We start from the raw sequence: 57,671 nt of genomic DNA, 5'->3' as shown, positions 1-57,671 counted from the left end.
AGGAGTGGCAACAATAACATGTGCTCCTCTTCTTAATTTCCGGATTTGATCATCAATGCTGGCACCGCCATAAACGTTTACAACATTAAGATTCAAAATATTTTTAGAAAATAATCTTAAATCGTCTGCAATTTGGATTCCCAATTCCCGTGTAGGGGATAGAATCAAAGCTTGTGGTAATTTTACGTCTTGTTCGATTAGTTCGAGCAAAGGTAAACCATAAGCCGCCGTTTTCCCAGTTCCAGTTTGAGCCAAACCAACGAAATCCGATCTTCCTTCCAATAGTACTGGAATTGCTTTTTCTTGGATAGGTGTTGGATTTACGAAGCCTAACTCTTTGATAGCTCCTAGGATAGCCTCAGAAAGGCCAAGATTTTCAAATGAATTCATTCTATAAAATTTATGAGCCGCAAAGGTACGAATTTAATAATGAACTAAGCCATCTTTTTTAGTATTATCCTACAGGAGAAAATAATAACAGATAAACAGGAAAGTACGAATAAAGTTTACATTGAAAATCACAAACTTACAAAAAACAAATCCATCAATATTTTCAACACTACTTTCAATTTTTAACAAGCATAAAAACCACTTCTGATTTTATTATAGAAGGCAACTCTATTTTTCGAAGCTCTAAACTTCTTAGCCAACCTTCCATTTCATTTTCTTTTAAGCTATAAAGAACCTCACGAAACTCATCAATTTGATCGTCGTTAAAATCATTCTCTTCAAAGCTCTTATATGCATCTAATTCTTCGTCCTCGTAATATATAATTTCCTCAGACATCCTATTAATCAAATCGGTTTCACAAATCTCGTGAGCACCGCAACACTCTTCTATTGGCTCTGCAGAAATTTTACTTTCCACATCTCCTCCATTTTTTGATTTCCAACGCTGTCCTAAATAGGTGGTTAGCAATGCAATTCCCGCAATCCCCACAAGTGCTATCAATAAAATTTCCATGAGCACAAAGCTAAATATTCACAGTTAATTAATCAAGATATCCAGATGTTCTTTTTTTTCCCAACAAATCGCACAACCATCGCTTTCCCCTTATGCAATTTGCCTTCTGAAAGATGGATTTCAACCTCCTCCAACAGTAAGATGTCAAATTCTTCAAAATCTCTTCTGATTTCTGATAGATCGTAGAGCATATCCTCGTTTGGTGGTCCACCGGATTTACGACCAATCTGATTTTTCGAAAAAACCTCCATTAGAACTACTCCACCCGGCTTCACCGAATCGGCAACAAATCGATGTGCGATAAATCTTTGTTGTGAGGGCAAATGCAAATAAAGCAGAGCTGCAACATCATACTTTTCCTCAATTGAAGGATGGTCTAATATATTTTCAGTATACATATTCACATCAACCTCTTGCTCTGCAAAAAACCTTTTAGCATTCTCCACAGCTTTCTTACTGTAATCAAAAGCATCAACCTTCCATCCTGCACGAGAAGCATAGGCTGCATTTCGCCCCTCTCCTTCACCGGGCAATAACATTCTTCCCGACTTAAGAAGATGCAATTGTGTTACAAAAAACAAGTTTGCCTTTTCGCCGTAAATATATTTCGATTCAGCATAACGCTGATCCCACATCTCCTTCATATATATATATTCGATTTTTAAAAAGCTTATTTAGCAACTGCTTTCTCGTATTCTTTCTTATACAATTTAACTTGATTGGTCAATTTTTCAATTTCAGCTTCATTCTCATCTTTAACCTTTCTTAACCAGCTCAGCTTTCCATCTTTTTCTTTAATTTCAGCTTTCAGGCTTTCAATCTCCTTGTCTTTCATTGAGATCAGATCTCTATTCTTTTGTGTTTCTGTTTCAATCTTCTTCTTTTCCCAATCAGCTTCAACACTGGCTGTCTTTAAATCCTGGCTCAGCTTGCCTGATTCCAATTTTAACCCTTCAATTTGTTTTAGCAAACCAGAGATTTTCAAATTATTTTCCTCATTCAGATTCAAAGCGGAATTGTATTTATCCAATGTTTCCATCAACTTAACTTTAAGTTCAGTGGTATCGGAAGCAAGTCCCATTAATTCGGTACTCAAATCATCAATTTCTGTATTTTTCATAGCATTACTCTCCGACATGCTATTCTTCATCTCATTGTACTCTGCTAATGTTTGATCCAATTTGGAATTTAGCTCAGTAATCTGCGTGCTTTTTTTTGAATTCTCGCTATCGAGAGCAACAACTTTGGCATCACTTCGGCGTTTTGCATATTCTAATTCTTCATATTTTTTCTTGGAGACAACACACGACAGAAGAAAAAAAGGAAGCATTGACAGGATAAGAAATTGTTTTTTCATAGGATCACTATTTGTTAATAGATTTATTATACCAAAACCGAATTGGCCAGGTCATAATATTAGCTTAAATGTAAACGAAGATATTTCTAATTCGACAAAAAATAAACTCATATCATAAAAATTAACATTTTTTATCATGAAAACAAGCTCTTTTTCTTTCCTAAATCTATCATAAACATATCTTTGTAATAATTAACTGAAAATATTGGCATTAATTTCTTTTTGTGGCAAGAGAATTGATAGCTTACTTATAACTTAAATTTTTATTTATCTAAAAATCAGCAAACCCATACTTATGCAAAAATACATTATACTTCTCCTTGCTCTCATTACCTTGTCCTTTTCAACAACGGCACAGAAAGATAACAACGAAGAAAAAACAAAGTTAATCCGGATTGTAGGCAAGCTTACAAATGAAATCAATAATGAACCGATTCCTTTTGCAAATATTGGAGTTCTTGGATCATATATTGGTGCAGCATCTAATATGGATGGAGTTTTCGAACTTAAAATACCAGGAGATTTATTTGAAAAAACCATACAGGCTTCAGCAGTTGGTTATTCCACATTCTCAAACAGTGTGAAAAACTGCATACAAGAAGATACATTGATGATAAAATTAACGCCAAAAAATTACAGCATTGCTGAAGTTGAGGTAACTGCTCAATCATTAGTTCTGAAAAAGAGAATTAGAACTGCAATTGAAAGAATTCCGGAAAACTACCTGCAGACTCCTTTCAATTACGATGTTTATTATCGCTCCGAAAAATTCGAAAACAGTAAACTAAACCGGCTTAGAGAAGCCGCAATTCGTATTTATGACGACAAAGGATATCAACGGGCAGATGCTTATCAGGTATTTAAAGAACGTGGTTACAAGTTTTTGCAGGTACGAAAGAATTTTGAGACTTCATCGCTTGCCGACGGGTCGACTTATTTAGAAGAATTATTGGAAATGGACATTGTACGTAGCCGAGGAAATATACTAAACAACAATCATTTAAATTTTTACGATTTAAACCTGGAACAAATTACAGAGTACGAAAATGACTCAATCTGGGTGATCGCTTACAAAAGTAAAAAACCAATGTTAAGCAATACGGGCGATTACTATGCCAAAGAATATTCGGGTAAAATTTACATCAAAATAAAAGATTTTGCTGTGATTAAAAATGAAACTCATGTTGTTGCCAGTAATTATTCGTCACAGGGAAGAAGTTTTTACGTTAACGAAGAACGGCAAAAGTGGAAGCCATTAAAAATTGAATACGATTTTAGTGTTACCTACAAGCAACATTCAGGGAAATATTACTTGAGCTATGTGAACTACAAGCGTCATCATGAAGTAGAAGATAAAAAAACGAAAGAAATCACTTCAACGGATATCAACACAGAAATGCTGATAACCCAAATTAACACCAACAAGCCGGAAGTAATTGAGAAACGAGCATATTATGAAAATATGCCTTACGATAAAAATTTCTGGGAAAGTTACAACATCATTTTTGATGGGAAATAAATAAAAAAAAGAGGCTAAGGCCTCTTTTTTTTTATCTTCGAATTATGGCAAAAATCAATTGATCCAAATAATTGCCGTTCTTGTAAACGGCATTCTTTAAAACAGCTTCCTGCACAAAACCTGCCTTTTCTAAAACTTTTACTGATCCAATATTCCCTTCAAAAACATTTGCATATAATCTCACAATATTCATATGTAAAAAAGCATAATCTACAGTTTCCTTTACCACATGAGTCATAATCCCTCTGTTCCAATACTTTTGTCCGATCCAATAACCCAATTCGGCCGATTTACAAAAAACATCTTCCTGTCGTTCTACACCAACACAGCCAACCACTTCTTTATTCACCTCAATTGCCATAAAATACCCCTTAGCAACATGATTTACAAAATGAATCCAACGATGAGCATCCCTAAGAGTATATGGGTATGGAAAGCTGTTTTTTAAAAAACGGGATACATCCAAATCATTTCCAGATTTAACAAGATCCTCTTCATCTCCAGATTTCCATTTCCTTAATAAAATACACCCTTTATCAATTTCTGCTGCCATAGCAAACCTCCATTTTCGATTTCTACTTACAAGTACGTCAAAAAAAACTTTGTTGTCAATCAAATATGTGCAAAAAAAAACTGTCCATAAAATGGACAGTTTCTTAAATGATATAGAAGTTTTTATTCTTCCTCTTTAATTTTTTCTACGGTTTCTTCAAGATCCAACAAATCATTTTCCTGTAGAATATTGTACCACTGAAAAACTTTTTTCATATCAGAAACATACACGCGATCTTCATCGTAATTAGGCAACACTTCAGTCATGTAAGCTTTCAATTCATTCCCTGAAGCTTTGTGACTTATTGCCTGACCTCCATTTTCCTTTTCCTTAATACTTTTAAAAACAACTGCTAACTGAACATCTCCTTCATCAGTAAAAATAGCAATATCTTCTAAAGCACTAATTTTAGAAGACGCATAAGCTGCCATACGCTTTTTATCAATCAAAGACTCAACAATTAGAGCATTCTTTGAGTTAGATACCATTTTAAAAAGACCTGAATGTCCTGCTATGGCCAATATTCCTTTCAACATATTTTCGTTTTTATATTTGGAAGCACAAATTTATAATTCAATTGTAGTTAAAAAAACAATTTTGCAAAAAAATATCTTAGAATTAATCCAGATTACGCAAACCCTCTTTCTTTTTTAATTTTCTCGAAGGCTTCACTCAACTTCTGGAACTTCTCCTTTGCGGCCTCCTGTACATCTTCACCCAAGTAGCTCACTTTATCAGGATGGTATTTAGCTGCCATTTTTCGATAAGCCTTTTTAACCTCAGCGTCAGAAGCATCCCGTGTTAAGTCAAGAATCTTATAACTTGATTCTGTAGATTGAATAAACATAGACTTAATCGAGTTGTAATCACCCGACTGAATACCCAAATAGTAAGATATTTTATCAATAATATTTAATTCAGACTCAGAAACAATTCCATCAGCCTGAGCAATTCCAAATAGAAAATGCATCAGCTGTAATCTGGAGGAATAATCAAGATTGTGCTGAATCTGCTGACATACCTCCTCAACAGGTATATTTTGCTTTAGAATATCACGAAGTACAGTAATTGCATCGCCAGCTCTGCCAACACCAAAACTTTTTACCAGATATCCTTTTACGTAATCTAATTCTACTTTTAATACTTTTCCATCTGCCTTCATTACAGCAGCAACCAAAATAAGCAAGCTCATTACAAAATCACCTTGTCTTGTAGCTCCTCTTACATGAACGTTCTCAATTTCAACTGTATCAATTGCCGATCCCAACATAAATCCCAATACTCCACCAATTGGACCTAAAAAGGCCCAACCTAATCCGCCGGCAATCCATCTTCCGTATTTTCCCATTTTTCGGCACTAAATTATTTTACAATTCTAGTTTTCTTAAAGCAAAGAAAACAAAAGATCACTTAATTAGAAATCGTACTTCTGAAAAAGCGGCTCTATTAACAAAGTTTAACAAAAGTTTTAAATTTATTTCTTGGCTAAAGACCTAATTTGTTTGTCTATTCGTTCAATCTGAGGAAGAATTAACTCTGTATTGTTATAAATTACAAAATCAGCTTTTTCAATTCTTACTGATTCCGGAAGTTGACTTCTCATTCTCTCCACAATCAGTTCCCTGCTCATTGAATCCCGCTCCATGACTCTTTGAATCCTGATCTCGTCTTTTGCTGCAACTGTAATTATCTTATCGAAATTCTTGTACAAACCACTATCAAAAATTATAGCCGATTCTTGTATTACATAGGGTATTTGAGAATGTTGTTCGCACCATCTAATAAAATCTTTTCGAACTGCAGGGTGAACAATCGAATTAATATCTTGTAATGCTTCTGAATCATTGAATACAATCTCAGCGAGTAATTTTCGATTTAAATTAAAATTGGAATCATAAATCTGATTCCCAAAACGAGAAATCAATAAGTTCCGAAGCTCCGAATCAAAAACCATCAATCTTTTTGCCTCAATATCAGCAATATAAACAGGAATTCCCATCATCTCAAATGCCCTTCCGACAATTGATTTTCCTGATCCGATTCCTCCTGTTAAGCCAACTTTCAACATTCTTGAAATATTTTTATAATTCCTTTTTACAAAAGGCGAACTGTTTTATTCGAATGTTTTCTTCTCTTTCAGATAAGTAACTTCCTGAGGATAAAAACGAACATTTGTTACGAAACCGGGACTGCGTAATAACTGTATCTTTAACTTATTACTACCCTCATCTGAAGTTTGATTATAATCCACTCTCACGTCGAACAAATCAACCGAAACCTTATCATGCTTTTTAAATCCCACAAAATAAGATACTTTAACATCGCCTGGAAATAACCTTAGTATTAAAGAATCAGGAAGATTGCTCACTTTAATAGGAACAGTAACTTTTTCTTCAGTAAATTGTTCAACAGGAACCGTTATTTCAACTTTCTGTTGATCAAACTCAAGACCTTCTATCTGTTTTAAACTTACTTTCTTTTTAACCGTTTTATGCAAATTAGTTAAAACGAGCTCCTCCGTTTCCACAAAATCAATACTATCGAGAATTGAACTAGGCCCTTTCACAACCACACTGTCAAATTCCAAAGAGATTGCTTCATCTAACATGAATTGCTGCTCAAAGCTACTCGACACATTACTCTTAATAGGAACCTTCTTTTCTACAATCGGAGAAAACTCAAAACGTATTGTATCCGGTGAGATACTTACTAACTTAATACTTGAAGACAAATCTCTTTCGAATCGGCTCATAATTTGAGCCGTAGCCAGAGAATAGGTTTGAAGAGTTCTGTTTTCTATACGATTATTAGTATAAAACCCAACATCGAAAGGATTGGAAAGAAATGCCGTACTTATTTTATAACGTATTAAATCAAAACCATACGCATTAACTTTTAAGGCTAATTTTTCCGGTAATTTATTGGTAAGAACTTTGTTCTGCGGTAAATTAATATACCGAACAGGATAGTGCACTGTGGTTGTATATTCTTTTCCTAAAGCATTTAGGAACCAAAATATTGTAGCGATCCCAACAAAAAAAACATACACAAGCAGTTTTTTATTCGAAGCAATTTTTTCTGTATTAAAAAGCTCCTTTATCTTTTGAAGATCTGGAATACCCAATGCTAGAAAAATTTAGAAGAAGAAGACTGTGCTCAATGAGCACAGTCTAAACTATTATTTTTGAGCAACATCGCTCATATCTTTAACTACTGCTGCTTTATCAATTTTCAATCGGTTTTGTCCTTCAACTTCCATGATAATTACAGTCTCCTGAATTTCAAGAACTTTTCCATAAATACCTCCTGTAGTAACAACCTTATCTCCTTTTTTCAAATCATCACGAAATTTTTTCAGTTCCTTCTGCTTTTTCATTTGCGGACGAATCATGAAAAAATAAAATACCACTACAATTAGAATTAGAGGTACAAATTGCATGATAGGGTTCTGCCCCTCTTGAGGTTGTGTCATCAATAAGATGTTCAATAAATTATCCATTTCAATCCTAAATTTTAAGGCCAAAGGCCATATTAAATTATACAATTACTAATTATTCTATTTCACTTGTGCTGTAATCACCAGCTCTTTTGTTCCAGATAAAGTGTTACAAAAAACGGTGATCACCTTGTATTGTTTTCCGTATCTTCCTTCAGAGTTAAACTCCACTGTTATATGTGATTCCTTACCAACTTTCACTGGCTTCCTCTCCCATTTCACAGCAGTGCAGCCACAACTTGTTTCAATATTCTTAATTACTAAATCTTTCGACCCAATGTTCTTAAAAAAGAAATCACAAACAACGATTTCACCTTCAGAAATCACGCCAAATTTATGTATTTCTTTAGTAAACTCAAACTTCGGAAAACCATTCGGCGGAATAATCTCCTCAGAATGTTTTCCTTGAATCAATTTACCATCAGGCTTACCTGTTTTATTTGAAGTGCATTGTACTAAAAATGAGAACAAAATTACTACAAACAGTATACTACAAAGATATTTGCCGGTTTGAAGATGTGTATTTTTATTCATTAATTGTTCAAACATTTTGGTTCCCGAATGTAGTGAATTTTAATGGAAGTACATTTGCTTCTCTTAATAAAATAAAAAATGCGCATTACCGAAAGATAAGCGCATTTTAAAGTGTATTTTTTGGAATTATTTTCCTTCTATTAAGCCTCTGCCCACTTTTTTAACAGTTCCATTTGATTTCAACTCCTGAACCATTTTATCAAGAATTCCGTTAATGAAATTACTACTATTGGCTGTACTGTAGAATTTGGCAATTTCAAGATATTCGTTAAAACTCACTTTAACAGGAACACTTGTAAACTCCTTTATTTCTGTAAGGGCCAGCTCCATGATCAAAATATCCATGTATGCAATACGCTCCAAATCCCAATTTTTGGTATTCGCCTTAATCAATTCCATATGATCAGTATGATTGATAATGGCCTTACGCAACAATGTTTTCACAAAATCCTCATCATCACGATCCTTATACAAAGACATTAAAGAAGTGTAAGTGTCATCGGTTTGAGAAAATCCTTTTATTGTTCTCACAACCATGCTAATAATGAACTCTATTTCGTCATTCCAATAGATGCTTTTCTCTTCCATTAAGCTGTAAAAATCCTCATCTGCAGCAATAATATGAGTAAAAAACTTCTCTACAAATTTCTTATCAGAAGCATAAGTGCTCTCTGGTAAGGCCATATACTCATGATACAAATCTGAATTAATCAATTTGTCATGCAAAATCCTAACGTAATCCTCTTGATCGCTCCAATTTACGGTGTGCGAATTAGAATAACTATTCAACTGAATGTTATCTGCCAACTGCCTGATTACAGAATTATTAATAAATCTTGTGTTGGGATTTAAATCCTCATGAGATGGAATAATTTTGCCTCTTGAATTTTCAATTTTCTTTTCAGAAACAAAAGCAACATCCACAATAAGCAGAAGTAAATAATGATACAAATCGTAAGCTTTTCCGACGCTAAAAAATAATTCCTTTTCGGCCTTAGCTATTGTGCGATCCTGGTTTTTATAATAGGCATACAAAATCTGCAATACCTTAACACGAAGCAATCTTCTACTAATCATACGTTTAAAGAACTTGTCAATTACATTAATTCGGTTGCAAAAGTAGGCTTTTTTTACTTGCTAACAAGAAAAAACTAACAAATAAGATAAAATAATTAAGCCTCCCAACAAAATAGCTTTACATATTAAAAACAAGTAAAAAAACCACCTATGCCCTGAAAAGGTTTGCATACTCATTTTAAATAACCACATTTTCCTCAATAAAATACATATTCATAATAAATAGTACGTATATTTTTTTATTTTTGAATGTATAAAATCAAAATAAATAACAAATTATTTTCAAATGGAAGGTTACGATAAAAAGGAAGGGTTTGAAAAACATAATCGAGATGAAATTTATTCAAATGCGGTAAGAGCAGGGAAAAGGACTTATTTTTTTGATGTTAAAGCAACAAAGAAAAACGACTATTACTTAACAATCACCGAAAGTAAAAAACGTTATGACAAAGAAGGAAATTTCACCTTCGAAAAGCATAAAATATTTTTGTATAAAGAAGATTTCGATAAATTTTCAGATGGCCTTTTAGAGGCAATTGATTTTATCAAATCTTCAAATTTGGAGAAAGAAACTGACGAAGAAACTTATGCAGATTCAGAATACCATGAACCAGCAACAGTTATTGAAGGATTTGAGTCAGAATCCTTTACAAATATAGAATTTGAAGATTTAACGGAATAATAATTCCATATATAATTTATAAAAGCTGTCCTTTCTGACAGCTTTTTTTTTGTCCATATTCAATCTATATCAATAAAAAAGCAAGTCAAAAAATCTATGTTTCCTTAAAACACTTACTTTTGCCCAAATTTATATTTAATTTTGCCAATCTGATTAATTATTACACATCCCAGATTAAACACAATGAATTGAAAAGGTTAAAATACCTACTATTAGGGATTGCAAGTCACCTATTTTTCCAATACGTTTGACAAGCTTTAATTAAGCACAATAATTAAATAACAATCAAGTTGCAATTATCAGATGCCAAACGGCATCATCTATTAATAAATAAGAATGAAGCTTTCCGAATTATCTGATAGTCAAGAGGGAATTATAATAAAAGTTCAGGGACACGGAGCCTTTCGAAAGAGAATTACCGAAATGGGCTTTGTAAAGGGCAAGAAGGTCACTGTTATCAAAAATGCTCCTCTTAAAGATCCTGTTGAGTATCAAATAATGGGGTACGAAGTTTCCCTAAGAAGAAGTGAGGCATCTTTAATTGAAGTAATTACAAAAGAAGAGGCTAAAAATATTAAGGTAAATGGATTTGAAGGAACTATTAGTGATGACATTCTAAAAACTTCAGCAAAAGAAAAAGGGAAAAAAATTCATATTGCTTTGGTTGGAAATCCAAACTCGGGTAAAACCACACTATTCAATTATGCCTCCGGATCAAAAGAGCACGTAGGTAATTACAGCGGAGTAACCGTAGACGCCAAACAAGCCAAAGTAAAGCAAAATGGTTACCATTTTAACATCACTGATCTGCCTGGCACATACTCGCTAACAGCCTACTCTCCCGAAGAATTATTTGTTCGCAAATACATTATGAATGAAAAACCGGATGTGGTAATTAACGTTGTTGACGCATCTAACCTGGAGAGAAACCTGTACCTGACCACACAGTTAATTGACATGGATATAAAGGTGATTATTGCCTTGAACATGTATGATGAACTGGAAAAAAAAGGTGCTGTCCTTAATTTTAAAGCTCTTGCAAAAATGCTTGGCATTCCAATTATTCCAACCATCAGTCCGAAAGGAACTGGCATAAAAGAACTTTTTAATAAGGTAATAAATGTGTACGAAGACAAAGATCCAATTGTACGTCACATTCATGTAAATTACGGTAAATCGGTTGAAAGATCGATTGCTAAAATACAACATGAAATAAAAAAGGATCCTAAAATCTGCACAAAAACATCTCCTAGATTCCTGGCTATTAAACTTTTGGAAGCTGACAAAAGTGCTCGTCACCTAGTACAGGATAGTGACAGGCATTTCAATATAAAGAACATCGCAAAAGACGAAATTCAAAAAATTGAAAAAGAATTTGGCGAAGTGTGCGAAACCGTAATTACTGATTCGAAGTACGGATTTATTGATGGAGCACTTAAGGAAACTTACAAGGAGAGTCCCATTAAACGCAGACGTAAAACCACAATAATAGACACGTTCATCACTCATAAGCTGTTTAGTTTTCCGATTTTTTTCGTGTTCATGTTTTTAACGTTTTACGCCACCTTCAATTTAGGCGAATACCCAATGCAATGGATTGATATGGGTGTAAATGCTTTTGCTGGATTAATTGAACAATTTATGCCCGACGGTCCGCTAAAAGATTTATTTATAGATGGAATAATTGGTGGTGTTGGTGGTGTAATTGTATTCCTGCCAAACATTCTGATTTTATTCTTCTTTATATCCTTTATGGAAGACACAGGATATATGGCCAGAGCCGCCTTTATTATGGATAAACTAATGCATAAAATTGGCTTGCATGGAAAATCATTTATCCCATTAATAATGGGATTTGGGTGTAATGTACCTGCATTAATGGCAACCAGAACCCTTGAAAACAGAAATGACAGAATATTAACTATGCTGATCACCCCATTCATGTCATGCAGTGCAAGGCTTCCTATTTATATTTTAATAATCGGAACATTTTTCCCTGAACATGCAACATTAGTTCTATTCGGAATTTACACTTTTGGTATAGCTCTTGCGATTTTCTTTGCAAAAATTTTTAAGGCGAGCTTTTTCAAATCCAAAGATGCTCCCTTTGTTATGGAACTACCGCCTTATCGTTTGCCTACTCTTAAATCGACCATAATTCACATGTGGCATAAAGGTGCTCAATACCTGCAAAAAATGGGAGGTGTGATTCTTTTAGCTTCTATTCTAATTTGGGCTTTAGGGTATTTCCCCAGAGAGATCAATTTCTCGAAGGATTACGATAAAATGATAGTGGAAACCAATCAAGATTTTGATAGTCGGATAAACAACATACAGCAAAACAATGAAAATGATACAAAACAGTTGCTATCCGAAAAAGAAGTAGAGATTCAAAAAATTCAAAACCTTAAACTGGAGGAGAAACAACAAAAATCTTACATCGGTCAAATCGGTCAATTTGTTGCACCCGCTCTGCATCCTTTAGGTTTCGATTGGAAAATGACTGTAAGTATATTAACCGGTATTGCCGCCAAAGAAGTTGTGGTAAGCACAATGGGGGTTCTGTATCAGGAAGGAGAAGGCGCAAGTGAAACCAGCGAAGGATTGAGAACGAAGTTGAAGGAGCAAAAATTTGCCGGCAGTTATCGAACAGGCGAGAATGTTTTTTCCAGCTTATCGGCTCTATCATTCCTTATATTTATTCTGATTTATTTTCCATGTATAGCAGTAATCGTAACTATCGTTAAGGAAGCCAATTGGAAATGGGCAGCTTTTGTTGTGTTTTACACTACAGGATTAGCTTGGCTGGTTTCCTTTATCATTTACCAAACAGGCAATTTAATACTTTAAAATTATGAGCTTTCAATTAATATCAACTTATGCAATTGTGATTTTCGCATCTGGATATACTATATATCAGTTTGTGCGTTTATTCATAAAACAGAAATCGAGTTGTGGAGGTAGTTGTGGAGGTTGCAGTTTTAAAAATGAGCTAAAAAAACGTGGCATTTCTGGAAATCCAATTCTTAAAAATCAAAACTTTACATATATTAAAAATTAACAAATACAGAACACCTTTATTTTAAACAAAAATAATACACATAAGAAAACATAACAACAAATAAAAAGGGTAGTCAAACGACTACCCTTCTCTTTTTATCTAAAAAGCTCAATTATGCTCCTAAAGTAGCAACCATTACTGCTTTTATAGTGTGCAAACGGTTCTCAGCTTCGTCAAATACAATAGATGCAGGAGATTCAAAAACCTCTTCGGTCACTTCAACACCATCCATACCAAACTTTTGGAAAACTTCTTCGCCAACTTTTGTTTGTCTGTTGTGATACGCTGGCAGACAATGCATAAATTTACACTTATCGTTTCCTGTAGCTGTCATCAAATCAGCATTAATCTGATATGGTTTAAGAATACCAATTCTTTCTTCCCAAACCTTATCCGGTTCCCCCATCGATACCCAAACATCAGTATAAAGGAAATCACATCCTTTAACTCCGGCTTGCGCATCATCAGTAATTGTAATAACAGCACCTGTTTCTTTAGCAATTTCCATACATTGAGCCACCAATTCTTCTTCTGGCTGGAGATTAGCCGGACCAACGATTCTTACATCCATACCCATTTTAGCGGCACCAACCATTAAAGAGTTAGCCATATTATTACGGGCATCGCCCAAATATGCAAATGATATTTGACTAAGCGGCTTATCTGAATGCTCCGTCATAGTTAAAAAGTCAGCTAATATTTGAGTTGGATGAAATTCATCTGTCAAACCATTCCAAACAGGAACACCCGCAAATTTTCCTAATTCCTCTACAACTGCCTGTCCGTATCCACGGTACTCAATACCATCATACATACGTCCTAAAACGCGGGCAGTATCAGCCATTGACTCTTTAACACCAATCTGAGAACCAGAAGGACCTAAATAAGTAACGTGAGCACCTTGATCGTAAGCTGCTGTTTCAAAAGCACAACGAGTACGAGTTGAAGATTTTTCAAATATCAAAGCGATATTCTTTCCCTTCATAGTCTGCACTTCTGTACCTGCATATTTTGCTCTTTTAAGATCTCTTGCAAGATCCAACATATATTGCATTTCCTTTGGAGTAAAATCCAACAACTTCAAAAAGTTTCTGTTTCTTAAATTAAAAGCCATGGTATGTATTTTTTAAAAATTACAATCACAAAAGTAATTATAATCTGATATTAATAATAGTTAATTAAAAATTATGCTCTACGTCGTTTTTATCGTATTCCATAGTTATTTTGGTTCCGTAAGATTTATCGACCAATTTGGTTGCTTCAGTAATAACTGATTTACCACCGCCATTTTCAATAAAACTTAGACAAGCACGGATTTTCGGGGCCATAGATCCTTCTGCGAAAGTACCGTCTTCCATGTATTTCATTGTATCGGCATGATTCAAGAACTCAAGTTTTTTCTCATTTGGCCCTCTAAAGTCATGATAGACAAAGGAAACATCAGTAAGAATATAAAATTCATCCGCTTTAATCCGGGCTCCAATCAATGCCGAAGCAAGATCTTTATCAATTACAGCTTCAACCGGACAAAGGTTCCCATTCTCATCTTCAGAAACCGGAATACCACCACCACCAACAGTAATTACAATATTACCCTGACGAGCCAGATTTTCAATAACCTTCTCATTCAAAACACGAATAGGTTTTGGCGAAGGCACAACACGCCTCCATCCTCCTTCTGTTTTCACCTCTTCCTTAAAAATCCACCCTTTATCAGCGCGTAACTCGTCAGCTTGCGCTTTGGTATAAATCTTACCCACACGCTTTAAAGGATCAGCAAATGCAGGATCATTCTTATCAACAACAACCTGAGTCACCAAAGTCACCACATCTTTCTCAATGCCATTTTGCTTTAATACATTACGCAAATTCCTCTCAATCATATAACCAATTCCCCCTTGAGAATCAGCCACATCAATATCCAAAGGCATTTGAGGAATATTGTAAAGCTGCTCACCTGCATCGTTTCTCATTAAGATATTACCTACCTGAGGGCCATTACCATGAGCAATAATAACATCGTACCCTTCCTTAACAAGAAAAATAAGATTTTCAAGAGTATCAATTGTGTTCTGAGTCTGCTCCTCAACAGTCCCTTTTTGACTCCCCCTCAACAAGGCATTTCCGCCTAATGCTACAACTGCTAATTTATTTTTCATTATTTTTACATTTATGTTTTTCATTTTATAATGCAAATCTAAAAAAAATAACAACAAAACAATGAAATACCTTTTTATTTATAATATTTTTCAACCTCTGTTTTTCAACACATTACGACACTTTTAAATTTACTGTTCAGTACCTAATTCTGTAAATGCATGAAATTCAAAGCAAACAATCTTTAAAATACACTCGTTTGCAACGATCAATCTATTTGTGTAGTTATGATAACTTTTTCTCGTAAATCAGCATTCCAATTCAACTATTCTACCCAAATCGATTTTTACGCAATAAAGAGAAGTTAAAATGTCCTGGTCATTTTTTCAGCATAACCTCTATCAATTATTTACGTATTAGTTAAAAGTGGAATTTAATCGGCAAAAAATGTGATTTTCGTAAAGATATCGTGCAATTTCATGTAAGATGCCAAAATATAATATTGTATTCCCCAATGTTTTCATACTTTTAGTAAATCCTGTTTATTGTATTTACAGATTGCTTTTAACTGTATTTAAAAGCACAAATCGGTTTTCAATAAATATTCACTAACCAAAACATTATCCTATGAAGCAAGGATTATCTATAATTCTAATTTTATTATTGGTCTGGGGATGCAAAACAAAATCCGAAACCGAGAATAAAATTACTGAAGGGATAATTACCTATAGTGTCAGTTACTTTTCTTCGGAAAAAGATAATCCAATAATTGCCCTTTTACCAAACAAAGTAGAATTGCACTTTAAGGATAATAACATTTGCCTCATATCTGAAGGCTATCTTGGTTTTTTCAGCACAAAATTTCTTTCTAAATACAACAATCCAAATAGTAATATATTACTAAAGGTATTGAGTAATAAGCTTAACTATGAATTTCCTAAAGATAAAGTTGCATTTGTATACAGTCAGCTTCCTCCGGCAAAAATAGAATACAATGATTCCACAAAACTAATAGCTGGTTATGAATGTAAAAAAGCCACAGTTTTCATGGCCGATCAATCAAAAACTCAAGTCAGTCTTTACTACACTTCGGAAATTGAACTAAAAGACCCCAACCGTAACACTCCATTGTACCAAATCCCTGGGGTACTCATGGAATTTGAAACTACTATGAATCAAGTAAAAGCAAAATTCACAGCACAATCAATAAATCTAGTTGCTGTTAATGAGGAAGATTTCAATATTCCAGAGGAATATGTCCTTTCTGACCTTAATACATTAAAAAAATACATTGTTGATTTCAATTAATTAACATCTGATTTCAAACTTATCTTTTTAGAAGCTGATTTTCCTGTGGTTTTAAATGCCATTTTTATTACTTTTACATGAATTCGTACACAATACGAATTTTGTGAAAAATGAAAAAATAGTCAATGGCTAAAAAGAAAAAAACAAACAATACAAAAGCTAAATCGCGCTTCTCAGCCCCAAAATTTCTTAGTGACGAAAGAACCAAATTCCTTTTTGGTATTGCACTTTCTCTGTTCACTATTTATATTGGATTGGCATTCGTCTCCTTCTTTTTTACAGGAGGAGCTGATCAAAGTAAATTAGATATTAAATGGCTCGAATTAATCACAGACTCAAAAGTACGTGTTGAAAACTGGACGGGAAAAACCGGGGCTTACATTTCCAATTTGGTTATAAACAAAGGATTTGGAATCGCATCATTCTCATTCCTTTATCTACTCGTAGTCCTTTCTCTTCGAATTTGGGGAGTAAAAATACAATCATTACGAAAAACAATTATAAACACCTTACTATTCTGCATTTGGTTTTCGGTTTTCATGTCGTTTACATTTGTTCAATCAACATCGCATTCATTTTTATTCTTGGGAGGAATTCATGGTTACTTTATAAGTGAATGGCTTGTTTCCTTAATAGGTAATGTTGGCACTCTGTTTCTAATTGTTCTTAGCTTTTTAACCTTTATTACCTTTGCCTTTCAAAACTCTATTTCCTTTTTCAAAAAAATATTTAGTTCAAAATCTAAAACAGACCATAAAGAAAGCCAAGACTTCTCCAAATCTGATGAAGATGAAACAGAATCATTGACTTCTTCGATACACTCTCTAAATGATGAACAAGAGGATAAAGAAGGCGAAGACGACGATGAATTAATTATTAATTCTGAGATTTTTCCTGAGGAAGAAATTATTCTGCAACAGGAAGTAAACGATCCTAAAACAGCAGGTGAAGATTTGGAGCTAAAAATTGAGTCAGTATCAAAACAAGAAGAAACCGTAAGCATTCAGCGCAGACCGATGGAGGATTTCGATCCTACACTTGATCTTTCAAACTATAAATACCCTCCAATCGAATTATTAGAAGCTCATCATGCCAGTAATTCGAGTGTAAGTAAAGAAGAACTTGAATCAAATAAAGATAAAATTGTAGAGACACTGCGTCATTACAAAATTGAAATTACTCAGATAAAAGCTACAATTGGTCCTACGATTACACTGTATGAAATTGTTCCCGCTCCGGGAGTACGCATTTCCAAAATAAAGAATCTGGAAGACGATATTGCACTTAGTCTATCCGCCTTAGGAATTCGAATTATAGCTCCGATTCCGGGTAAGGGAACTATTGGTATTGAAGTTCCGAACCGTACACCTGAAATCGTGTCAATGAAGAACATTATTTCATCTAAAAAATTCCAGGAATCAACACATGCACTTCCTGTTGCACTTGGAAAAACAATATCGAATGAAACCTATACTCTTGATTTAACCAAAATGCCTCACCTATTGGTGGCCGGAGCAACAGGGCAAGGAAAATCGGTTGGTTTGAATGCAATTATTACATCGCTTTTATATAAGATGCATCCTTCCCAGCTTAAATTTGTCCTTATCGATCCTAAAAAGGTTGAATTAAGCATTTATTCAACAATCGAGAAGCATTTTCTGGCAAAACTTCCGGGAGAAGAAGAACCCATAATTACTGATATACATAAGGTTATTGCAACATTAAACTCCTTATGTATTGAAATGGATTCCAGATATGATTTGTTGAAAAAGGCACATGCCAGAAATATAAAGGAATACAATACCAAGTTTGTAAAACGTAATTTGAATCCGGAAAACGGTCATCGTTACCTACCCTATATTGTAGTAATTATTGATGAGTTTGCTGATTTAATTATGACAGCGGGAAAGGAAGTTGAGACCCCAATTGCCCGTATTGCCCAATTAGCCAGAGCTATTGGAATACATATGATTATTGCAACACAACGACCTTCAACAAATATTATTACAGGAGTTATCAAAGCTAATTTCCCGGCACGAATTGCCTTTAAAGTAGCATCTATGATTGATTCCCGAACAATTCTTGATAGTCCCGGAGCAAACCAGTTGATTGGTCGTGGGGATATGCTTATTTCACTAACAAGTGAACTTGTGAGGGTACAATGTGCTTTTGTTGACACTCCGGAAGTGGAAGCTGTTACAGAATTCATACAAAAGCAACAATCCTACCCTACAGCAATGTTTTTGCCGGAGTATGTGGGTGAGTCTTCCGAAAATTCAGCAATGGATATCGATTTGCAAAAAAGAGATGCTCTTTTTGAAGATGCAGCCCGATTGGTTGTTTCATCTCAGCAAGGATCAACTTCAGGAATTCAAAGAAGATTTTCTATCGGCTACAACAGAGCAGGCAGAATAGTAGATCAATTAGAGGCCGCTGGAATTGTTGGCCCTTTTGAAGGAAGTAAAGCCAGACAAGTATTAATTCAAGATGAATATTCGCTGGAAAAATTATTAAGTAATGTGTAGCAATAACGGCGTGGCACAGTTATTGATTAAGAATATTTGAATATTTATAAAATAAGCTAAAATGAAAAAAATCTTTTGTTTCCTTCTTTTTGGAGCTATATGTTTAAACCTGTCGGCTCAGGATATTAAAGCCAAAACTATTCTTGATAAAGTTTCTGCAAAAAATAAAGAATTTAAAAGCATCAGTGCAGAATTTACTTTTTCTATGGATAATGCGGAAGAAGATATCCATGAAGTATCAGAAGGAAATATAGTTCTGCTGGGTAATAAATATCGTCTTAAACTTATGGGTGTTGATACTTATTATGATGGAACTACCATGTTTTCACACATCATTGATGTTAATGAAGTAAACATTACAGAACCGGAAGAAAATGAAGAAGAAGGATTAAATCCAGCCCAAATTTTTTCCATTTATGAAAAAGGATATAGCTACAAATACATCAAAGAGGAAACAGTAAATTCTTCTACTTACCATGTAATAGACCTCATTCCTTTAAATTCAGAACAGGAATTCTCCTCGATACAATTGAGAATCGATAAGGCTAAGAATCAAATTAAATCGTTAAAAACAATTGGGAAAGATGGAAATAATGTAAGTATTACACTTAAAAATCTGACTCCTAACCTCAAATTTGCTGATTCTTATTTTGTTTTTGATCCAAAATCAAATCCAGATGTGGAAGTGAACGATATGCGATAAATTATCAAACAATACATTCCTCCTCTACTCTTTCAAGGGTAGAGGATTTTTTTTCTATTTCATTAACACGCAAAGGAAGAGTGAACCAAAATTTACTCCCTACTCCTTCTCGACTTTCCACACCTATTTCTCCTCCATTTTTTTCCACAAAATCTTTACACAAGATTAAGCCCAATCCGGTTCCTTTTTCATTCGAAGTTCCTGGCCTTGAATAGTTAGAGTCAAGATTAAATAATTTTATTTTATCCTCAGGCCTGATCCCAACACCATTATCTTCAACACTTATAATTGCTTTGCCCTCTTCTGCCTTTACCGAGAAAATAATTCTTCCTCTTTCCTCCGTAAATTTAATCGAGTTATTCCCTAAATTCCGCACAACAGTTCGAATCATATCCGAATCGGCATAAACCAGCGAAGCATTAATTTCATTCAACTCAAGTGAAATGCCTTTTGCATATGCTTTTTCCTCAAGGCCTTCCATTTCTTCTTCTATTAGCTGGCTTGCGTTAATAATGATAGGATTATACTCCATCACCCCCATCTGCGATCTCGACCATGTTAGTAATGTATCAAGCAACAAAGAGCCATGAAGAGCCGATTTATGAACAATTTCAATATACTCCTGCCTCATTGAATCCTCAAGCTCATCATATCGGTCAATTAATAAATCGGTAAACCCCAGCACTGCATTAAACGGATTCTTCAGATCGTGCGCGACAATAGATAAAAACTTATCCTTGGTAGCATTCAAACTTGTCAGACTTTTATTTCTGTCGGATATAATTTTATTTTTTTCCGTTAAAAGTTTATTGTGTTTCTTCCTGAATCGACTAATGTATATTGAATATATAAGCAGAGATAAAATCAAAACACCCAAACTAAAAAAATATAAACCTCTGGTCTTTTGTTTGTCTATTTCTAACCTTTGAATTGTATTCCGTTGTTTCAGAACCTCATTTTCAGTATCGATTTTGTCCAATTGAAATTTCGCCTGAATTTCCGCAATTTCTTTGCTATTATTCTCTCTGTAAATCTTCGCTCTTATTTTATCGTACTTTTTGAAATATTGGATACTCTTCTCAAAATTATTTTTCTTCTCGTACAATTCCGACATGTAATAATAACAGTCCAATTCAATTCTTGCAACACCTATTTCTTTCGCTTTTGTTAAAGCCTCCTCGAACAACCCCAGAGATGCATTATAATCTCCATTCTTTAAATAAGCTATTGCCAAGGATGACTTGACACTTGCAATAGAAATTTTATCCCCTTTTCGCTCCGACTCAATCAAAGCTCTATGATAGTAAACCATGCACTTATTTATATCACAACAATCCAGATACAACTGACCAATATTTTCTAATAAAATTGGCTTCCAATCAACATTATTTTCAAATTCAATGATATCCAACGCTTTCAGATATGACGACAACGCCATAAGACTATCATTCATTTTATGGTATACGTTTCCAATATTATTACGCATTACAGCGATACCCTGCAAATTATTGGCATTTTCCTTTAAAACCAAAGATTGATTATAATAATCAAGTGCCTTGGAATATTCCTGCATCTGAAAATAAACATTCCCAATATTATTTAATGAAGCAGAAATCAGCAAGCTGTCTTTTAATCCATTTCGAATGTTTAAACTTGTAAAATAGGCGCTAAGAGAAAGTTTGTAGTTATCAATTTCTATTAACGAATTACCCAAAATATTATAACAATCAGCTTTTTCTTTTTCATGATTTTTAACACAATACAAAATTGCTTTTTCAATATATTTGATGGAATTAGAATAATCACTACTCCTATAAGATGCTTTTCCTTTTAGGTAGTTCGCCTTCATAGTAAAAACTGAATCAAAAAATAAATTTTCAGACTTCAGAATTTGATCCGCATAATAAATTGCTGAATCCGGATAATCAGAAATATAATCCTCACCCAACTGATACAACACATCATAAGTTAATGAATCAGAGGGAACGTTAATAAGCTGTTTTAGACTATCACGCTTTGAATTTGACGAATAGACAAAGAAACATTGGGAAACAAAAAGAATAACGAAAAGAAGCCTTCTCATTTAGTTGGGATTAGTTTAGTTTAAATAGCCGCATAAAGATGTTAAATAATATCATATTTGATAAACAATATGTAATGTTTTTGACGAAATAACTAAAAAAAACACTCAGGCAAGCACATAAGATAAACAATTACTCACCAATATTTTAAGAAGCGCAAATTTACAAAAGTAACAACATTCAAATTATTGCCGTGCCGATTGAAATAGAGTGACAAATATTTTCAATAATAATTTTCCTTTATCACGATAAAATAGAAAATTGAAAACATTCGTAATATTCATAAAATACTTATCTTCGAAGAGTAAACATTTACTATTATGACATTAAAAACAGCCTCTTTTCGTATCTTGTTGATTATATTTTTATTATTGGCAATCGGCAATCATGTATCAGGACAAAATTTATCAAAGAATGCAGAAATCAGTCTTCTCACCTGTTCTCCGGGAGATGAACTGTACTCACAATTTGGTCATTCTGCATTACGAATAAAAGATGAAGAAAAAAAAATAGATTTGGTTTTTGGTTACGGTACGTTCAATTTCAACACGCCAAATTTTTATCCAAAATTTGCAAGAGGCAAATTGGACTACATGTTATCATACACAACGTTTGATCGTTTTAAAAACGGATACATTTATGAGAAAAGAGGGATTGTTGAGCAGAAACTAAATCTTGATAGTATTGAGAAGCATAAGCTGTTCACCGCTTTATTAAAAAATTACCAACCTGAAAACAGATATTACAGATACGATTTTCTTTTTGACAATTGCTCTACACGAATTCGGGATATTGTTAGTGAAAACACATCAGGCACAGTTCTTTTCGACACAATTTCGGATCAACCAAAATCATTTTGGAATCTATTAGATCCATTCATGCAAAAAAGCCGCTGGATATTTTTAGGAATCCATTTAGCTCTTGGAATACCTTGTGATGCTGAAGCGACTCCTTACCAATATATGTTTTTACCAGACAACATGATGCTGGGCTTTGAACATGCAAAAATCAGAACGGATGAGACAATTAAACCTTTGGTAAAATCAACCAATGTTATTCTAAAACCGGCTCTCAACTTCAAAATAACTAATTGGTACCAAAGACCAGTTTTTATTTTTGGATTGTTAGCTTTAATTGGACTAATCTTGGGTCTTGTATATCTAAAAAGAGACAAAGATCTGTTCATTTTTGATATTTTTATATTTGGCGTTTGCGGATTGCTGGGCTGGCTTATAATTTTCTTATGGTTTTTTACAGATCATCAGGCCACCGGACCTAATTGGAATATTATTTGGGCCTTCCCTCTTCACTTCCCAATGGTTTTTACATTACTCCGAAAAAAATCCTCTTTGCCAGCTTATTATTACTTTTTACTGCATTCAATAATACTCATATTGATATTGGGAAGCTGGGCATTTATACCGCAATCTTTCCCTAATGAAATATTACCCTTTGTGGTTCTTCTCCTTTTAAGATCACTGTACATTGTAAAAAAAATCAGAACTCGTTTACTGTAATGAATATATCAAACACCGACATAAGAAAATACCGGGAAACCTTCCGTATTGGATCTTTTGATACAGACCTAAAAGGAAGAGCAAAACTCACCAGCATCTGCAATTACTTTCAGGAAATTGCCGGACATCATGTAGATTTAATCAATCAAGGTATTGATGATTTAAAAGCCAATAATTTGGCTTGGATTTTATCAAGATTAAAAGTTCAAATTTTTGAAACTCCCAAGTGGAAAGATAATATTGATATTGAAACCTGGTCGATTGGAGCGGATGGCTTGTTTGGAAATCGGGAATACCGGATTTATAACATGAAAGGGGATGTTATCGGTCAGGCGACCTCTTCGTGGCTGGTGCTTAATACGAAAACAAAAAGATTGATTAGACCACAAGAAATTGTTGCTAAAATGCCAGTCAACTCTGAAGATCCTATCTTTGAACATAGTCTGGGTAAATTACAACAACTTGAACAAGGGAATTACGTAGAAGATTTGCACATTCACTATAGTGATCTGGATTTCTATCAGCATGTGAATAATGTAAAATACATAAAGTGGGCAATAGACTCTTGCCTTTCCGAAATCTTATTGAATAAAACAATTCACGAGCTGGAGATAAATTACTTGCATGAAGCCAAACTCGATCAGATTCTTGAGATATTCAACCAAAGTAGTGATAACACCTCAAAAATTATAATCAAAACGAAAAACACGGACATTGAAAATTGTCGTGCAGTTATAAAATGGAAATAAATAAATAAATAAAAGATGAACACTATACTATCAAGCTTTGAATCAGCGCTGTATCATTTAATTTCTTTTTCTTCATTCGAACCTTTTATGCTTTTGGTATTGTTCGGAATCTCCTTTCAAATAAAAGACTGGAAAGCCTATTTTTCTCTTTTACTTGCCTTAATTATTGGCTCGATTGTGGGTCTCCTTCTTTGTAATTTTTCGATTATAACCTTTTCCGGCACAACCGTTAAATTGATTTTGGCCTTCTCAATTCTGCTGGTGGGAATTCAAAATCTAGTTAGCAGTCAGAGTTCTGCATCAACAATAAGATATAATTTCTTTGCTTTAGTTGGCATCATTTTGGGGATTGGAATCAACCTGCATTATAAAAATGTTTACGGAAGCTCATTTTCTTTTTATCCATTTACAGGATATAATCTTGGAGCTTCAGTCTCCTACTTTTTAATTTCATTCAGCAGCCTGCTTGTATCATCATTGCTGATGTTGGTTTTTAAAACAGACAGAAGAAGTTTTAATCTGGTAATTACGGGCATAGGTATTGGTATAGCTCTTGTTCTTATTTACTTACGATATTAGAAAAAAAATGCGAACCATTGTGGTTCGCATTTTTTTTCTAAATATGTCTTTACACTTTATGTGTTAATTGATCAACAACACTGATCTCCATAAATGATACTCCTTTGGAAGGACCAAAACTACCACCTATAATAATAACCATATCCTCGCTTTTAAAACATCCCTGATCCATTAGGGAAAACATGGTTTGCTTTACGTATTCATCACGACTAACAAGCAATTTACGATAACTCGCTTCAACACCATACGAAAGAGCTAATTCTCTCATTACACGCTTCGAATAGCACAATGCATAAACAGGAAGTGTTCCTCTGTAAGCAGACAAATATCTTCCGGTTCTACCGGTTAGAGTATCGGTTACAATTGCTTTCACAGGCAGCAATTGCGATGCTTTAACTGCAGATCGAGCCAAAATAGCAGAAAGTTCATGATTACTTCTCACGAAATTTTGTTTTGTATCCGGATAAAGTTCCTTTTCAACCTCAATTGCTACCGATTTCATTACCCGAACTGCTTCAACAGGATAGTCTCCATATGCAGTCTCACCACTTAACATGATCGCATCGGTTCTATTGTAAATGGCATTGGCAATATCACTAACTTCTGCTCTTGTAGGTCTTGGATTATTAATCATTGAGTGAAGCATTTGCGTAGCAATAATAACAGGCTTCTTTCTCTCAATACATTTACGAATAATTTTTCGCTGAATGACAGGAATTTTTTGAGCAGGAATCTCAATGGCTAAATCACCTCTGGCAACCATGATACCATATACATGTTCCAATATTTCATCAATATGGTCAACCCCTTCCTGATTTTCAATTTTTGCAATAATTTTAATATCCGAATTTTGCTGATCAAGAATTCCTTGAATTTGAAGAACATCATGTTTGTTACGAACAAACGAATGAGCAATAAAATCAATGTCCTGCGCAATAGCAAAATGAATAAATTCAATATCCTTAGGACTCAAAGATGGTAAATTTATTGATACCCCAGGAACATTTATACTCTTGCGGTTTTTAACGGGTCCTGCATTTTGTGCTTCTACAGTCAAAAATTGCTCATCCTTATCAACTACCAACAATTCTAATTCACCATCATCAATTAATATCTTCTTTCCAATTTCAAGATCCTTTACAAAATCCTCATAACTAACCTTTACACACAACTCTGTGCAGGGAAGATTGTCGTTCCCTTTCATCTTAATTAAATCACCCTTTTTAAGGTGAATTTCCTCTTTAACATCAATAGTTCTAATCTCAGGGCCTTTAGTATCTACGAGCAAAGCAATCCTATCAGATACTTTTCGTACATTCTCAATAACCTTCATAGCATCATCATGAGTCTGATGAGCCGTGTTTAGCCGAACTACGTTCATTCCTTCTTCAAACAATTCTGTCAAAAATTCGACATCACATTTTCTGTCGGAAATAGTGGCAATAATTTTCGTGTGCTTCTTCATCGAGTAACTCTTTCAATTTTAGTTTTGGCACTGCAAAGATACTCAATTTCTCAAAACCAATTTAATAAGCTATCAACAACTTACCCATAATATAAAACATACAAAAAAAATCATTTATCAAAAAAATATTACCTTTTGTCACAATAATTTAATAGCCCTTCGATTCCCAATCGATATGAATCCATTCCGAAACCGGAAATAGTACCTAAACAAGCCTTTCCGATCATGGTAGAATGCCTCACCAACTCTCTTTTATGTACATTAGAAATATGGACTTCTACAACCGGTGTATTTACAGCAGATATAGCATCAGCAAGGGCGAGAGAGGTATGAGTATAGGCACCTGCATTGAGTACAATTCCATCATAACTAAAACCCACACGATGTATCTCATTTATCAATTCCCCCTCTATGTTAGACTGGTAATATTCTAGTTTGATTTTACTATATAACACCTGCAGCTGTTCAAAATAAGTTTCGAACGAGATCTCGCCATATATAGATTTTTCGCGGATTCCGAGCAAATTAAGGTTAGGACCGTTAATGATCAAAAAATTCATCTTGTCAAAGTATTTTAAGGTTAAACATAAAGAGGTCTTAAAAAAATTGTCAGCTTACGTAATATTTTTTTAAATTGCAGACAAGTTTTATCATAAAGAATTCGTATATTATTAGTACTTGAGTAAAACTAATAATAAAATGGTATTACTTACAACTAAACTACATACTAAAAACTGAATAAAATGAAATGGACAACAACAATTGAAAATTTTAAGACCTACTTAACTTTGGAGAAGAACCTCTCCAAGAACTCGGTAGATGCTTATATTAATGACATTACAAAATTGACAACCTTCTTCAGAGAAAAGAACATGGAGGTTGCTCCGGAGGAAGTTATTCTTCAACACTTGAAAGATTTTGTTGCATGGATTAATGATGCAGGTACAAGTCCTAGAACTCAAGCTCGTGTTATTTCTGGTATTAAAGCATTTTTTAAATACTTATTATTAGAAGAAATTATTGAAAAGAACCCTACTGCATTGTTAGAGGCTCCAAAAATTGGCCGTAAACTGCCTGACACCTTAACAACTGAAGAAATTGATGTTTTAGTTAAGGCAGTAGACATGAACAAAGCTGAAGGTCAAAGAAACAGAGCTATTCTTGAAACACTTTACTCTTGTGGATTGCGTGTATCTGAATTAATTGACCTGCGTGTTTCTAACCTGCATTTTAGAATGGGTTTTATCAAAATTCATGGAAAAGGTAACAAAGAGCGTTTAATTCCAATTGGAAAAAAGGCGAAAAAAGAAATTAAGATATATCTTAAGAGCTATCGTGGAAAATTAAATATCGATAAGGATAGTGAAGATATTCTTTTCTTAAACCGCAGAGGTCGTAAACTTTCTCGTGTTATGATTTTTACTATCATTAAGAATCTATCTAAAAAAGTTGGATTGAAGAAAAATGTTTCTCCTCACACTTTCCGTCACTCTTTCGCTTCGCATTTAGTTGAAGGTGGTGCTGACTTAAGAGCTGTACAGGAAATGTTAGGACACGAATCTATTCTTACTACAGAAATCTATACTCATTTGGATAGAGAATACTTAAAGGAAACTATTAAAAATTTCCATCCTCGTTCAAAAGACTAATTTGTATTAAAATAACCATTATTGACAACAGGTAATGGTTAAAATACGATACACATATTTTTAAAACCTTCAAAAGATTACTTTTGGAGGTTTTTTTATGAGAAAAATCAGTTCTGTATTAATTTAATGAAAGGTTTGCCAGCCTAATTCTAAAGATAAAAAAGAGTCTTACTTATAATAATATTATCAACGCAAACGATTGTATTCCAGATAATGAAGATTTATGTAGTTAACAATACAAACCATAAAACAAAAGAAACTCGCTATTAATGAGCCTATTCGAACCAATCTCCGCCACGGTAAAACTACGAAATCTAATTAAAAAATAATACAACAAAAATGCAAAAATAATATCTACATAGTAGGATTACTCTATATATAGTCATACTTTTGAGTTCCAAACCTAAAATAAATGTTACATGAACACCATTGAAATTAGCATGATTGAAGATTTAAAAAAATCGTTAAAACTGCATTCCAACATTCGGGAAAATCTACCAAGAGAAGTTCTTATATCTTTAGCAGTAGATAACAAAGAGGCCGTTTTAACCAGAAATGGTGCATTGGGCACTTGGACTCCTTCAAATTCTACCGGAAGAAGTCCTAAGGATACTTACATTGTAAGAAATCCTGAAAGTGAGTTAAATATAGACTGGTCTTCGCCAAACAATATCGGCATGAATCCGCAAACGTTTGCATTGATTTTTGAAGATGCCCTAAAAACAATTGGTAAGAAGAAAACTATATTTACAACAGATAGGGTAATTGGTGCAGATTCTAAATATGCACTACGTGTAAAAACCATTTGCGATAAAGCACTAAGTCAGGTGTTTGTTGACAATATGTTTAGACCAACTCCTGATGACATCAACCAATCGATCTTTGCTGATGAACAATTCTTTTTAATTGCGCTTCCAAAAGATAAGTTGGATAAAGATCGCTACAAAGGTTTGGTTCGTGATCAACCAAATGGTGAAACTTCCGACATCTGTGTAGTTGTGGACTTCGACAAGAAGATAGGCATTGTTTATGGCTCATCTTATATGGGCAGCATGAAGAAGTTGATGTTTACGGTAATGAATTACTATCTTCCTTTTAAAGGAGTATTGCCTTTACATTGTTCAGCTAACGAAGGAGTCAATGGAGATTCTGCACTATTATTGGGGCTTTCAGGAACTGGAAAAACAACCTTATCTGCCGATCCGGAAAGAGCCTTACTTGGAGATGATGAGCATGGCTGGAGTGATGATGGTATTTTCAATTTTGAGAATGGCTGTTATGCAAAAATGATTGACATCAAACCAGAAAATGAGCCTGAAATTTATGAAGCAGTAATGCATAAGGCGGATTACACCAAGCATGGAGCTATAATTGAAAATGCCATGATTTACCCAGATGGTGAGATCGATTTTTTCGATGACAGATACACTCCAAACTCAAGAGCAAGTTATCCTCTTTCTTTCCTGGATAATATTAAGGAAAGTTCGAAAGCCGGGCATCCTAACACGATCTTATTTTTGACTGCTGATGCTTATGGAGTAATTCCTCCAATTTCAAAACTAAGCAAAGAGCAGGCGATGCTATGGTTTTTAATGGGATATACTTCGAAACTGGCAGGTACTGAAACAGGCGTTACAGAGCCACAGGCAACCTTTTCGAGATTTTTTGGTCAGCCATTTATGCCTTGTAATCCTAACATTTATGCCGAAATGCTTGGCGATAAAATGGATAAACACAATACCAACGTATTCCTGATTAATACAGGTTGGAGCGGAGGCTCATACGGTACCGGATCAAGAATAAAGTTAAAGTACACCAGAGCGATGGTTGATGCGGCTTTAAAAGGCAAATTAGATAAGGCAGACTTTATTGAGAACAAAGTATTCCACTTGAACATTCCAACATCTTGTGAAAATGTACCTAGCGAAATTCTTAACCCAATTAACACCTGGCAAAGCCATGACGAATATCAAAAAACAGCCGAAAAATTAGCAAATAAATTTTCCGCTAATTTCGATAAATCATATGGTAACCAAAATCTGGATCCAGGAATTATTTCTCAATGTCCGGGAAAATAACTAAACTTAAAAGAGCCTCATTTTATTCATTTGAGGCTCTTTTTGGTTAAACAAATATCTCGGGATTCTTCTTTTAGTAAGTCATCGTGATACATGGAAACCATCCTATTCTTTCGCTTGATTTGTGTTATGCTAAGAGTTTTCACCTTCTCTTTCCGGTTCATCACTAATCCGTTAAAAGCATCATCCCTTCCCGTAGTTTTGTGAAATTTGATTGTTTCTTTACCCGAAAAATTATTACACTGACGAAACCAATTATCAAACCAGTGCTGACGCATTTCCCGAGCATCTTTATTATACAAGGTAGATGATGACCAAATGTAAGGCTTCGAGGGGTCCAGTTTCCGATAATGAAATGTCTCTCCATCCCAACGTATCTCTTCCAAATTTCGCGTGTATTTATATCTTAAAACAAGTAGTGTAAATGGTTCCATTCCACCAAAATGGTAATCTCTAATAAAATCAATGGTTGATGCAAATTCTGAAAATTCGAGAACCATAACGCCCCTGCTCTTTTTGTAAGGAGGTTCATGTTTGTGTTTTTCAAAGGCTCCATTCAACAAACAAAGTGAGAAATCATTTTCATGGCACATTATCCATGTTCCTTTAGCCATTTTATCTTTTGGATAAAGTGCAAACGACTCTCCAATATGATATTCTTTAGGAAATTCAGCTTCTCTTAACGGACTTTCATCTCTATTGGTAGTAAAGAAGAAATCATCAGAACCAATAGGTATGTAGGTTAATGTGCACATAAGTCATCTCTAAACCTGATGGTAGAATAAGCTACTCCAAAGTGTTTATCCAATTTAATGTCAGGAAATTCCTGCTCTATCGCAATTCTGATAATAGCCATGTGATGAATGGCATGTTCAATATTGTATACTAATTCTCTTTGCAAACTTGTATCAATATCAAAACCTTTATTTGCAACCTTGTCGTAACTTACATTCAATTTAAGAACCAAATTTTCATCAATATCATTCAACCAATTCAGGACATCCTTAAATCTTTTTACAGCCACTTTTTTCTCCGTTTCAGTTCTGCTGCAATGCTCTCTGGTATCGTAACTCAGAACAGAATCTGCATTGCAACTGTCCTTTAAAATATCGTAAAACTCTACAATATGACGAATGTGTTTTCCTATGGAATTATTCATCAAAAGTTGCAAAGAAGCAGAATACTGTTTTGCAGAAAGTTTCTCACAAAGGTCAATTAGCTGATTGATTATGATTTTAGAGACAGAGACTGTTTGCATAAAAATAAATTTCTGTAAATTATTGAATATTATAGAAAGATATCAAAATATGAAAATAATTCATAGAAAACAGTTTTATAAATGAATCTCTGTCGGATGAATTGTATAAATCTGTATTTTCATTCTTAAATAGACGCTTTATCTACCCAATTAATTATAAATATTCTTAAGAGTATGATTAATTACAAGTACTCCTAAAAAAATATTTGCTGTGTATGAAAATAAAACTACCCTTTATTCTTTCAAAATGGTTTCATTTTGAATTCTGGCCTTTCTGGATATTTTACTTTCCTGTATATGGATATGGAATTTATCTGGCAATAAAAGCTCGCTCGTTTTCCTACTTCACAGCTACCAACCCAAGCATGAAATTCGGGGGTGCTTTTGGAATGGACAAAATGAAAATGCTCGATTTTATTGACAATAAATACATCCCTAAGGGATTTTTATCGATAAAAGATGAAAATACAGAGACTGTTTGTGCGAAAATGGCTGAGCACGAATTCGATTTCCCTATTGTATGCAAACCCAACGTTGGTGAAAGAGGTATTGGTGTTGAAAAGATAGATACCAAACAAGATTTAAATCTGTTTTTACAAACTAAAAATGAAGATATTCTTGTTCAGGAATTTATTGACTTTCCAATTGAATTGGGTGTATTTTATCATCGGTTCCCAATCTCTTCAAAAGATGGAATCACATCAATAGTTAGAAAAGAGTTCTTAAAAATCACTGGAAATGGAAAATCCAGATTTAGTGAACTGGTAACTGAAAATGTTCGTGCCAAAAGCAGAATTTCCTACTTAAAAAAGAAATACCATTCGAAGTGGAATCAAATTGTTCCATCGGGGATAACCTATAAACTGGAACCTATTGGAAATCATAACCGAGGCACAAAATTCCTGGATGGAAATCGTTTAATTAACGATCGGTTGGTTAACGTTTTTCGCAAAATTGCTCAGCCGCTTGATGGTTATTACTATGGTCGATTTGATCTTAAGGTAAACAGCTTAGAAGATCTTTACAATGGGAATAATATCAAAATCATTGAATTAAATGGGACAAACTCGGAGCCTGCTCACATTTATGATCCTGATTATTCTCTTTTTAAAGCCTATCAGGAAATTATTAAACACATGAAACTGGTGTTTGAAATTAGCCAGGAAAACAGAAAACTGGGAGTCAAACCAGAACCATTTCGTGATGTATTATCAGGGCTTTTTAAACATCTGTTCCCGGGTAAATCTAAAAAATAGTTTCCTTTAAAAATGCTGATTTACAAAATAAAAAAGAGGTTTTCATGAAAGAAAACCTCTTTTTACTTCAATATATGCAGCATTAAAAAGTAAATGCGATTTCTACTTCAAATTGATTCATTTCCAATTCAATTGTTTGAGCAGGATCCATGGGATTCATTCCTTTAACACTTGATGGCAATGCATAAACCAATGCCAAGTGAAGAGCTTTTCCAGAATCACCCAAAGTTTTTGAACAACCTAAAGTAATGTGATCTTCAATAACTCCGGGAGCCAAAATATTGAACATTACTTCTGAATTTGGAACTGGCTGATCTGTATGCGAGTATCCCCCACGAAAAGTCCATGTATTAACACCGGCAAATTCAACTCCGAACTTCCAAACATTTATGTCTTGCCATCCAAAACCTGCACCTTTATCTGATCCAAGCGGAGCTGTTGCAAATGCCATCGGATCCATCTTATTGGAAACTGAAGCCACATCAGTATAATTGATTACTTTGTAATCTGCCATTACAGCCCAATCTTCGTTGATTTCATAAGCCAAACCAACAGTCCATGTAGATGGAATATTGAAATCTCCCTGCTCTGCAAAAAGACCGGCATAATCATCAAATTCACTCATGTACAACATGGTTTGATAACTGGCTCCCAAATGCAATCCTTTTGCTAATTCACCCATATATCCAAACTTAACTCCATAACCAAAACCACTATCGTGACCATTGTTTGTTAATTTGTTTGGAGCACCAGACATTGGTTTAAATGCGGATAAACCTTTTGCTTCAAAATATTGATAAGCCAATAAAGCAGTAATACCAAAACTGTGTTTCTCGGCTATTTTTCTTGAATAGGTCAAACCCAAAAACATCTGTCCTAGATCCACACCAGTAGTTGAAGAACTCTGATCGTAAAATGTCTGTGTAGGATAATCAGTATTCATCCCTCCATTACCAAAAAGAGTTGCAGAGAAACTACTTTTTTCATTGATCATCCAATTGGCACCCATGCTCGGCATTAAGAATAATTTTGAGTCACTTTTCACATTTCCAGGAGTTAATCCGAAAGCTGGCGCTCCAGAAGGATTTCCTGTAACTGTATATTCACGATTAGGGTTAAAAAACCCAACACCAACCTGATATTGTTTTCCCAGAAAAACATGCCCCGCAGGATTACCGTTGATTAATGAATTTTGATACCATGCGATACCAGCACCAGCTAAACCTTTATTTTGCGCGCCGTAACCCACACCAAAATACCCATCTGTTGCCTTAACAGACTGAGTAGAAAAGATTCCAGCCAATACAATTAGAGCCGAAAAAACAATCTTAAAAGTATTTTTCATTTTCTGTTTTTATTAGTTTGATATAATTAGGATTCCAAAACAAAATACAAACTCTATATTCATCCATATATGTTTTATATCATATATCTACATATAAAACCTAACACATCTTAAACTATCTAAATACCAATAGTTTGCAAAACTTTTTTTTACAATGATTTAATTATTTTAACTGAATGTAAATAAGGGAGATACAAACACAATCGTATATCAATAATGAAATGCGTTTTTCCCAATAATTATATCGATATATCTCTTTGTTTAGTCAAAAAAATTAAAAGTTGAATTCAAAAAAAAAGCCTTTCCGAAACTAATCGAAAAGGCTTTTTAATAAGAATGCAAAAATTAGCACCCTCCAGCGACTTTTTTCTTCTTTTTCTTTTTTACAATAGGTGGCTTTGCTGTTTTACCTTCAGTACTATTAGAAACAACAGCATTTCCACCTCCAAGAGCAGCACTTGCCCCTTTACGGAAATCGTATTTTGCAATTTCATCATCAGCAAGAACAGATTTTGGAGCTTGTGGATTAAGAATTGTTTCGGCCCAATAATTTAAACCTCCCTGAAGAACGTAATTATTCTTAAAACCCAACTGACGAGTAATCATCCAAGCCTCATTTGCCTTCAAATTCCCATTGGAATAAAACACATTCATTTTTACACCTTGATCCAAAAAATCATTCCATTCTTCTGATAAAAGATCAGAAAGAGGGATATTAACAGATCCCGGAAGACTATATTTTTCAAACTCTGCCTGAGTACGAACATCAATTAATTGAAGACTTGGATCTTTTTGCACTAACATATCAGCGATTTGATCGGTGCTTATAAATTGAGTTCCTTCATGTATCTCGTTTAGTAATTCACCAGCAGTTAAACGAAACGGCTTGGTTGTATTTTCGGGCACTGCAGCAATAATAATTCCTAATGGAATAAATACAGATGCCAATATCAATCTCATTTTCATATGTTTATTATTTGTTTTTCAGTTGCCATATGGAACTTACCATGCTGGAATAATCATCTCCCTGTGTGTCAAAAAATGTTTTGGCATGGACGTTTCATACGATTGTTTTTTATAAGGTTAACTAGCTATATATCAAGTTAAATCATTTATTTTCTTTAGTCAAGATATCCCAAAGAATATTAATACTCCTCACGGGGAAATTTTTTCTCAGCCCATTCGCCTACCCAGAACATAGCAAAAGCCGCCAAAATTAATCCCAAAGCAAATATTCCGCGAGGAATATCGAGCAATTCGTTCATTGTTGGTGTGCCCATAAAGTTGGCTTTATACAAATCCTCCCACATAGGGTAACCTTCTGTAAAGAAAATAATTCCGAGAACTAAACCACCTATAAATGCCAATGCATCCAATTTACCTATTGACAATGCACAAAAAGCAGTGCCGGGACAAAATCCTCCAATAATAAAACCAGCTCCCATTACTGCACCTCCAACCATAGCTGAAGTTAAGTAAGTTGGATTAACATAGACATAACTCAAATCTATCCATCCGAACAGACTGAAAAACAACAAACCGATCATTGCAGTAATTGCTGCTGTAAAAAACACTTTTAATACTGTGGTATCGTAGCCATAAAACATTCCTGCTAACTTACGACTAGATGAGAATCCACTTGATTCCAATACAAAACCAAACCCGATTCCAATTAGCATCGCAATTAGCAAATTGGTGTTTGGTGAAATTATTTCGTTAACTATTAATGGTCCCATAACAAATAAGTTTAAATACATTTAAAATTTAGATCCAGTTTTTACGGAAAAAGTAAGCTAAGGCGAAAGCTGTTCCAAAAATAAACGCCATGGTAAGAAATCCTCCTACCGATAAAACAGCCATACCACTTAAGGCTGATCCACTGGTACAACCTCTTCCCAACTGAGATCCAAAACCAAATAATACACCTCCCAAAACGGCAAATATTATTCTTCTCTTAGAAGTAATTTTAGGTGAATGCTCAACCTTAAATTTTAAGCGTTTTGCAAAAGCTCCTGAAAGAAACCCTCCAATTAAAACACCTATCATTTCGAAAACCAACCATGATTTCATTAGGTTGCCGGGATGAGATTCTTTGTATTCAGTATAAAAAGCAGAGTTTTCAACGTGAGAAGGCATAACCAAACTTACAGTAGTAACCACTGCACTTTTTATTGCACCACTTGCACCTAGTCCGCGACCAGAAACAAAATTGGCGGCCAAAAGTACGAGACCTAGCAATACCCCACCAACATATGGGTTTAGGTATTTTGTTTTTTTCACTTCGCTCATAGTTATATTGTTTATATAGTTTTTACAGATAAATTAACACTCAAATCAATAAAGCCAGCGACTAGCCTGTCCTGCATTCGAAATAATGAATCGAAGCATTACACTTCCAAACAGAACCAAGACAACTGGAATGGCGACAGGTATTTTATACCCTTTTAATTCCAGACCTTCCAGTATTGCAGGAACAATCATCCCTAAAATGACTACAAATCCCCAGAATGAAGCTGTGTAAGGACCTCCTAAAAATAAATTTACAGCGTCAATTTGAACTTGAGTACTAGCCAAAAATCCCATGAACATGTGAATAATCAGAAATAGTTCGATTCCAATAATCATTAGATCCAATTGAGCAAACCGCTTACGCTCTGCATGATTTTTTGACATCCAGATTACAACAGCCGAACCTGCCGATAATCCGGAAGCTAAAAATAAAGGCCCCATAATAGATGTATTCCACAATGGTCTTGCATTAAATGCAGAAAATAAAATTCCGGTATAAATTCCAAGTATCGCCGATGAAATCAACATGATCCAGGCTAATACTTTCTTGTTTTTCTCAAAAAAACCAATAAGCTCTTTCGCAAAATCAAACTTCCAATCCCAATTTGGAAATAGTTCCTTAATATGAAGAGCACTCCAAATAATCGAAACAGGTGTAACAATCATTAAAGTCCACGCTCCCCACGACATTGGAGATTCCAGTCTGATGGTAGTATATAATCTCCAAAAATATAGTTTGTGATGTAGATCTAGAAACAAAGCGATAAGGCCTAAAGCCAAAGCAATTGGAGCTATCATTGGCGCTAATTTCACGGCTGTCCGGTAATCATTTTCTCTGCCTCTCAGATAATACAAGGCCGCAAAAAACATCACACCTGCCGCCAAACCACCCAAAAACAAATAAGTTGGTATTTCCCAGTGCCAAACATGTAACTGAGGATCGATGAGTGGGTTATTTCTTCCACTTACAATTATTTCTTCTCTCATTTTGTTAGTTTTATCAGATTAGGAAATACAATTGAGGTTTTGTTCCTGCTTCAGGAATTAAGGTTTTGTACTTTCGTTTTTTCAACACTTCGGAAACCTCACTTCCTGGATCATCCAAATCACCAAAATACATGCATTTTGTAGGGCAAACTGCGACACAGGCAGGTTGCATTCCTTTTTTCACCCTGTGCAAACAAAATGTACATTTATCCACATATCCATCGGGATGAACATATCTTGCATCATAAGGGCATGATGTAATACAGGCACTGCAGCCAATACATTCATTCTTAGTAACCAATACAATTCCTCCATCGGAATAATGACTGGCTCCGGTTGGGCAACAACGCACGCAAGGTGAATTTTTACAATGATTACACCGTTCGGAACGCAATTCAATTTCCAATTGAGGATATGTTCCATCCATTACTTCCACCACCCAATCACGGCAGTGACCAATAGGGACATCATTTTCGGTTTGGCAAGCTACTACGCAGTCGCTGCAGCCTACACACTTTTTCGTATCAATAGCCATTGCATATCTCATAGCTTACACCTCCGCTTTTTTGTTATCAAATCGAAACGTCACAAAATTCCCGCGCATTCCTGTTCCTCCCATTATTGGATCAATCATTACATTGGTAATCATCTGGGTATCGCTCACTCCTTTTCCAAAGGCTCTTGTCATGCGTTTATCGGCGTGTCCAAAACCATGAACCATATAAACAGAATCCCATCGGATACGTTCCGTTATTCGTACTTTTATTTTAAAGTCCGAAATTACTCCATCCTGATTTTCTAAATAAACGTACTGATCGTTTTTCAAATCCCATACCTTAGCCACTTTAGGATTCACCCAAACCGAATTTTCGTCCATTAAATCAGTAAGATTTGGATTATTAGCCGTTCGGCTAAAAGTATGCATTGGTGCTCGGCCATATATTAAGCGATAAAAACCACTATCGGGTTCCGGATGCTGAGTAAACACCGGAAACGGATCAAATCCTTCTTCCTCCAAAGCTGTTGAGTACAACTCTATTTTACCTGTATTGGTATTGAATTCTACATCCTCATCTTCACCAAAATACAAATCGTCAGCTTCACGATCTAAAAGTTTCACTCCTATGCGCTGCATTTCTTCCAATGAAGAACCTACTTGTTTTAATTCCCAGTCAATCTCTTCTTCTATGGTTTCAAATGGGAAATATTGAAGTAAATCTAATTTCTTAGCCAGTTCACGAGCCATCCAAAAGGCAGGTTTTGTATTGTACAAAGGATCAACTGCCGGCATTCTTAGTGCAATACTGGGGACTCTTCCCTGCGATATCCGTAAAGAATCATATCTTTCCAGATAAGTACACTCTGGCAGAACCACATCGGCATAACCAGTAATTTCCATTGGCATGGTATCTACTACCACCAATAAATCAAGAGCTTGAATAGCTGCAATGGTTTTCTTTTGATCCGGCAAGGTATTAATCAGATTGGTTCCATTCACGATCCACCCCTTAATTGAACAACTCATTTCCGGACTTGGTATTGTTGCCTGACATACACCAGAAGCAAGTGCTAAATCAGCAAGCTTATATTTCCCTCCCATGGCATCACGCCAGTTCTTATTTGGTTTTGGAAAATCAGGTAAATGAAAATGAGGAACAGAAGCTTTCTCCGGATTATAAAATCCACCTCTTCGTCCCCAACTACCTAGCAGAGCATTTAAAATAGCCACTGCACGTAATCTTTGTGTATCATCTCCATACCAGGTAACATGTCTGCCGGGATGAACAATTACTGCAGGAGCCGCATTTGCCATTTCATGGGCTGTATCACGTATCTGCTGAGGTTTTATTGTAGTAATTCCGTAAGCCCACTCCGGGGTAAATGGCTGCACATAAGCTTTTAACAGATCAAAACCGAATGTGTACTTCTCTACATATTTTTTATCAAATAATTCTTCATTTATGATCACATTCATCCACGAAAGAAGAAGTGCAATATCTGTTGATGGTTTAATTGGCAACCAATGCTTTGATTTTCCTGCAACGGTTGAAAAACGAGGATCAACAGTAATTATAGTTGTCCCTTTATCAATCGCATCAGACATTTCCTGAACCTGTCCGTTGTGCATATTCTCACCCAAGTGCGATCCAATAAGCACCAGACATTTAGTATCCCGGATGTCCGTATTTTCAGGAGAATTTATCCCTTGTCCAAAGGTAGCCAAAAAAGCTACTTCGCGGGGGCCACGACATTGTGCATAAGAAGGAGCAGCTATGTTGTTGGAACCAAAGCCTTTTAACAAATTACCAAAATATTTACCTCCTGAACCGTGAGTAAACAAGGCCGTACATTCCGGGCCATGCTCCTCTTTAATTTTGTTCATTTTGGAAGCTATGTAATCAAAAGCCTCATCCCAGGTAGCTTCCCGAAATGATTGTTTTCCCCTCACATCAGTTCTAATTAAAGGGGTTTTCAAACGATCTCTGTCGAAATACATTCCAACACCTCCGGTACCTCTCGGGCAAAATCTTCCGTTGCAATTAGGGTCGTCATCGTTTCCGATAATTTTCTTAATTCTACCGTTTTCATCCTTATGAACCCATCCGGCACACTTCCAAAAACATACTTCGCAATAAGTTGGAGTGCGCGCAAAATCATAAGGCCCTTTAAAATAAGATTGATTGTTCTTCAGTAGATTATCGGCAAACGTTTCCAATAATCCTCCACCAAAAACCAATCCGGCGGCACTTAATGAACTAATTTTCAAAAACTGTCTTCTGCTTTTCATATTGTGAATACTTTAAACTTATACACATAAACACATATAGAAACATACATCTATGAATGTAAACATATGTAAAAAGGCAATCTGAGAATATGCTGCAGAGCATAAAAACCCACTTTATAATTGATCTAAAAAAAGAAAAATCCCCAAAGACGCTCATACAAACAAACATATAACTATTTAGATTTTTACTAAATTACATTTGATGCAATTTTTCTTCAATAAACTCTAAAGTAGGATCTAAAAATCTTTTTTCTATTGATATTGAGAATATTCTCACTATACAAGAATCGCTTCCAATTACCGATTTATTTCCTCAATGAAATTATAATGAATCTATATCCTCAGGCGAATTGGCATTTGACAGCATTTTTGAATTATAATACGGTAATTCTTCTGAAATTTGGAAAGTTTCGGTTTGCAGCAAATCTAATAATCTCATCATTTTAAAATGACCTTGAAATAACTCTTTCTCTATTATATCTTTACAAGAAGATCTATAAACGGCTATTAAAGGTTGTCTCCTCCCATCTTTATCAGCAGGAAAAATTGCATCAAAATCAGCAATGTGTTTTAATAAATCAGCAAATAGAAGAAAAGATACATTTGGCACATCACAAGAAATAACAAGATAATAATCAGCCTTTACTGCCTTCATGCAGGAATAGATTCCTCCTATTGGTCCACACTCCTTAATTTCATCTTCAATAATTGGATATCCCAAGTAGTTATAGTATTCCATATTTGAACTAATTACCAGTTGGTCACATATTGGTTGCAAAGCTTCAATAGAATATTCAATCAAGTGCTTTCCCTTCCATTCAACCAAGCCTTTCTCACTTCCCATTCTGGAACTTTTCCCTCCTGATAATACTATTCCAACTATTTTTTTATTCTTAACCATACTCAAATATAATCAAGAAAATGCACCAAACAATTTCAGATTTTAAGGTCTTTTAACTTTGAACTTAGCAATTCAAAAGCTATCTTTAGATTGATTATAAATAAACAAACACCGGAAGAAATGAAAAAGTTATTAGTAGTAGTCTTTGTTCTGCTTTCCGGAACTATTTTCGGAAAAAACGCAATGACAAAAGAAAAGAAAGATTTAGAATCAGCAACATTTGGAGCAGGATGTTTTTGGTGTGTTGAAGCAATCTTCCAAGAGTTAAAAGGAGTTGATAAAGTTGTATCGGGCTACATGGGAGGTAAGGAAAAATCAACCTATAAACAAGTTTGCACGGGAGAAACCGGGCACGCAGAAGTTTGTCAGATTTCATATGATCCGACAGTAATTAGTTTTAAAGAATTGCTTGAAGTCTTTTGGCAAGTTCATGATCCAACCACATTGAACCGACAAGGTGCTGATGTTGGCACACAATACCGCTCTGTAATATTTTACAATAATAATGAGCAAAAAGAACTGGCAGAAGCACTAAAAAAGAAATTAAATGAATCCGGTGCTTGGGACAATCCAATAATTACAGAAATATCAGCAGCTGCAACTTTTTATCCTGCCGAAAATTATCATCAGGATTATTTTAATAATAACTCGCAGCAACCCTACTGTACTTTCGTAATAAAACCAAAACAAGAAAAGTTTAAAAAAGCTTTTAAAGATAAATTGAAACAAAAATAATTAGAATGCCACTTTAGAGTGGCATTTTTTTTGTTTACCAAATAAAACCCCATCTTCCCTTAGAGTTTAGCATTTTTCACAGGGTACAAACCAGAACTTAATCAAATCCTGTTTTCAACTCAACAATAAATCAACTACTTATCATTTTTTATTGTATTTTTATATTGACTGTTTCAACCAAAAATTTAAAAATGATTAAACTTCTACTTTCTTCGCTCCTAATTTACTTTATAACAATTCCAGCATTCTCACAAGAAAGCTCAGTTTGGAAAGATTATCCAAATCTGGGAATTATGCATTACAAAGTTATTTTAGATGATGTTCCTGAAGAACAAAACAACTACCAAAATCCTCAGTTCGAACTATCTAAACTTACAACTACAGAAAACAAGGTTATAAATTCTATCAAGATTCGTTACAATGTGAAAACTGATGTGATGGAATGTAGAATTGGTTCTCAACACAGTATTATTAAATCTCCTGAAAAATTAAAAGAAATCAACATAAACGGAAAATGTTTTGAGCATAAAAAATATTTGGTAAAAAGAGATACCACAAGCGGATATCTTCAAAAGATATACGGTAGTGGTCAAAAAATCTATGCTAAATATTACATTTCATCAACCAAAAGTAAACTAGATTTTCAAAAAACAAAATCTTATTATCTTATTCAAAACAAGGGTGAATTACCCAAAAAATTAAATTCCCCAAGTGCTTTACTTTCTCGTTTTTATAAAAATTTAATAAAGCAAGCAAATGAATTTGAAAAGAATAATCAATTAAATTTAAAAAACCCACCAGACTTTGAAAAATTACTTACTTATCTTGATCATTTAAACAAGGACATTGTAGCTTCGCGTTGAAGCTTGCCATTCGGTGTTCGTTTGAATTCCTTACAAAAAATAATATCACGGGCTTGTTCATATTTACCGAGCAAGCCTTTTATTTTTATCAATAAACCAGATGCATATTCAGAAGATTGATTCTCCTTTTCAATAACCAACACCAGCTTTTGTCCGAGTACCTGATCTGCGACTCCGGCAATAAAAAATGGATCCGAAATGGCATCTTTTAACTTTTCTTCTATTTGCTCAGGAAACAATTTAACACCACCTGAATTTATAACATTATCGTATCGCCCAAGCCAAATAAAATGTTTCCCGTCTATCAGGTTTGCAACATCATTTGTGCAGATTGATCCGGCAAGAACTTCCGGAGCTTCAATTTGCAGGCAAGATCTTTCATCCAAAGAAAAAGTTACATTACCCAATCCTTGGTAAAAATTCGATTTCTTATCTCCATTAAGAGGTTTGACAGCTACGTGAGAAACTGTTTCTGTCATGCCATAACTCGAAAAACAATTGGTTGGAAGTTCCTGTAATTGTTCTTCTAAATAAGAATCCACAGCCCCACCTCCAATTAACAAATTAGAAACCAAAGCAAAATTAATCCCTTCTTTTATACAATTAATTACCTGAAGAGGCACCATAGCTGCAAAATCAATTTCCGATTGTAAATTTTCGAGCGGATGCCCATTTGGATTTACTAAAATCAAGTTCAACTGCCATAAAAAGGCACGTACAACCATCATTTTTCCTGCAATGAAATTAGTCGATAAACAAAGTAAGGCAGTTTGTCCTTTTTTAAATTTAAAATACTCTCCGGTAAGTTGGGCCGAATGCAGCATCCTTTCCTTCGATAACTCCATTGCTTTGGGTTTACCTGTTGAACCCGAAGTTTTCGCTGAAATGCTTTCTTTTGCATCCAACCATTCCAAAATAAAGGAATAAACATCCCGCTCCCACTGAAAATCACTGATCGATAATTGACTATTACAATGTTTGACCAATTCTTCTTCAGAATACAGAATACCATTTATCGTTAGTTCACGCATGCTTAAATTCTCACTTTTAAATTTCCCACTTTCCACAAATATCGTAGGCTAAAAAACCTTTGTGCATAAAAAGAGGTGACACTATATTATTGCTGTAAATTTGTCCGGTTCCTAATCCTTGCGGCATTGAATTATTAAGCGTATAAGTCCATTGTGCAATGGCATTCAATCCAATATTAGATTCCAATGCTGAAGTTACCCACCAAGGTATTTTTCTTTTCTCGGCTAAATCAATCCACTCCTGACTTCCTTTTATCCCGCCGAGAAGACTTGGCTTCAGAATAATGTATTGAGGCTTAATTGCATCTAAAAGTTCCTTCTTCAAACTCAGAGTATGCACGCCAATCAATTCCTCATCCAAAGCAATTGGCAGAGGACTGGCGCAACATAAATCTGCCATCTCCTTCCATTGTCCGGCTTTTATTGGCTGTTCGATAGAATGAATATGAAATTCGGACAAGACCTTCAATTTATTCAACGCATCAACAGGTGAAAATGCACCATTGGCATCAACCCGTAACTCAATTTTATCTGATCCAAAATCTTTACGGATAGACTGTAAAAGATTAATTTCTTCCTCAAAGTCAATGGCTCCTATTTTTAGCTTCAAACAATCAAAACCATCTTCCAGTTTTTGTTGAATTTGTTCTTTCATATAGCCGGAATCACCCATCCAAACCAATCCGTTAATAGGAATTTGGGCTTTCCCATTTGTAAAATCAGAGGGAAAAAGAACTTTACTCCCTTTGGCCTGGAAATCCAGAAAGGCAGTCTCCAATCCAAAATAAACCGAAGGCCATTCTGTTAATCCATCCTCCAGATAATACCAATAGTCATCTATGCTCTCACAAATTTCTTTGATTTTATTTTCATAGCCAGGTTTATCATCGCTGCTTAATCCTGGAATAATGGAGCATTCGCCAATACCCTTCACATCAGGATTCTTATCATCCCAAATACGAATGAACCAGGAATCTTTTTGTGTTAAAACACCTCGCGAAGTTCCGCTGGCCCGTTTAAATGTAAGAGGGTAATATTGATAATCTGCTTTAAGCATATTTATATAGATGTGAGATAAAAGATGCGAGATTTGTCAAAGAAATCTCATTTCGCCTTATCAAATCGATAATTAAAGTATCAATCCCAAACCAAAACTAAGACTGAATAGTAATGTAGATATGGCCAATCGTTTTAATTCAGGATCCAAATCCCGGGCATTTTTATTTTTAAATACTCGAAGTATATTTCGAACAATAAAAGGAAAACTCAGTAAAAATAAAAACTGAAAAGCTGACTGCCAGTTAAAAATAGTATACAGGCAAGGTAAAATCATGGCAATGGAAAGAAGCATGAAATGATACCTCTTGGCATTAGCAGCCCCCATCTTCACAACAAGAGTCGTTTTCCCGGTTCTTGCATCATTATCTATATCGCGCATGTTGTTTAAATTCAGAACTCCTACACTAAGTAAACCTACCGAAACTGCCGGCAAAAACAGGCTCCAGGACATACTTCCTGTATGTAGAAAATAAGTACCCAAAACACCAACCAAACCAAAAAAAAGAAAAACAAATAAATCCCCAAAACCACTGTAACCGTAAGGATTTTTTCCTACTGTATAATTTATTGCTGCACTTATTGCCAAAAGACCAATCACCAGCATTATGGCTCCTTGTTTCAGATTGATTAACTGCATTCCTTCATACAAAAGCCACAATCCGGAACATAGAGAAAGTAAAACAAAAACGATGAGCATGCCTTTCATTTCCTTATGACTGATAACGCCGCTCTGCACAGCTCTTTCCGGCCCAACCCGTTCATTATTATCTGCTCCGGAAATAGAATCGCCCAAATCATTCGCTAAATTTGATAATATCTGAAGAAACAAAGTTGTAAGAGTTGCTAAAATAAATATTTTAAAACTAAACGAATGATGCGCTGCCGCTAAAAAACTTCCAAAAAAAATACTTGAGAGTGCCAAAGGCAATGTGCGTAATCGAAATGCATGAATCCATGCTTTTGTTTTATTCATAGCAATAATCAAATTTGAAACCCAAAGTTAGCAAAATTAGGAGCAGATTGTTTGAAATTTTTATGATTTAAACCAACAAAAGCCCCATACCCAACATTTCTAAGCTCTTATATTGTTCCTATCTTTTGGCACTTACTAATCATCGAAAATGAATTCCTGTTGGCTCAGCTAAGTAAGCAGACTACTCAATAAAAAAAGAGCGATGTCAAACATCACTCCTACTTAATTCTGATAAAATAATTGATATAAAAGACTGTATTTAAGCCTCCAGTTCAGGAGTTATAGATTCTGCAAATTTCTTTGAAAGTGAAATGTATTTGTTCTTAAAATCATCATGCTGCAAATATTCTTTAATCTGCTCCTGCCATCCACTGGCTTGATCTGATAATTCCATGATCCGGTGCTTATTGGAAATGTCTGATTTTAACAACTTCTCTTTTTCAACCACTTCAATATAATCGTTTACCCAGGTCTCATAAGTCAATAAAAAACTCTTCCGATCCTCTTCCGATGAAAAACGATTTAAGTTGATATCTGCCAATGCTTCCGTTTCAATTAATGCTGCAGCCCCCACTGTCAGCCCTAGTTTTTGAAAAAATCCTCTTCTTGTGCTGTTTTGATTACTCATATTATCCTAATTAAGACTTAAAGATCTTAAATTTACTATTTATATTTAGTTTTAAAAAGAATAGTACAGAAAATTTAAATGCAGATCTATTCGATATGCTTATATCTTGTTTTTTTGAAAACGAACAATTGCTAACTGACTATTTTTAGCTAATTTGAGTGCAGAAATTTATAATTCCTATCATATGTCGCATATCCCAACTCGTGAGGAAGCTTTCGTACTTCTTAAAAAACATACAAAATCTGAAAGCCTGATAAGGCACGGATTAGCTGTAGAGGCAGTAATGAGGTTTTACGCTGTAAAAAATAATGAAGATAAAGAAAAATGGGGCATTATTGGATTAGTGCATGATTTAGATTGGGATCAATATCCCGAAGAACACTGCAAAAAAACCAGAGAAATATTGGAATCTGAAAATTGGCCCGAAGAATACATAAGAGCGGTTGAGAGTCATGCATGGTTGACCTGCACAGAGGTTGAACCTCAAACAATACTGGAGAAGACACTTTATGCCGTTGATGAATTAACCGGTTTGGTAACCACTACCGCCTTAATCCGTCCTTCAAAATCGGTATTGGATGTAAAAGTAAAATCAGTACAAAAAAATTGGAAAAACAAACGATTTGCTGCTGGAGTAGACCGAACCGTTATAGCGCGGGGAGCTGAAATGCTCAACATAGAAATTCCTGACTTGATTCAGGGATGTATTGAAGGCATGCAAAAAATTGCTGATGAACTGGGTTTAAAAGGAAATATCAAATAACAAATCTATTTTTATCCATTGCAAATTACAAAACCAGCTAACAATTATAAGGATTAGATCGTAAAGACATAAAATGGTAATATTAATTTAAACATAAGCATATGCGAAAATTATTAACCTTCTGTATCATTTTTTTTCTTCTCCAAATCTTAACCATCAAGATTTCCCCATTATTTGCACAAAACTCATCTAAAAATGAAACAAATGTTTTGGTTCTTCACAGCTACCATCAAGGATTAGCATGGACGGATAGTATAACCCGCGGCATACGCAGCGTTTTTAAAGACAAACCGGATATCAATCTGATTTTTGAATATTTGGACACAAAGCGCAACTATAATGAAGAATACCTTAACGCTTTGCAAAACATTTATAAAGTCAAAGCAAAACAAATTCCATTTAAAGCAATAATTACAAGTGACAATGCCGCTTTTGATTTTGTTAGAAAAAATGGCAATGAATTTTATCCAAATGTTCCTATTATATATTGCGGGGTAAATGATCTGGATACAAGCATCCTAAAGGATTATCCTAATTTTTTTGGATATGGCGAGAAGGCTGATCATTACGGAACCATCTCAGCAATAAAGCGCATATTTCCAGAACGGAAAAACATTTTCATTATTAATGACAATACTGAAACCGGACAAGCCATTCAAAAAGAAATAAAAGGAATTACCGATCAATTTAAAGACCTTAATTTTGAGTCGGTTTCTGAATTCACAATGGAAAGCTTACAGCAAACAATCAGGAATTTAGATGACACCTACGTAATTTACTTATTGGTACTTAATCGGGATAAGAACGGGAAATTTATATCCTACCAAAAAGGCATAACACAAATTAAAGAAGTTGCACATGTTCCCATATTTGGATCATGGGATTTTTATCTCGACAAAGGCTTATTTGGCGGAAAAATTACAAGAGGGTATGAACAAGGTGAAAGAGCGGCAATGCTGGCCTTAAAATTAATACAGGAACCTTGTGCTAATGATATCCCGCAATTCAACTATCTGCCAAGCTCATACGTTTTCGATTGTAATGAACTGCGCACATTTAATATTTCCAAAAATCAATTACCAAAAAATAGTATCCTGCTAAATGAACCAAAAGATTTTGGTTTAATTCTAAAAATCAGCATCATTAGTGTTATCGTATTAATATTAATTGTTTTAGGACTAACCATATGGCTAAAAGTCAAGCAAAACAGAGCCAAAGTACTGCAATATCTAGTTCATGAGAAAACATCAAAACTAAACGAAACAAATGAAGAGCTCCAACAGGTAATTCAGAATAAAAATAAATTTTTTTCCATTCTGGCCCACGATTTACGAGGTTCCATTGGGGTGATTTTAAACTTATCTACATTTATAAATAAGCCTGAATTTGCAATAAGTGAAGAAGAAAAAAACGAATTCAATAAGGATATATTTCACGTTGTAACCCGAACCAATGGATTACTTGAAGATTTATTTTATTGGGGAACAATTCAAGCTGAAGACGGACCAAAATTAACCTTCACAGAATTTGACATTAATGAAGTTTTAACTGAAATGACCGAAATTTTTCAGGTAAATCTTAGCGAAGTTAGTTTTAACAAAAATTTTAACGGAGAATTAAGGATAACCAGTGATCTGAATATCTGCAAGTTTTTATTCAGGAATATTATTCAGAATGCAATTAAGTACAGTTACAAAAAAGGAAGAGTTGAAATTCAATCTTACTCTAAAAACAACCAGTTTTACATCGAAGTAAAAGATTATGGTTTGGGGATGTCGAAGGAAATTATTGAGAGTATCTATCAAAAAAATCCTATTCGGGTGGAAGGCTTATCAGGACAAAAAACGACGGGTTTGGGTTTACCCACTGTCCTTGATTATTTAGAGATTTTGAAAGGACAACTTTTAATAGAAAGCGAAGTTGGAAAAGGGTCAACTTTTACAATTGTTTTGAAAAATCAGGAAGAATCAGAACAAGCTTAACAGATTTTAAACTCTCCTTCCATAGTATAAATGATCGCATGTTTCTCCATCGATATCTGCCACATGTGGCATAAGACCCCAGCGTTCGAAACCAAATTTCTCAAGCAATTTAAGACTCGCCAAATTTTCTGCCAATAAAATAGCAAAAAGGCTTTTAAATTGATATTTGGGAGCTTCATCAATAGCAAACTGCATTAATTGGGAGCCAATTCCTTTTTGCAGATGCTCCTCGTCGATGTAGTAGCTCACCTCGGCTGCGGATTGCAAAGCCCTGCGTCCTGCCCGGTATGCACTGTAGCAAATCCATCCAATAAGCCTATCGTTTTCAACCGCTACAAATACTGGATACTGATTAGGCTGATGTCCTTCGAACCATTTTATGCGTTGCTCCAAAGTAATTTCATCTAAATCGGCAGTGCAGTAACGCTTGCGTACTGCCTGATTATAAATATCGTTTATGGCTGGCAGATCGGATTGGATGGCTAGGCGGATTTTCATTGTATTTCCTTTTATTTTGAGTGTTCAAGATAATGAAAATATGGATTCACAGCTACCCGGTAGACTTCAAAAAAACAGCTGCCAATAAGTCCCTTTAGGGGATTGGGGTAATTACCGCTCAGTTTGAAATATTTGCCACGTGGTTTTACCCAAGTCTGATCGTCGAGAGCAGTTTGCCAACGGAAAACTTTATTTGTTGATCATCGAGAGAACATTGCCGCGTGGTTTTGCTCTAGTCTGATCGTCGAGAGCTTTTTGCCACGTGGTTTTACCCAAGTCTGATCGTCGGGAGCATTTTGCCGCGTGGTTTTTCCCAATTTTTTCCACAAAGAGCGTTTTGCCGACAGATATTCCAGTTTTCAACTTGCAGGATGACTCTTTGCCAACAAATTTCACAACATAAAATCAACTAAGATAATTGTTTTACACTAAAAAATAAGCTGTCAAATGTGCCAAGTTGCAATATTGTAATTTTACCATAATATCTATCTGTAAAACTTCCCTAATTAAAATAATTTTCATAGTTTCAACCACCCGCTAATAAAATTTCATTAAATAACCCTTAAAATGATTCAATTATGGATTTTACAATCTTAAGTAAATGTGGTGCCGACGAGGCACAAAGTGTAGCAGACAATGCCCTGTTCGAAATCGGACAAAAAGATTTTAGTACCGATACCTATTTAACTGGCATCACAACAGATTTGAGAAAAGAAGCTGCAGTTTTATCGAATTCGATTGGTGTAGAAAGAAGTCATGAATTTACGGCCGAATTAGCCAAACTCGACAAACTGTTTGACGATAGAGCAATTTGTTTTAAAAGTTTTGTGGATGCAAACACACATGCCTCCGATGAAACCATTGCCCAAAATGCAGAAAAAATCTGGAAAAAAATTGTGGCTTACGACCTAAACTTTTACAAATTAGGCTACGAAAAAGAATTGGCTCGTGCTTCCTCGATGATCGAAGAATTTGAAAAGCCCGAAATGCAAGCAATTATTGCAAGCTTGGTTGGGGTTGCAACACCTCTTGGCGAGATGAAAGTCGCAGCAATAGATCTTCTGGATTTGTACCGGAAAAATCAAGGTGTTTTGGCTACCAAAGAAGAAATTATTCCTTCGAGTGTGCAATCGAAAGTAGTTCTGGAAATTATGAACGATAAACTATTGCCCTATTTAAGTGCAATGGCAAATGCAAAACCAGCTGAGTTTGGCGTGCCTTTTGCCAAAATAGCTCAGTACATTGCTACTATCAACACTAAAATAAGGAGCAGAAGAAGCAAAACGACTACTCCCGAAGAAGCCACTAGTGAAGTGGAATAGGTCATTCCAAATTTAAATAGTAAAACGGAGACAAGTGATGCGGGGCTTGTCTTTGTTTTTTTTTTATAATTGATAAGATTAAAAAAGCACTCCTACACTCTAAATTCATCTTATGCTAGTAATGCCGATAATCTCAACGACTGCTAAATGATGTGAAACAGGAGGTTTTAAAGCATTCGTTTTTATTACACTCTTGATAGTTAAGCTCTTAGGGGTATTTTGTGGAATACTCCTTATTTAGTATATTACTAATACACCAAAACATAAATAATGAGTGATATTTTAAAAGAATTTATAAAGAATGATATCGTAAGTCTCAAGCGAGCTAATTGTAAGAATACTGATGAAACTCTTTTATTTACAATTTCAAGATTCGAGAATGATAAAGTTTATTTTTCGGGCCTTGAAACTGCCTATAGTATAGAAGATCTTGTTCCTGTTTACTTAACTGATAAAGCAATCAAAAATATTAATTATCGTCTCCCTTGTATGGCTTCTGTAATTGAATATAATCAACCAAAGCCCCAAATGCCTCGTCCAAAATCTTTAAATAATATTTTTAATGATGAGTATTTTTCTGCAATTATTGAAAAGCATTCAATTATGTACGTGCATGACTTACAGCATATTTTGATTAAGAAAAGAGCTAATATAGAAATACAAGTAAGTAGTCCCCTTAGAAATATTAGAGTTCTATTGCAAACCCAAACAGTAAGTAAATAATAAACACAAAAATGAACAAACAAACCCTTTTTAATATTTTGCTATTTGGAATAGCAGTTATAGCATTAATTTTTTCTATACTAAGAGTCATTCCTTTTTCAGTTAATGGAGAAACCTTTATTGGAATTATTGCAGCATTTATAGGTATTATCGTCACATTACACATTGGATTTCAGATTATCAAATATCTGGAAATAAGAGAAGAACTAAAAGAGTCTAAAAAGACCATGGCCGAAATACTCGTTTCTCAAAAACGAATCACAATAGTCGAAAACAAATCACAAGAAATTTATTATACCCTCTTAGCTAAATCAATTACTGATGATATGCAGTGTGTTGAAAGATTTCTCACTCAATTAGAAGCACTAACATATGCATTGAAAGCTGATCGAAAAAATTTTGATGATATATTCTATACTCTTAGAACCTATATTACGAAAATAAACTATGGTCCGATTTATGGCGGTACTAATAATAGAGACAAAGAACTGTCAGAACGTATTGGCGATGCTCAAAAAATTGATCTCCAAATTAAAGCTTTTAGTAATTACTGCAGCGTTAAATATGAATATGAACACATAATGAAATTTTTCTATCGAAGATTAGAAAAAGCAAGAAACAATGAATCCGTAAGCTTGGAAGAATCTAATGAAATAATGAATGGATAGTCAACCATTAATCCAATGTAATATTTTATAGCAATAAAAATTATGAGAGAATTTACGGAAAATGAGAGTAAGCTTTTAGATCATATTCTGACCCTTGCTCTAAAGAATGGTTTTGTTAATGATGATCTTTTACTGGAGTCAGCAGATAATTTTATAGATCTATTTCCTGAAGTTAAATCAGGTGATTATTCATATTATCTATCTACTATAAACTATGAAGGCTTAGGAGAGGTGCACAGGTATAACGCTAACCATTTTAGAATAGAACCAATTGCTGAAGAAACGGAAAGGTTTATTAAAAACGGTGGATTTAGAAAACAATTCGATCTACAAAAGGGAAAAAATAAAAAACATGAAGAAGTTGAGAATTTAACCTTTGAAAAATTAAAATATGATGTAAAAAACTCTAAACGTATGTCTAAAACCTACTGGTGGACATTTTCATTTGCATTAATAGCACTACTCATTTCAATTTATAATTTCATAAAAGGCTTTTTGTAGGGTGCCTAGTTATCCCCGCTAGCGCAAAACTATAGTTCATTCTTTTTTTAATCTACTCTTCTTTAATTACCAATTCTTAATTCACATGCTTGCTTTCTAATCACTACAACTATGGATAAAACCTTAGCAATAAAATGGCATATCGAAGGTATTCTTTTATCAAGAATAAAAAAAGCGATGCAATCCTTATCCTACCCCTAAATCCCCTAAAGGGGACTTCAAAAAAAATGCCTGCCAGTAAGCCCCTTCAGGGGTTTGGGGTAATTCATTACTGGATATTTCCTTCTTGCTACCCCTAAATCCCCTAAAGGGGACTTCAAAAAAAAATGCCTGCCAGTAAGCCCCTTCAGGGGTTTGGGGTAATTGGCATTGGGGTATGGCATCACAAACAACTCTTCTTGCTACCCCTAAATCCCCTGAAGGGGACTATTAAAAAAAATGGCCATCGAATCAATCCAATGGCCATTTTAATAGTATCTTTTTCTGAATTATCCAGGAAATTTAGGGAACTTCTGAAAATCAGGATCACGTTTTTCAAGGAATGCATTTTTTCCTTCCTGTGCTTCCTCCATCAAGTAATACATCATGGTGGCATCACCGGCAAATTCCATCAATCCACGTTGTCCGTCGAGCTCAGCATTCAATCCGCGTTTAATCATTCTTAGAGCCATTGGGCTGCGCATCAGCATGGTTTTACACCAATCTACAGTCTCGTCTTCCAATTGCTCTAAGGGAACTACTTTATTTACCATTCCCATTTCTTCGGCTTCTTTGGCAGTATATTGTTTGCAAAGGAACCAAATTTCGCGGGCCTTTTTCTGGCCTACGTGACGAGCCAAATAAGAAGAACCAAATCCGGCATCGAAACTACCTACTTTCGGTCCGGTTTGCCCAAACTTAGCATTCTCCGAAGCAATCGTTAAATCGCAAACAATATGCAAAACGTGACCACCGCCAATTGCATACCCATTTACCATAGCAATCACCGGCTTGGGCATCGAACGAATTGCTTTGTGCAGATCCAATACATTTAAACGAGGTACGCCATGATCATCGATATAACCACCCACTCCTTTTACATTTTGGTCACCACCCGAACAAAAGGCTTTGTCGCCGGTTCCGGTAAACACAATTACACCAATATCGCTGCGTTCGCGGCATATATCCATCGCATCCAACATATCAAAATTGGTTTGCGGACGAAATGCATTATAGACCTCTGGCCGGTTGATTGTTATCTTCGCAATCCCTTCGAAAAAATCGAATTTAATGTCTTCGTATTCTTTAATGGTAGTCCAGGTTCTGGTTGTCATACCTTTGCTTTTATAGTTTTAAAATAATTTATTAATACTTGATCGTTCACCGTTCTGGGTGTTTTTATTTCCAGTATTGCAGCACGATTGCTGACAGCATAGAAATTAGGAAGCATGCTATTCACTTCCTCTTGATTTTCGGCATAAAAATAATCCAGACCGAATGTTTCAGCCAATTTACCGGCTTTGTAATTCTGCACCGTTTCAAAATATTCTTCCAATTCATCTACCCCCGAAGGTCCCGAAATAAAGCGGAAAATTCCTCCTCCTCCGTTGTTTATCAGGATAATTTTAAAATTCGGCTGCAAATATCTATTCCACAATGCATTTGAGTCGTAAAAAAAACTAATATCACCCGTAATCAGCGTGGTTGTTTTCCCATTCACCAGTGCAGCACCTACTGCGGTCGACGTGCATCCATCAATCCCACTGGTTCCGCGATTCGAATTGTAAGTAAGTGCAGCCGATGTTTTAAATAGCTGAGCATAGCGCACCACTGAACTATTCGCCAGCTGCAGATTTCCACCTTCGGGAATTGCATGTAATATCTGTTCGAAAACCTTCAAATCGCTCCATTCTATATTCTTCAGATAGTCCGAATGAATTTCCGAAACCTCGGCATCCCTGCATTTCCAACTGTCCGAAAAGGAACTGTCAGATGGTTTTATCAATGGCAGTAATTGCTTAAAAAATGCCAATGGCGATACATCGATATGAGAAGTAAGATTCTTGAATGTATCAATAAAATGATCTTCTTTCCCCACAAACCAATGTTCTTTAGGCTTGTTTTTTCTTAAAAAGGATTTTATCATTTTAGAAACCAAAGGCCCGCCAAAATTAATCAGCAGATCTGGCTTAAAATGATCTAATTCCTCATCCTTAATCGAGCAAATCACCCGGTCGATACAAGGCAAAAACTCTTTATTATGAAGGTTTGATACCGATTCGGTAAGAATTACAACATTCTTGTTTTGAGCCAATTCGGCAAGCAATTCATTTAATTCTGCCTGGGGATGTAACAAACCAGCCAGAATTACAATTTTCTGATTGGAATTCACAATACCGGCAAGTAAGGAAATTGCATCAGCACTTAATTCATCAACCGAATTGATTTTCCCAATCACCCGCTCTATAGAGTTGGGATAATTTCTCACTCCGTAAAGAGGTTCACGCAAAGGGAAATTAATATGAACAGGTCCTAAACGTCCACTTTGAGCTTTGGATAAAGCCTCGTTCACCATTCGGTTTAAATACCAGCAATCATCGGCATTATTTGCATCTAACGGCAATTGATAACCCGCCTTTACAAATTGTCCGAAAACATTTACTTGCGACAAAGCCTGAGAATCATCTTGTCCGACCCACTCTGCAGGCCGGTCTGCCGAAATAACCACCAAAGGCAGTCTCTGATAAAAAGCTTCGGCAACAGCAGGTCCATAATTCAATAAGGCTGTACCCGATGTACAAACCAAGCCAACCGGTTTTCTTGTTTGCTGGGCAATACCCAATGCAAAATATCCTGCGCTTCTTTCATCAACAATCACCAAACTTTTAATTCGGTCATCTTTCGCAAAGGAAATACTTAATGGTGCGTTACGGGAACCAGGCGAAACAATCACATATTCCATTCCTTTCGCCCAGCAGATATCAATCAATTCTTTAACCCCTTTAATATCCGAGTAATTGCGCTCCATATCATCTATTTTTCTTGTTCTAAACGAGAATACACAAAAGCAAAAATTGCATTTTAAATGTATGTTTGGTCAAATTTATAATAATTTATTGGGCTTCCCTTACGAACGAATCACATTCAGCAAGGTTTGAGCTTTTAAACAGGTTTCTTCCCATTCTTTTTCAGGAATTGAATCCGAAGTTATTCCTCCGCCAACAAAAAGCGCCATTTGATTTTCAAGTACTTTCATACTTCGCAGATTCACAAAAAGTGAAATTGATCCGTTCGATTCTATTGGCCCCAAATAACCGGCATAATACTCTCTGTCATGTTCCTCAATTTCGCGAATTAACTCCAGAGCCTTATTTTTTGGCAAGCCGCAAACGGCAGGAGTTGGATGAAGATCCTGTACCAAATTTGACAACTGATGGAAATTCATACCCGATGGCAACAAATAAGTTGTTTTTAGATGAACAACATTTCCTGCCAGAGATGTTACCGGACCTGTTCGTTTATATTTGGTTAGATTGTAATTCCTAAAAACGTTTTCAATATACGAACTTACCAAAGCCTGTTCATGCACCTCTTTTTGCTCCCATTTAATCTGATCGGCAATTCTACCTGCAAGCTTTTGAGTTCCTGCCAAAGCAACAGTTTCAACAGTATTATTTTTTGAAGACAATAAGGTTTCGGGGCTCGCGCCAATCCACGTTCCCACTTTGGGTATCGACACCAAAAATACAAATGCAGAATCGTAAGATTCTGATAATTTCAAAAAGGATTCAACGGCACAATCCATTCCCATTCCCTCTAAAATTTGAATTCGGGATAAAATGACCTTTTCCAACTTGAATTGTTTCAGGTCATTAATCATTTTCGAAATCTGGTTAAAATACAAAGCATGTGAACTTTCCAAACTCACATCAGCCGGCAATTTTTCGTCCTTTTCGGGATGATACGATTCCAATAATTGAATAGAATCCGAATCAATTTCGGAGGCCTGCAAATTAATATCACTTCGTACGAACCATGATTTATGCTTGCTTTCTGTATCGAATGGAGAAAACACAAAACCATTTTCCCCTTCCAAATCCGATAGAAGTTGATAATCTTTCAAATCCTGATCGGTTTGAACTCCTATTTGAATCATCCCGGATTTGGGCAACTGGTAAGCGAAAAAGGGGAAGTCATTCTGCAAACAGCAGCTTAAGAAAGAAGACAGCTCATTTCTATTTTCCACCATTCTGTTTTTTTAAAATAATATTGGTTATCCGGCACACAGAAATCAACTTTTCCTGTTCATTTATAATATTCACTTCAACTATGTGAGTCATACTTCCTTTATGAATAAAGTGTGCTTTTGCAGTAACTGTTCCTGTTCTAATACTTCGAATGTGATTCGCATTAATCTCCATCCCTTTCACTTCATATTTTTCCATATCAGTTTTTATTACTGATAAGGCACTCCCAACCGACTCGGCCAAAGCAAGTGTTGCTCCACCATGAAGAATTTTCATAGGCTGCCAATGATTTGATGTTACCGGCATTTCTGCAACCAAATAGTTTTCTCCTACTTCGGTGTAAGTAATACCCAAGTGCTCCATCAAAGTATCTGAGCACATCTTGTTCAATACGTCAAGTGTATCTATTTCATTAATCATTTTACAAAAATAATATAATCTGCTATTGAAAAAAACAAAGAAAATTTTTCCTTGATTCATATTCCTGATTAACTAAATCAAGAAAAAAACAGTGTACAAAAAAAGCTCAACATTACATTGAGCTTTACTAAGGAAAAATATTTTATTCTGATTTAGTCAATTTTTACATTAACCGCATTCATTCCTTTTTTTCCCTCTACAACGTCAAAAGTCACTTTATCATCCTGATCAATTTTGTCAATTAATCCTGTTACATGAACAAAGATGTCTTCTCCTGTTTCGCTGTTTTTAATGAATCCAAATCCCTTGGATTCGTTAAAAAATTTTACTGTACCTGTAGGCATTACTTAAAAAATTTTAGATTATTATAAAGTAAATGTACGTAATTTGAATTAATCTCAAAATTATTCTTTTAAAATTTTAAAATAAATTTACATTAGTATTTATACAACTACATAACA

58 protein-coding genes (1 of these 58 running past the window's edge) are annotated in these 57,671 nt (G+C 34.9%); 21 read left to right on the top strand and 37 right to left on the bottom strand.

Annotated features, from left to right (window positions below):
- From BZG01_RS16185 to BZG01_RS16170, 4 genes are all read right to left on the bottom strand, one after another.
- Positions 1-390, bottom strand: the 5' portion of a protein-coding gene (locus tag BZG01_RS16185; RefSeq protein WP_101310882.1) for a DEAD/DEAH box helicase. 1,410 nt of this gene lie to the left of the window's left edge; 390 of the gene's 1,800 nt are visible here — the first part of the coding sequence; its start codon is at positions 388-390; its stop codon lies beyond the left edge, outside the window.
- A 175-nt stretch (positions 391-565) separates the two neighbouring features.
- Positions 566-964: a hypothetical protein gene (locus BZG01_RS16180; protein WP_101310881.1), complete on the bottom strand. Its 399-nt coding sequence runs from the start codon at positions 962-964 to the stop codon at positions 566-568.
- Positions 965-996: 32 nt separating this feature from the next.
- Complete coding sequence (locus BZG01_RS16175; RefSeq protein ID WP_101310880.1) at positions 997-1,608, bottom strand: class I SAM-dependent methyltransferase; 612 nt, start codon at positions 1,606-1,608, stop codon at positions 997-999.
- A gap of 26 nt (positions 1,609-1,634) precedes the next feature.
- Positions 1,635-2,321, bottom strand: a complete 687-nt coding sequence (locus BZG01_RS16170; RefSeq protein WP_101310879.1) for a GumC domain-containing protein — start codon at positions 2,319-2,321, stop codon at positions 1,635-1,637.
- A 295-nt stretch (positions 2,322-2,616) separates the two neighbouring features.
- Between BZG01_RS16170 and BZG01_RS16165 the strand changes: the two genes are divergently transcribed.
- The gene (locus tag BZG01_RS16165; protein ID WP_101310878.1) at positions 2,617-3,840 is read left to right on the top strand and encodes a carboxypeptidase-like regulatory domain-containing protein; all 1,224 of its coding nucleotides are present in this window, start codon (positions 2,617-2,619) and stop codon (positions 3,838-3,840) included.
- Between the two features lie 31 nt (positions 3,841-3,871).
- On the opposite strand, the gene BZG01_RS16160 is transcribed toward BZG01_RS16165, so the two are convergent.
- The 8 genes from BZG01_RS16160 to nusB all read right to left on the bottom strand — a co-directional run bounded on the left by BZG01_RS16160 (position 3,872) and on the right by nusB (position 9,500).
- A complete protein-coding gene (locus tag BZG01_RS16160; RefSeq protein ID WP_101310877.1) occupies positions 3,872-4,393 on the bottom strand; it encodes a GNAT family N-acetyltransferase in 522 nt (173 codons plus the stop codon).
- A 122-nt stretch (positions 4,394-4,515) separates the two neighbouring features.
- The gene (locus BZG01_RS16155; protein WP_101310876.1) at positions 4,516-4,929 is read right to left on the bottom strand and encodes a DUF5606 family protein; all 414 of its coding nucleotides are present in this window, start codon (positions 4,927-4,929) and stop codon (positions 4,516-4,518) included.
- A gap of 92 nt (positions 4,930-5,021) precedes the next feature.
- A complete protein-coding gene (locus BZG01_RS16150) occupies positions 5,022-5,741 on the bottom strand; it encodes a TerB family tellurite resistance protein (RefSeq protein ID WP_101310875.1) in 720 nt (239 codons plus the stop codon).
- A 126-nt stretch (positions 5,742-5,867) separates the two neighbouring features.
- Positions 5,868-6,461 carry a dephospho-CoA kinase gene (gene coaE, locus BZG01_RS16145; RefSeq protein WP_101310874.1) on the bottom strand — a complete coding sequence of 198 codons (594 nt, stop codon included), beginning with the start codon at positions 6,459-6,461 and terminating at the stop codon, positions 5,868-5,870.
- 45 nt (positions 6,462-6,506) lie between these two features.
- Positions 6,507-7,517, bottom strand: a complete 1,011-nt coding sequence (locus BZG01_RS16140; protein ID WP_101310873.1) for a CdaR family protein — start codon at positions 7,515-7,517, stop codon at positions 6,507-6,509.
- Positions 7,518-7,571: 54 nt separating this feature from the next.
- Positions 7,572-7,892, bottom strand: coding sequence for a preprotein translocase subunit YajC (gene yajC / locus BZG01_RS16135; RefSeq protein ID WP_180327350.1), 321 nt, complete (start codon positions 7,890-7,892; stop codon positions 7,572-7,574).
- A 57-nt stretch (positions 7,893-7,949) separates the two neighbouring features.
- Positions 7,950-8,423: a DUF1573 domain-containing protein gene (locus BZG01_RS16130; RefSeq protein WP_101310890.1), complete on the bottom strand. Its 474-nt coding sequence runs from the start codon at positions 8,421-8,423 to the stop codon at positions 7,950-7,952.
- A 126-nt stretch (positions 8,424-8,549) separates the two neighbouring features.
- Positions 8,550-9,500 carry a transcription antitermination factor NusB gene (gene nusB, locus BZG01_RS16125; RefSeq protein WP_101310871.1) on the bottom strand — a complete coding sequence of 317 codons (951 nt, stop codon included), beginning with the start codon at positions 9,498-9,500 and terminating at the stop codon, positions 8,550-8,552.
- A 286-nt stretch (positions 9,501-9,786) separates the two neighbouring features.
- Here nusB and BZG01_RS16120 point away from each other — a divergent pair, with 286 nt between their 5' ends.
- From BZG01_RS16120 to BZG01_RS22130, 3 genes are all read left to right on the top strand, one after another.
- Positions 9,787-10,182 (top strand): DUF3276 family protein, encoded by a 396-nt coding sequence (locus BZG01_RS16120; RefSeq protein ID WP_101310870.1) that lies wholly within the window; start codon positions 9,787-9,789, stop codon positions 10,180-10,182.
- 336 nt (positions 10,183-10,518) lie between these two features.
- A complete protein-coding gene (feoB, locus tag BZG01_RS16115; RefSeq protein ID WP_101310869.1) occupies positions 10,519-13,032 on the top strand; it encodes a ferrous iron transport protein B in 2,514 nt (837 codons plus the stop codon).
- 4 nt (positions 13,033-13,036) lie between these two features.
- Entirely contained in the window at positions 13,037-13,243 is a 207-nt protein-coding gene (locus tag BZG01_RS22130; RefSeq protein WP_101310868.1) for a FeoB-associated Cys-rich membrane protein, read from the top strand.
- Between the two features lie 112 nt (positions 13,244-13,355).
- Here the strand turns inward: BZG01_RS22130 and argF are convergent, their stop codons facing one another.
- Positions 13,356-14,357, bottom strand: coding sequence for an ornithine carbamoyltransferase (gene argF / locus BZG01_RS16105; RefSeq protein ID WP_101310867.1), 1,002 nt, complete (start codon positions 14,355-14,357; stop codon positions 13,356-13,358).
- 64 nt (positions 14,358-14,421) lie between these two features.
- Positions 14,422-15,402 carry a carbamate kinase gene (gene arcC, locus BZG01_RS16100; RefSeq protein ID WP_101310889.1) on the bottom strand — a complete coding sequence of 327 codons (981 nt, stop codon included), beginning with the start codon at positions 15,400-15,402 and terminating at the stop codon, positions 14,422-14,424.
- A gap of 565 nt (positions 15,403-15,967) precedes the next feature.
- On the opposite strand from arcC, the gene BZG01_RS16095 reads away from it, so the two are divergent.
- From BZG01_RS16095 to lolA1, 3 genes are all read left to right on the top strand, one after another.
- Positions 15,968-16,648: a hypothetical protein gene (locus BZG01_RS16095; RefSeq protein WP_101310866.1), complete on the top strand. Its 681-nt coding sequence runs from the start codon at positions 15,968-15,970 to the stop codon at positions 16,646-16,648.
- A 125-nt stretch (positions 16,649-16,773) separates the two neighbouring features.
- Positions 16,774-19,173, top strand: coding sequence for an FtsK/SpoIIIE family DNA translocase (locus tag BZG01_RS16090; RefSeq protein WP_101310865.1), 2,400 nt, complete (start codon positions 16,774-16,776; stop codon positions 19,171-19,173).
- A gap of 61 nt (positions 19,174-19,234) precedes the next feature.
- The gene (gene lolA1 / locus BZG01_RS16085) at positions 19,235-19,876 is read left to right on the top strand and encodes an outer membrane lipoprotein periplasmic chaperone LolA1 (RefSeq protein ID WP_101310864.1); all 642 of its coding nucleotides are present in this window, start codon (positions 19,235-19,237) and stop codon (positions 19,874-19,876) included.
- A gap of 4 nt (positions 19,877-19,880) precedes the next feature.
- Here lolA1 and BZG01_RS16080 read toward each other — a convergent pair whose 3' ends face one another.
- Positions 19,881-21,959 carry a tetratricopeptide repeat-containing sensor histidine kinase gene (locus BZG01_RS16080; RefSeq protein ID WP_101310863.1) on the bottom strand — a complete coding sequence of 693 codons (2,079 nt, stop codon included), beginning with the start codon at positions 21,957-21,959 and terminating at the stop codon, positions 19,881-19,883.
- 318 nt (positions 21,960-22,277) lie between these two features.
- Here BZG01_RS16080 and BZG01_RS16075 point away from each other — a divergent pair, with 318 nt between their 5' ends.
- From BZG01_RS16075 to BZG01_RS16065, 3 genes are read left to right on the top strand one after another with little or no spacing between them, the layout of a single operon-like run.
- Entirely contained in the window at positions 22,278-23,474 is a 1,197-nt protein-coding gene (locus tag BZG01_RS16075; RefSeq protein ID WP_101310862.1) for a lipoprotein N-acyltransferase Lnb domain-containing protein, read from the top strand.
- The gene (locus tag BZG01_RS16070; RefSeq protein WP_101310861.1) at positions 23,474-24,223 is read left to right on the top strand and encodes an acyl-[acyl-carrier-protein] thioesterase; all 750 of its coding nucleotides are present in this window, start codon (positions 23,474-23,476) and stop codon (positions 24,221-24,223) included. The genes BZG01_RS16075 and BZG01_RS16070 overlap by 1 nt, the downstream gene beginning before the upstream one ends.
- A 15-nt stretch (positions 24,224-24,238) precedes the next feature.
- Positions 24,239-24,802: a HupE/UreJ family protein gene (locus BZG01_RS16065; protein WP_143470925.1), complete on the top strand. Its 564-nt coding sequence runs from the start codon at positions 24,239-24,241 to the stop codon at positions 24,800-24,802.
- A 49-nt stretch (positions 24,803-24,851) separates the two neighbouring features.
- Here BZG01_RS16065 and pyk read toward each other — a convergent pair whose 3' ends face one another.
- Positions 24,852-26,267: a pyruvate kinase gene (gene pyk, locus BZG01_RS16060; RefSeq protein WP_101310859.1), complete on the bottom strand. Its 1,416-nt coding sequence runs from the start codon at positions 26,265-26,267 to the stop codon at positions 24,852-24,854.
- Positions 26,268-26,395: 128 nt separating this feature from the next.
- On the bottom strand, positions 26,396-26,827 hold the full coding sequence (locus tag BZG01_RS16055; protein ID WP_101310858.1) for a type II 3-dehydroquinate dehydratase: 432 nt from the start codon (positions 26,825-26,827) through the stop codon (positions 26,396-26,398).
- Positions 26,828-27,010: 183 nt separating this feature from the next.
- On the opposite strand from BZG01_RS16055, the gene xerD reads away from it, so the two are divergent.
- Together xerD and BZG01_RS16045 are read left to right on the top strand one after the other, a co-directional pair.
- Positions 27,011-27,916 carry a site-specific tyrosine recombinase XerD gene (gene xerD / locus BZG01_RS16050; RefSeq protein ID WP_101310857.1) on the top strand — a complete coding sequence of 302 codons (906 nt, stop codon included), beginning with the start codon at positions 27,011-27,013 and terminating at the stop codon, positions 27,914-27,916.
- Positions 27,917-28,335: 419 nt separating this feature from the next.
- Positions 28,336-29,994: a phosphoenolpyruvate carboxykinase (ATP) gene (locus BZG01_RS16045; protein ID WP_218973140.1), complete on the top strand. Its 1,659-nt coding sequence runs from the start codon at positions 28,336-28,338 to the stop codon at positions 29,992-29,994.
- A 26-nt stretch (positions 29,995-30,020) separates the two neighbouring features.
- Here the strand turns inward: BZG01_RS16045 and BZG01_RS16040 are convergent, their stop codons facing one another.
- Together BZG01_RS16040 and BZG01_RS16035 are read right to left on the bottom strand one after the other, a co-directional pair.
- On the bottom strand, positions 30,021-30,749 hold the full coding sequence (locus BZG01_RS16040) for an NRDE family protein (RefSeq protein ID WP_101310856.1): 729 nt from the start codon (positions 30,747-30,749) through the stop codon (positions 30,021-30,023).
- The gene (locus tag BZG01_RS16035) at positions 30,737-31,252 is read right to left on the bottom strand and encodes a DinB family protein (RefSeq protein ID WP_101310855.1); all 516 of its coding nucleotides are present in this window, start codon (positions 31,250-31,252) and stop codon (positions 30,737-30,739) included. Before BZG01_RS16035 ends, BZG01_RS16040 begins: the two co-directional genes overlap by 13 nt.
- A gap of 215 nt (positions 31,253-31,467) precedes the next feature.
- Between BZG01_RS16035 and BZG01_RS16030 the strand changes: the two genes are divergently transcribed.
- Complete coding sequence (locus BZG01_RS16030) at positions 31,468-32,508, top strand: ATP-grasp domain-containing protein (protein WP_101310854.1); 1,041 nt, start codon at positions 31,468-31,470, stop codon at positions 32,506-32,508.
- An 82-nt stretch (positions 32,509-32,590) separates the two neighbouring features.
- On the opposite strand, the gene BZG01_RS16025 is transcribed toward BZG01_RS16030, so the two are convergent.
- The 8 genes from BZG01_RS16025 to BZG01_RS15990 all read right to left on the bottom strand — a co-directional run bounded on the left by BZG01_RS16025 (position 32,591) and on the right by BZG01_RS15990 (position 40,818).
- Positions 32,591-33,853, bottom strand: a complete 1,263-nt coding sequence (locus tag BZG01_RS16025; RefSeq protein ID WP_101310853.1) for an OmpP1/FadL family transporter — start codon at positions 33,851-33,853, stop codon at positions 32,591-32,593.
- 345 nt (positions 33,854-34,198) lie between these two features.
- The gene (locus BZG01_RS16020) at positions 34,199-34,819 is read right to left on the bottom strand and encodes a rhodanese-like domain-containing protein (RefSeq protein ID WP_101310852.1); all 621 of its coding nucleotides are present in this window, start codon (positions 34,817-34,819) and stop codon (positions 34,199-34,201) included.
- Positions 34,820-34,998: 179 nt separating this feature from the next.
- A complete protein-coding gene (locus tag BZG01_RS16015) occupies positions 34,999-35,589 on the bottom strand; it encodes a YeeE/YedE thiosulfate transporter family protein (RefSeq protein WP_101310887.1) in 591 nt (196 codons plus the stop codon).
- Between the two features lie 28 nt (positions 35,590-35,617).
- Positions 35,618-36,142, bottom strand: a complete 525-nt coding sequence (locus tag BZG01_RS16010) for a YeeE/YedE thiosulfate transporter family protein (protein ID WP_101310851.1) — start codon at positions 36,140-36,142, stop codon at positions 35,618-35,620.
- A 45-nt stretch (positions 36,143-36,187) separates the two neighbouring features.
- Positions 36,188-37,129 (bottom strand): NrfD/PsrC family molybdoenzyme membrane anchor subunit, encoded by a 942-nt coding sequence (gene nrfD / locus BZG01_RS16005; RefSeq protein ID WP_101310850.1) that lies wholly within the window; start codon positions 37,127-37,129, stop codon positions 36,188-36,190.
- Between the two features lie 13 nt (positions 37,130-37,142).
- Positions 37,143-37,664, bottom strand: a complete 522-nt coding sequence (locus BZG01_RS16000) for a 4Fe-4S dicluster domain-containing protein (RefSeq protein WP_218973139.1) — start codon at positions 37,662-37,664, stop codon at positions 37,143-37,145.
- A 15-nt stretch (positions 37,665-37,679) separates the two neighbouring features.
- Positions 37,680-39,917: a molybdopterin-containing oxidoreductase family protein gene (locus BZG01_RS15995; protein WP_101310848.1), complete on the bottom strand. Its 2,238-nt coding sequence runs from the start codon at positions 39,915-39,917 to the stop codon at positions 37,680-37,682.
- A gap of 322 nt (positions 39,918-40,239) precedes the next feature.
- The gene (locus BZG01_RS15990; protein WP_101310847.1) at positions 40,240-40,818 is read right to left on the bottom strand and encodes a molybdenum cofactor guanylyltransferase; all 579 of its coding nucleotides are present in this window, start codon (positions 40,816-40,818) and stop codon (positions 40,240-40,242) included.
- Between the two features lie 120 nt (positions 40,819-40,938).
- Between BZG01_RS15990 and msrA the strand changes: the two genes are divergently transcribed.
- A complete protein-coding gene (gene msrA, locus BZG01_RS15985; RefSeq protein WP_101310886.1) occupies positions 40,939-41,553 on the top strand; it encodes a peptide-methionine (S)-S-oxide reductase MsrA in 615 nt (204 codons plus the stop codon).
- A 191-nt stretch (positions 41,554-41,744) separates the two neighbouring features.
- Positions 41,745-42,416, top strand: coding sequence for a hypothetical protein (locus BZG01_RS15980; RefSeq protein ID WP_101310846.1), 672 nt, complete (start codon positions 41,745-41,747; stop codon positions 42,414-42,416).
- Here the strand turns inward: BZG01_RS15980 and BZG01_RS15975 are convergent.
- The 4 genes from BZG01_RS15975 to BZG01_RS15960 form a co-directional block, all read right to left on the bottom strand.
- Complete coding sequence (locus BZG01_RS15975; RefSeq protein ID WP_143470924.1) at positions 42,383-43,447, bottom strand: AMP-binding protein; 1,065 nt, start codon at positions 43,445-43,447, stop codon at positions 42,383-42,385. The genes BZG01_RS15980 and BZG01_RS15975 overlap by 34 nt on opposite strands.
- Positions 43,448-43,463: 16 nt before the next feature.
- Entirely contained in the window at positions 43,464-44,504 is a 1,041-nt protein-coding gene (locus tag BZG01_RS15970) for an o-succinylbenzoate synthase (protein ID WP_101310844.1), read from the bottom strand.
- A 72-nt stretch (positions 44,505-44,576) separates the two neighbouring features.
- Entirely contained in the window at positions 44,577-45,479 is a 903-nt protein-coding gene (locus tag BZG01_RS15965) for a 1,4-dihydroxy-2-naphthoate polyprenyltransferase (protein WP_101310843.1), read from the bottom strand.
- Between the two features lie 259 nt (positions 45,480-45,738).
- Positions 45,739-46,107 (bottom strand): hypothetical protein, encoded by a 369-nt coding sequence (locus tag BZG01_RS15960; protein WP_101310842.1) that lies wholly within the window; start codon positions 46,105-46,107, stop codon positions 45,739-45,741.
- Between the two features lie 184 nt (positions 46,108-46,291).
- Between BZG01_RS15960 and BZG01_RS15955 the strand changes: the two genes are divergently transcribed.
- On the top strand, positions 46,292-46,870 hold the full coding sequence (locus BZG01_RS15955; protein ID WP_101310841.1) for an HD domain-containing protein: 579 nt from the start codon (positions 46,292-46,294) through the stop codon (positions 46,868-46,870).
- A gap of 101 nt (positions 46,871-46,971) precedes the next feature.
- The gene (locus tag BZG01_RS15950; RefSeq protein ID WP_101310840.1) at positions 46,972-48,852 is read left to right on the top strand and encodes a sensor histidine kinase; all 1,881 of its coding nucleotides are present in this window, start codon (positions 46,972-46,974) and stop codon (positions 48,850-48,852) included.
- A 6-nt stretch (positions 48,853-48,858) separates the two neighbouring features.
- Here the strand turns inward: BZG01_RS15950 and BZG01_RS15945 are convergent, their stop codons facing one another.
- Positions 48,859-49,350: a GNAT family N-acetyltransferase gene (locus tag BZG01_RS15945; protein ID WP_101310839.1), complete on the bottom strand. Its 492-nt coding sequence runs from the start codon at positions 49,348-49,350 to the stop codon at positions 48,859-48,861.
- A gap of 578 nt (positions 49,351-49,928) precedes the next feature.
- On the opposite strand from BZG01_RS15945, the gene BZG01_RS15940 reads away from it, so the two are divergent.
- From BZG01_RS15940 to BZG01_RS15925, 4 genes are all read left to right on the top strand, one after another.
- Entirely contained in the window at positions 49,929-50,672 is a 744-nt protein-coding gene (locus BZG01_RS15940) for a DUF6261 family protein (RefSeq protein ID WP_101310838.1), read from the top strand.
- Between the two features lie 270 nt (positions 50,673-50,942).
- Positions 50,943-51,395: a hypothetical protein gene (locus BZG01_RS15935; protein ID WP_101310837.1), complete on the top strand. Its 453-nt coding sequence runs from the start codon at positions 50,943-50,945 to the stop codon at positions 51,393-51,395.
- Positions 51,396-51,406: 11 nt separating this feature from the next.
- Entirely contained in the window at positions 51,407-52,063 is a 657-nt protein-coding gene (locus BZG01_RS15930; RefSeq protein ID WP_101310836.1) for a hypothetical protein, read from the top strand.
- A gap of 42 nt (positions 52,064-52,105) precedes the next feature.
- The gene (locus BZG01_RS15925) at positions 52,106-52,564 is read left to right on the top strand and encodes a hypothetical protein (RefSeq protein ID WP_101310835.1); all 459 of its coding nucleotides are present in this window, start codon (positions 52,106-52,108) and stop codon (positions 52,562-52,564) included.
- 488 nt (positions 52,565-53,052) lie between these two features.
- Here BZG01_RS15925 and menB read toward each other — a convergent pair whose 3' ends face one another.
- From menB to BZG01_RS15900, 5 genes are all read right to left on the bottom strand, one after another.
- The gene (gene menB / locus BZG01_RS15920) at positions 53,053-53,877 is read right to left on the bottom strand and encodes a 1,4-dihydroxy-2-naphthoyl-CoA synthase (RefSeq protein WP_101310834.1); all 825 of its coding nucleotides are present in this window, start codon (positions 53,875-53,877) and stop codon (positions 53,053-53,055) included.
- Complete coding sequence (gene menD / locus BZG01_RS15915; protein ID WP_101310833.1) at positions 53,874-55,571, bottom strand: 2-succinyl-5-enolpyruvyl-6-hydroxy-3-cyclohexene-1-carboxylic-acid synthase; 1,698 nt, start codon at positions 55,569-55,571, stop codon at positions 53,874-53,876. Before menD ends, menB begins: the two co-directional genes overlap by 4 nt.
- A 99-nt stretch (positions 55,572-55,670) precedes the next feature.
- Entirely contained in the window at positions 55,671-56,792 is a 1,122-nt protein-coding gene (locus tag BZG01_RS15910) for an isochorismate synthase (RefSeq protein ID WP_101310832.1), read from the bottom strand.
- Entirely contained in the window at positions 56,779-57,210 is a 432-nt protein-coding gene (locus BZG01_RS15905; protein ID WP_101310885.1) for a PaaI family thioesterase, read from the bottom strand. Before BZG01_RS15905 ends, BZG01_RS15910 begins: the two co-directional genes overlap by 14 nt.
- Before the next feature lie 152 nt (positions 57,211-57,362).
- Entirely contained in the window at positions 57,363-57,554 is a 192-nt protein-coding gene (locus BZG01_RS15900; protein ID WP_101310831.1) for a cold-shock protein, read from the bottom strand.
- Positions 57,555-57,671 lie beyond the last annotated feature (117 nt).

It is taken from the genome of Labilibaculum manganireducens, assembly GCF_002843385.1.
GTDB lineage: Bacteria > Bacteroidota > Bacteroidia > Bacteroidales > Marinifilaceae > Labilibaculum > Labilibaculum manganireducens.
This window is presented reverse-complemented; position numbering and strand designations above follow the sequence as displayed.

Bases quoted from the DNA above. Each gene is read 5' to 3' on its own strand.
- BZG01_RS15930 (WP_101310836.1), top strand. From the start codon at position 51,407: ATGAACAAACAAACCCTTTTTAATATTTTGCTATTTGGAATAGCAGTT.
- BZG01_RS15975 (WP_143470924.1), bottom strand. From the start codon at position 43,447: ATGCGTGAACTAACGATAAATGGTATTCTGTATTCTGAAGAAGAATTG.
- BZG01_RS16020 (WP_101310852.1), bottom strand. From the start codon at position 34,819: ATGAAAATGAGATTGATATTGGCATCTGTATTTATTCCATTAGGAATT.
- nrfD (WP_101310850.1), bottom strand. From the start codon at position 37,129: ATGAGAGAAGAAATAATTGTAAGTGGAAGAAATAACCCACTCATCGAT.
- BZG01_RS15970 (WP_101310844.1), bottom strand. From the start codon at position 44,504: ATGCTTAAAGCAGATTATCAATATTACCCTCTTACATTTAAACGGGCC.
- BZG01_RS16035 (WP_101310855.1), bottom strand. From the start codon at position 31,252: ATGCAAACAGTCTCTGTCTCTAAAATCATAATCAATCAGCTAATTGAC.
- BZG01_RS16175 (WP_101310880.1), bottom strand. From the start codon at position 1,608: ATGAAGGAGATGTGGGATCAGCGTTATGCTGAATCGAAATATATTTAC.
- BZG01_RS16095 (WP_101310866.1), top strand. From the start codon at position 15,968: ATGAAGCAAGGATTATCTATAATTCTAATTTTATTATTGGTCTGGGGA.
- BZG01_RS15960 (WP_101310842.1), bottom strand. From the start codon at position 46,107: ATGAGTAATCAAAACAGCACAAGAAGAGGATTTTTTCAAAAACTAGGG.
- BZG01_RS16070 (WP_101310861.1), top strand. From the start codon at position 23,474: ATGAATATATCAAACACCGACATAAGAAAATACCGGGAAACCTTCCGT.
- BZG01_RS15935 (WP_101310837.1), top strand. From the start codon at position 50,943: ATGAGTGATATTTTAAAAGAATTTATAAAGAATGATATCGTAAGTCTC.
- BZG01_RS15925 (WP_101310835.1), top strand. From the start codon at position 52,106: ATGAGAGAATTTACGGAAAATGAGAGTAAGCTTTTAGATCATATTCTG.
- BZG01_RS15955 (WP_101310841.1), top strand. From the start codon at position 46,292: ATGTCGCATATCCCAACTCGTGAGGAAGCTTTCGTACTTCTTAAAAAA.
- BZG01_RS15995 (WP_101310848.1), bottom strand. From the start codon at position 39,917: ATGAAAAGCAGAAGACAGTTTTTGAAAATTAGTTCATTAAGTGCCGCC.
- BZG01_RS16150 (WP_101310875.1), bottom strand. From the start codon at position 5,741: ATGGGAAAATACGGAAGATGGATTGCCGGCGGATTAGGTTGGGCCTTT.
- coaE (WP_101310874.1), bottom strand. From the start codon at position 6,461: ATGTTGAAAGTTGGCTTAACAGGAGGAATCGGATCAGGAAAATCAATT.
- msrA (WP_101310886.1), top strand. From the start codon at position 40,939: ATGAAAAAGTTATTAGTAGTAGTCTTTGTTCTGCTTTCCGGAACTATT.
- BZG01_RS16030 (WP_101310854.1), top strand. From the start codon at position 31,468: ATGAAAATAAAACTACCCTTTATTCTTTCAAAATGGTTTCATTTTGAA.
- BZG01_RS16155 (WP_101310876.1), bottom strand. From the start codon at position 4,929: ATGTTGAAAGGAATATTGGCCATAGCAGGACATTCAGGTCTTTTTAAA.
- menB (WP_101310834.1), bottom strand. From the start codon at position 53,877: ATGACAACCAGAACCTGGACTACCATTAAAGAATACGAAGACATTAAA.
- BZG01_RS16000 (WP_218973139.1), bottom strand. From the start codon at position 37,664: ATGGCTATTGATACGAAAAAGTGTGTAGGCTGCAGCGACTGCGTAGTA.
- pyk (WP_101310859.1), bottom strand. From the start codon at position 26,267: ATGAAGAAGCACACGAAAATTATTGCCACTATTTCCGACAGAAAATGT.
- BZG01_RS16170 (WP_101310879.1), bottom strand. From the start codon at position 2,321: ATGAAAAAACAATTTCTTATCCTGTCAATGCTTCCTTTTTTTCTTCTG.
- yajC (WP_180327350.1), bottom strand. From the start codon at position 7,892: ATGGATAATTTATTGAACATCTTATTGATGACACAACCTCAAGAGGGG.
- BZG01_RS16055 (WP_101310858.1), bottom strand. From the start codon at position 26,827: ATGAATTTTTTGATCATTAACGGTCCTAACCTTAATTTGCTCGGAATC.
- BZG01_RS16080 (WP_101310863.1), bottom strand. From the start codon at position 21,959: ATGAGAAGGCTTCTTTTCGTTATTCTTTTTGTTTCCCAATGTTTCTTT.
- menD (WP_101310833.1), bottom strand. From the start codon at position 55,571: ATGGAGCGCAATTACTCGGATATTAAAGGGGTTAAAGAATTGATTGAT.
- BZG01_RS16160 (WP_101310877.1), bottom strand. From the start codon at position 4,393: ATGGCAGCAGAAATTGATAAAGGGTGTATTTTATTAAGGAAATGGAAA.
- BZG01_RS16065 (WP_143470925.1), top strand. From the start codon at position 24,239: ATGAACACTATACTATCAAGCTTTGAATCAGCGCTGTATCATTTAATT.
- BZG01_RS15980 (WP_101310846.1), top strand. From the start codon at position 41,745: ATGATTAAACTTCTACTTTCTTCGCTCCTAATTTACTTTATAACAATT.
- BZG01_RS16165 (WP_101310878.1), top strand. From the start codon at position 2,617: ATGCAAAAATACATTATACTTCTCCTTGCTCTCATTACCTTGTCCTTT.
- BZG01_RS15950 (WP_101310840.1), top strand. From the start codon at position 46,972: ATGCGAAAATTATTAACCTTCTGTATCATTTTTTTTCTTCTCCAAATC.
- BZG01_RS22130 (WP_101310868.1), top strand. From the start codon at position 13,037: ATGAGCTTTCAATTAATATCAACTTATGCAATTGTGATTTTCGCATCT.
- arcC (WP_101310889.1), bottom strand. From the start codon at position 15,402: ATGAAAAATAAATTAGCAGTTGTAGCATTAGGCGGAAATGCCTTGTTG.
- BZG01_RS16180 (WP_101310881.1), bottom strand. From the start codon at position 964: ATGGAAATTTTATTGATAGCACTTGTGGGGATTGCGGGAATTGCATTG.
- BZG01_RS16130 (WP_101310890.1), bottom strand. From the start codon at position 8,423: ATGAATAAAAATACACATCTTCAAACCGGCAAATATCTTTGTAGTATA.
- BZG01_RS15905 (WP_101310885.1), bottom strand. From the start codon at position 57,210: ATGATTAATGAAATAGATACACTTGACGTATTGAACAAGATGTGCTCA.
- BZG01_RS16010 (WP_101310851.1), bottom strand. From the start codon at position 36,142: ATGAGCGAAGTGAAAAAAACAAAATACCTAAACCCATATGTTGGTGGG.
- BZG01_RS16025 (WP_101310853.1), bottom strand. From the start codon at position 33,853: ATGAAAAATACTTTTAAGATTGTTTTTTCGGCTCTAATTGTATTGGCT.
- BZG01_RS15910 (WP_101310832.1), bottom strand. From the start codon at position 56,792: ATGGTGGAAAATAGAAATGAGCTGTCTTCTTTCTTAAGCTGCTGTTTG.
- nusB (WP_101310871.1), bottom strand. From the start codon at position 9,500: ATGATTAGTAGAAGATTGCTTCGTGTTAAGGTATTGCAGATTTTGTAT.
- BZG01_RS16090 (WP_101310865.1), top strand. From the start codon at position 16,774: ATGGCTAAAAAGAAAAAAACAAACAATACAAAAGCTAAATCGCGCTTC.
- BZG01_RS16015 (WP_101310887.1), bottom strand. From the start codon at position 35,589: ATGGGACCATTAATAGTTAACGAAATAATTTCACCAAACACCAATTTG.
- BZG01_RS16045 (WP_218973140.1), top strand. From the start codon at position 28,336: ATGAACACCATTGAAATTAGCATGATTGAAGATTTAAAAAAATCGTTA.
- BZG01_RS15945 (WP_101310839.1), bottom strand. From the start codon at position 49,350: ATGAAAATCCGCCTAGCCATCCAATCCGATCTGCCAGCCATAAACGAT.
- lolA1 (WP_101310864.1), top strand. From the start codon at position 19,235: ATGAAAAAAATCTTTTGTTTCCTTCTTTTTGGAGCTATATGTTTAAAC.
- xerD (WP_101310857.1), top strand. From the start codon at position 27,011: ATGAAATGGACAACAACAATTGAAAATTTTAAGACCTACTTAACTTTG.
- feoB (WP_101310869.1), top strand. From the start codon at position 10,519: ATGAAGCTTTCCGAATTATCTGATAGTCAAGAGGGAATTATAATAAAA.
- BZG01_RS16120 (WP_101310870.1), top strand. From the start codon at position 9,787: ATGGAAGGTTACGATAAAAAGGAAGGGTTTGAAAAACATAATCGAGAT.
- argF (WP_101310867.1), bottom strand. From the start codon at position 14,357: ATGGCTTTTAATTTAAGAAACAGAAACTTTTTGAAGTTGTTGGATTTT.
- BZG01_RS15990 (WP_101310847.1), bottom strand. From the start codon at position 40,818: ATGGTTAAGAATAAAAAAATAGTTGGAATAGTATTATCAGGAGGGAAA.
- BZG01_RS16075 (WP_101310862.1), top strand. From the start codon at position 22,278: ATGACATTAAAAACAGCCTCTTTTCGTATCTTGTTGATTATATTTTTA.
- BZG01_RS15940 (WP_101310838.1), top strand. From the start codon at position 49,929: ATGGATTTTACAATCTTAAGTAAATGTGGTGCCGACGAGGCACAAAGT.
- BZG01_RS15900 (WP_101310831.1), bottom strand. From the start codon at position 57,554: ATGCCTACAGGTACAGTAAAATTTTTTAACGAATCCAAGGGATTTGGA.
- BZG01_RS16040 (WP_101310856.1), bottom strand. From the start codon at position 30,749: ATGTGCACATTAACCTACATACCTATTGGTTCTGATGATTTCTTCTTT.
- BZG01_RS15965 (WP_101310843.1), bottom strand. From the start codon at position 45,479: ATGAATAAAACAAAAGCATGGATTCATGCATTTCGATTACGCACATTG.